This is a genomic window from Amycolatopsis sp. NPDC104775 (assembly GCF_055583325.1).
Map to the genome: position 1 here is coordinate 1 of NZ_JBVJOE010000022.1, position 50,845 is coordinate 50,845.

Annotated in this window: 51 protein-coding genes; 26 read left to right on the forward strand and 25 right to left on the reverse strand. The window is 69.2% G+C overall.

The genetic code is table 11. The features are described 5' to 3' along the window. Positions 1–173: 173 nt before the first annotated feature. Positions 174–839, reverse strand: a complete 666-nt coding sequence (gene pdxH / locus ACZ63D_RS42275; protein WP_465359957.1) for a pyridoxamine 5'-phosphate oxidase — start codon at positions 837–839, stop codon at positions 174–176. 245 nt (positions 840–1,084) lie between these two features. On the opposite strand from pdxH, the gene ACZ63D_RS42280 reads away from it, so the two are divergent. Further along, positions 1,085–2,761 (forward strand): purine-cytosine permease family protein, encoded by a 1,677-nt coding sequence (locus tag ACZ63D_RS42280; RefSeq protein WP_465359958.1) that lies wholly within the window; start codon positions 1,085–1,087, stop codon positions 2,759–2,761. Here the strand turns inward: ACZ63D_RS42280 and ACZ63D_RS42285 are convergent. Genes ACZ63D_RS42285 through ACZ63D_RS42310 form a run of 6 tightly spaced genes read right to left on the reverse strand, consistent with a single transcriptional unit; the run spans position 2,726 to position 7,169 of the window. Next, entirely contained in the window at positions 2,726–3,457 is a 732-nt protein-coding gene (locus ACZ63D_RS42285; RefSeq protein WP_465359959.1) for an urease accessory protein UreD, read from the reverse strand. The two genes, ACZ63D_RS42280 and ACZ63D_RS42285, sit on opposite strands and share 36 nt — an antisense overlap. Next, positions 3,454–4,155, reverse strand: coding sequence for an urease accessory protein UreG (gene ureG, locus ACZ63D_RS42290; RefSeq protein WP_465359960.1), 702 nt, complete (start codon positions 4,153–4,155; stop codon positions 3,454–3,456). The genes ACZ63D_RS42285 and ureG overlap by 4 nt, the downstream gene beginning before the upstream one ends. Next, positions 4,145–4,831, reverse strand: a complete 687-nt coding sequence (locus tag ACZ63D_RS42295) for an urease accessory protein UreF (protein WP_465359961.1) — start codon at positions 4,829–4,831, stop codon at positions 4,145–4,147. The genes ureG and ACZ63D_RS42295 overlap by 11 nt, the downstream gene beginning before the upstream one ends. Next, entirely contained in the window at positions 4,831–6,552 is a 1,722-nt protein-coding gene (locus tag ACZ63D_RS42300; protein ID WP_465359962.1) for an urease subunit alpha, read from the reverse strand. Before ACZ63D_RS42300 ends, ACZ63D_RS42295 begins: the two co-directional genes overlap by 1 nt. Next, positions 6,552–6,857 carry an urease subunit beta gene (locus ACZ63D_RS42305; RefSeq protein ID WP_465359963.1) on the reverse strand — a complete coding sequence of 102 codons (306 nt, stop codon included), beginning with the start codon at positions 6,855–6,857 and terminating at the stop codon, positions 6,552–6,554. Before ACZ63D_RS42305 ends, ACZ63D_RS42300 begins: the two co-directional genes overlap by 1 nt. A 9-nt stretch (positions 6,858–6,866) precedes the next feature. Then, positions 6,867–7,169 carry an urease subunit gamma gene (locus ACZ63D_RS42310; RefSeq protein WP_465359964.1) on the reverse strand — a complete coding sequence of 101 codons (303 nt, stop codon included), beginning with the start codon at positions 7,167–7,169 and terminating at the stop codon, positions 6,867–6,869. A 479-nt stretch (positions 7,170–7,648) separates the two neighbouring features. Here ACZ63D_RS42310 and ACZ63D_RS42315 point away from each other — a divergent pair, with 479 nt between their 5' ends. Next, a complete protein-coding gene (locus ACZ63D_RS42315) occupies positions 7,649–8,788 on the forward strand; it encodes a citrate synthase 2 (protein ID WP_465359965.1) in 1,140 nt (379 codons plus the stop codon). A 39-nt stretch (positions 8,789–8,827) separates the two neighbouring features. On the opposite strand, the gene ACZ63D_RS42320 is transcribed toward ACZ63D_RS42315, so the two are convergent. Next, positions 8,828–9,409: a TetR/AcrR family transcriptional regulator gene (locus ACZ63D_RS42320; protein ID WP_465359966.1), complete on the reverse strand. Its 582-nt coding sequence runs from the start codon at positions 9,407–9,409 to the stop codon at positions 8,828–8,830. 14 nt (positions 9,410–9,423) lie between these two features. Further along, the gene (locus ACZ63D_RS42325) at positions 9,424–11,130 is read right to left on the reverse strand and encodes an SDR family oxidoreductase (protein WP_465360000.1); all 1,707 of its coding nucleotides are present in this window, start codon (positions 11,128–11,130) and stop codon (positions 9,424–9,426) included. 151 nt (positions 11,131–11,281) lie between these two features. Here ACZ63D_RS42325 and ACZ63D_RS42330 point away from each other — a divergent pair, with 151 nt between their 5' ends. Genes ACZ63D_RS42330 through ACZ63D_RS42350 form a run of 5 tightly spaced genes read left to right on the forward strand, consistent with a single transcriptional unit; the run spans position 11,282 to position 16,089 of the window. After that, the gene (locus tag ACZ63D_RS42330; protein WP_465359967.1) at positions 11,282–12,121 is read left to right on the forward strand and encodes an ABC transporter ATP-binding protein; all 840 of its coding nucleotides are present in this window, start codon (positions 11,282–11,284) and stop codon (positions 12,119–12,121) included. Continuing rightward, positions 12,118–12,933 carry an ABC transporter permease gene (locus tag ACZ63D_RS42335; protein WP_465359968.1) on the forward strand — a complete coding sequence of 272 codons (816 nt, stop codon included), beginning with the start codon at positions 12,118–12,120 and terminating at the stop codon, positions 12,931–12,933. Before ACZ63D_RS42330 ends, ACZ63D_RS42335 begins: the two co-directional genes overlap by 4 nt. Then, complete coding sequence (locus ACZ63D_RS42340) at positions 12,912–14,099, forward strand: sensor histidine kinase (protein WP_465359969.1); 1,188 nt, start codon at positions 12,912–12,914, stop codon at positions 14,097–14,099. The genes ACZ63D_RS42335 and ACZ63D_RS42340 overlap by 22 nt, the downstream gene beginning before the upstream one ends. Continuing rightward, on the forward strand, positions 14,096–14,719 hold the full coding sequence (locus ACZ63D_RS42345; RefSeq protein WP_465359970.1) for a response regulator: 624 nt from the start codon (positions 14,096–14,098) through the stop codon (positions 14,717–14,719). Before ACZ63D_RS42340 ends, ACZ63D_RS42345 begins: the two co-directional genes overlap by 4 nt. Before the next feature lie 23 nt (positions 14,720–14,742). Then, positions 14,743–16,089: a serine hydrolase domain-containing protein gene (locus ACZ63D_RS42350; RefSeq protein WP_465359971.1), complete on the forward strand. Its 1,347-nt coding sequence runs from the start codon at positions 14,743–14,745 to the stop codon at positions 16,087–16,089. Position 16,090: 1 nt separating this feature from the next. Here ACZ63D_RS42350 and ACZ63D_RS42355 read toward each other — a convergent pair whose 3' ends face one another. Then, complete coding sequence (locus tag ACZ63D_RS42355) at positions 16,091–17,242, reverse strand: hypothetical protein (RefSeq protein WP_465359972.1); 1,152 nt, start codon at positions 17,240–17,242, stop codon at positions 16,091–16,093. Positions 17,243–17,309: 67 nt separating this feature from the next. Between ACZ63D_RS42355 and serC the strand changes: the two genes are divergently transcribed. Together serC and sepH are read left to right on the forward strand one after the other, a co-directional pair. After that, complete coding sequence (serC, locus tag ACZ63D_RS42360) at positions 17,310–18,434, forward strand: phosphoserine transaminase (protein WP_465359973.1); 1,125 nt, start codon at positions 17,310–17,312, stop codon at positions 18,432–18,434. Positions 18,435–18,681: 247 nt separating this feature from the next. Beyond that, complete coding sequence (gene sepH / locus ACZ63D_RS42365; RefSeq protein ID WP_465359974.1) at positions 18,682–19,518, forward strand: septation protein SepH; 837 nt, start codon at positions 18,682–18,684, stop codon at positions 19,516–19,518. 49 nt (positions 19,519–19,567) lie between these two features. Here the strand turns inward: sepH and ACZ63D_RS42370 are convergent, their stop codons facing one another. From ACZ63D_RS42370 to ACZ63D_RS42380, 3 genes are read right to left on the reverse strand one after another with little or no spacing between them, the layout of a single operon-like run. After that, entirely contained in the window at positions 19,568–19,921 is a 354-nt protein-coding gene (locus ACZ63D_RS42370; protein ID WP_465359975.1) for an MmcQ/YjbR family DNA-binding protein, read from the reverse strand. An 18-nt stretch (positions 19,922–19,939) separates the two neighbouring features. After that, the gene (locus ACZ63D_RS42375) at positions 19,940–20,530 is read right to left on the reverse strand and encodes a DUF2537 domain-containing protein (protein ID WP_465359976.1); all 591 of its coding nucleotides are present in this window, start codon (positions 20,528–20,530) and stop codon (positions 19,940–19,942) included. 37 nt (positions 20,531–20,567) lie between these two features. Beyond that, a complete protein-coding gene (locus tag ACZ63D_RS42380; RefSeq protein WP_465359977.1) occupies positions 20,568–21,383 on the reverse strand; it encodes a TrmH family RNA methyltransferase in 816 nt (271 codons plus the stop codon). Between the two features lie 217 nt (positions 21,384–21,600). Here ACZ63D_RS42380 and ACZ63D_RS42385 point away from each other — a divergent pair, with 217 nt between their 5' ends. The 5 genes from ACZ63D_RS42385 (at position 21,601) to ACZ63D_RS42405 (ending at position 26,141) form a co-directional block, all read left to right on the forward strand. Next, positions 21,601–23,097: a glutamate-cysteine ligase family protein gene (locus ACZ63D_RS42385; RefSeq protein WP_465359978.1), complete on the forward strand. Its 1,497-nt coding sequence runs from the start codon at positions 21,601–21,603 to the stop codon at positions 23,095–23,097. 52 nt (positions 23,098–23,149) lie between these two features. Further along, positions 23,150–23,752, forward strand: coding sequence for a TetR/AcrR family transcriptional regulator (locus ACZ63D_RS42390; protein WP_465359979.1), 603 nt, complete (start codon positions 23,150–23,152; stop codon positions 23,750–23,752). A gap of 77 nt (positions 23,753–23,829) precedes the next feature. After that, a complete protein-coding gene (locus tag ACZ63D_RS42395; protein ID WP_465359980.1) occupies positions 23,830–24,504 on the forward strand; it encodes a biliverdin-producing heme oxygenase in 675 nt (224 codons plus the stop codon). A gap of 112 nt (positions 24,505–24,616) precedes the next feature. Next, positions 24,617–25,240: a superoxide dismutase gene (locus ACZ63D_RS42400; protein WP_009083877.1), complete on the forward strand. Its 624-nt coding sequence runs from the start codon at positions 24,617–24,619 to the stop codon at positions 25,238–25,240. Positions 25,241–25,334: 94 nt separating this feature from the next. Continuing rightward, positions 25,335–26,141, forward strand: a complete 807-nt coding sequence (locus ACZ63D_RS42405) for an arylamine N-acetyltransferase family protein (RefSeq protein WP_465360001.1) — start codon at positions 25,335–25,337, stop codon at positions 26,139–26,141. Positions 26,142–26,398: 257 nt separating this feature from the next. On the opposite strand, the gene ACZ63D_RS42410 is transcribed toward ACZ63D_RS42405, so the two are convergent. From ACZ63D_RS42410 to ACZ63D_RS42420, 3 genes are all read right to left on the reverse strand, one after another. Beyond that, the gene (locus ACZ63D_RS42410) at positions 26,399–27,655 is read right to left on the reverse strand and encodes an MFS transporter (RefSeq protein ID WP_465360002.1); all 1,257 of its coding nucleotides are present in this window, start codon (positions 27,653–27,655) and stop codon (positions 26,399–26,401) included. Between the two features lie 179 nt (positions 27,656–27,834). Continuing rightward, a complete protein-coding gene (locus tag ACZ63D_RS42415) occupies positions 27,835–28,266 on the reverse strand; it encodes a MarR family winged helix-turn-helix transcriptional regulator (RefSeq protein WP_009083883.1) in 432 nt (143 codons plus the stop codon). Between the two features lie 43 nt (positions 28,267–28,309). After that, a complete protein-coding gene (locus tag ACZ63D_RS42420; protein WP_465359981.1) occupies positions 28,310–29,773 on the reverse strand; it encodes an NCS2 family permease in 1,464 nt (487 codons plus the stop codon). A gap of 83 nt (positions 29,774–29,856) precedes the next feature. Between ACZ63D_RS42420 and ACZ63D_RS42425 the strand changes: the two genes are divergently transcribed. Beyond that, positions 29,857–30,084 carry a DUF2530 domain-containing protein gene (locus tag ACZ63D_RS42425; RefSeq protein WP_043827386.1) on the forward strand — a complete coding sequence of 76 codons (228 nt, stop codon included), beginning with the start codon at positions 29,857–29,859 and terminating at the stop codon, positions 30,082–30,084. Between the two features lie 32 nt (positions 30,085–30,116). Here the strand turns inward: ACZ63D_RS42425 and ACZ63D_RS42430 are convergent, their stop codons facing one another. Beyond that, positions 30,117–32,909: a sacsin N-terminal ATP-binding-like domain-containing protein gene (locus tag ACZ63D_RS42430; RefSeq protein WP_465359982.1), complete on the reverse strand. Its 2,793-nt coding sequence runs from the start codon at positions 32,907–32,909 to the stop codon at positions 30,117–30,119. Continuing rightward, the gene (locus ACZ63D_RS42435) at positions 32,906–34,084 is read right to left on the reverse strand and encodes a DUF3027 domain-containing protein (protein WP_465359983.1); all 1,179 of its coding nucleotides are present in this window, start codon (positions 34,082–34,084) and stop codon (positions 32,906–32,908) included. The genes ACZ63D_RS42430 and ACZ63D_RS42435 overlap by 4 nt, the downstream gene beginning before the upstream one ends. Positions 34,085–34,135: 51 nt before the next feature. Between ACZ63D_RS42435 and ACZ63D_RS42440 the strand changes: the two genes are divergently transcribed. From ACZ63D_RS42440 to ACZ63D_RS42450, 3 genes are read left to right on the forward strand one after another with little or no spacing between them, the layout of a single operon-like run. Then, complete coding sequence (locus ACZ63D_RS42440) at positions 34,136–34,909, forward strand: glutaminyl-peptide cyclotransferase (RefSeq protein WP_465359984.1); 774 nt, start codon at positions 34,136–34,138, stop codon at positions 34,907–34,909. Positions 34,910–34,947: 38 nt separating this feature from the next. Beyond that, positions 34,948–36,954, forward strand: a complete 2,007-nt coding sequence (locus tag ACZ63D_RS42445; RefSeq protein WP_465359985.1) for an MFS transporter — start codon at positions 34,948–34,950, stop codon at positions 36,952–36,954. 9 nt (positions 36,955–36,963) lie between these two features. Beyond that, positions 36,964–37,440 (forward strand): DUF2771 family protein, encoded by a 477-nt coding sequence (locus ACZ63D_RS42450; protein ID WP_465359986.1) that lies wholly within the window; start codon positions 36,964–36,966, stop codon positions 37,438–37,440. Between the two features lie 83 nt (positions 37,441–37,523). Here the strand turns inward: ACZ63D_RS42450 and ACZ63D_RS42455 are convergent, their stop codons facing one another. After that, positions 37,524–37,910, reverse strand: a complete 387-nt coding sequence (locus ACZ63D_RS42455) for a cold-shock protein (protein ID WP_101437344.1) — start codon at positions 37,908–37,910, stop codon at positions 37,524–37,526. A 130-nt stretch (positions 37,911–38,040) separates the two neighbouring features. On the opposite strand from ACZ63D_RS42455, the gene ACZ63D_RS42460 reads away from it, so the two are divergent. Beyond that, a complete protein-coding gene (locus tag ACZ63D_RS42460) occupies positions 38,041–38,268 on the forward strand; it encodes a hypothetical protein (RefSeq protein ID WP_465359987.1) in 228 nt (75 codons plus the stop codon). A gap of 7 nt (positions 38,269–38,275) precedes the next feature. On the opposite strand, the gene ACZ63D_RS42465 is transcribed toward ACZ63D_RS42460, so the two are convergent. Continuing rightward, entirely contained in the window at positions 38,276–38,896 is a 621-nt protein-coding gene (locus ACZ63D_RS42465; RefSeq protein WP_465359988.1) for an HAD family hydrolase, read from the reverse strand. 109 nt (positions 38,897–39,005) lie between these two features. Here ACZ63D_RS42465 and ACZ63D_RS42470 point away from each other — a divergent pair, with 109 nt between their 5' ends. Beyond that, complete coding sequence (locus ACZ63D_RS42470) at positions 39,006–39,617, forward strand: TetR family transcriptional regulator (RefSeq protein ID WP_465359989.1); 612 nt, start codon at positions 39,006–39,008, stop codon at positions 39,615–39,617. Then, on the forward strand, positions 39,614–40,585 hold the full coding sequence (locus ACZ63D_RS42475; RefSeq protein ID WP_465359990.1) for a R2-like ligand-binding oxidase: 972 nt from the start codon (positions 39,614–39,616) through the stop codon (positions 40,583–40,585). The genes ACZ63D_RS42470 and ACZ63D_RS42475 overlap by 4 nt, the downstream gene beginning before the upstream one ends. 47 nt (positions 40,586–40,632) lie before the next feature. Here ACZ63D_RS42475 and ACZ63D_RS42480 read toward each other — a convergent pair whose 3' ends face one another. After that, a complete protein-coding gene (locus ACZ63D_RS42480) occupies positions 40,633–42,291 on the reverse strand; it encodes an AMP-binding protein (RefSeq protein ID WP_465359991.1) in 1,659 nt (552 codons plus the stop codon). Positions 42,292–42,371: 80 nt separating this feature from the next. Between ACZ63D_RS42480 and ACZ63D_RS42485 the strand changes: the two genes are divergently transcribed. From ACZ63D_RS42485 to ACZ63D_RS42500, 4 genes are all read left to right on the forward strand, one after another. Continuing rightward, entirely contained in the window at positions 42,372–43,193 is an 822-nt protein-coding gene (locus ACZ63D_RS42485; protein ID WP_465359992.1) for an ESX secretion-associated protein EspG, read from the forward strand. Between the two features lie 57 nt (positions 43,194–43,250). Further along, the gene (locus tag ACZ63D_RS42490; protein ID WP_465359993.1) at positions 43,251–43,997 is read left to right on the forward strand and encodes a PhzF family phenazine biosynthesis protein; all 747 of its coding nucleotides are present in this window, start codon (positions 43,251–43,253) and stop codon (positions 43,995–43,997) included. Beyond that, positions 43,997–44,368 (forward strand): YccF domain-containing protein, encoded by a 372-nt coding sequence (locus ACZ63D_RS42495; protein WP_465359994.1) that lies wholly within the window; start codon positions 43,997–43,999, stop codon positions 44,366–44,368. Before ACZ63D_RS42490 ends, ACZ63D_RS42495 begins: the two co-directional genes overlap by 1 nt. A gap of 334 nt (positions 44,369–44,702) precedes the next feature. Then, entirely contained in the window at positions 44,703–45,260 is a 558-nt protein-coding gene (locus ACZ63D_RS42500) for a dihydrofolate reductase family protein (protein WP_465359995.1), read from the forward strand. Here the strand turns inward: ACZ63D_RS42500 and ACZ63D_RS42505 are convergent. Further along, the gene (locus ACZ63D_RS42505; protein ID WP_465359996.1) at positions 45,257–46,051 is read right to left on the reverse strand and encodes a metallophosphoesterase; all 795 of its coding nucleotides are present in this window, start codon (positions 46,049–46,051) and stop codon (positions 45,257–45,259) included. The genes ACZ63D_RS42500 and ACZ63D_RS42505 overlap by 4 nt on opposite strands. 37 nt (positions 46,052–46,088) lie before the next feature. Next, positions 46,089–46,883 carry an HAD-IIA family hydrolase gene (locus ACZ63D_RS42510; protein ID WP_465359997.1) on the reverse strand — a complete coding sequence of 265 codons (795 nt, stop codon included), beginning with the start codon at positions 46,881–46,883 and terminating at the stop codon, positions 46,089–46,091. Between the two features lie 193 nt (positions 46,884–47,076). Here ACZ63D_RS42510 and ACZ63D_RS42515 point away from each other — a divergent pair, with 193 nt between their 5' ends. Then, entirely contained in the window at positions 47,077–48,855 is a 1,779-nt protein-coding gene (locus ACZ63D_RS42515) for a multicopper oxidase domain-containing protein (RefSeq protein WP_465359998.1), read from the forward strand. 36 nt (positions 48,856–48,891) lie between these two features. Here the strand turns inward: ACZ63D_RS42515 and ACZ63D_RS42520 are convergent, their stop codons facing one another. Both ACZ63D_RS42520 and ACZ63D_RS42525 read right to left on the reverse strand, forming a co-directional pair. Beyond that, positions 48,892–49,971, reverse strand: a complete 1,080-nt coding sequence (locus ACZ63D_RS42520) for a sulfate/molybdate ABC transporter ATP-binding protein (protein WP_465359999.1) — start codon at positions 49,969–49,971, stop codon at positions 48,892–48,894. Further along, the gene (locus ACZ63D_RS42525) at positions 49,968–50,735 is read right to left on the reverse strand and encodes an ABC transporter permease (RefSeq protein WP_465360003.1); all 768 of its coding nucleotides are present in this window, start codon (positions 50,733–50,735) and stop codon (positions 49,968–49,970) included. The genes ACZ63D_RS42520 and ACZ63D_RS42525 overlap by 4 nt, the downstream gene beginning before the upstream one ends. Between the last annotated feature and the right edge of the window lie 110 nt (positions 50,736–50,845).

Here is a 50,845-nt window from a genome sequence, read left to right on the forward strand (position 1 = left end):
GGGGTGCTTGTCAAGGCATCTTTCCCGCCTTGACAAGCACCCCCGCGCCGTCGTCACAATCAGCTTCGGGGTGCCCCCACACGCCACCCGGGCGCAATGTCGCCGCCAGGCGACGAGCCCCCAACCAAAACACCGCCCCCAGGCCAAAGCCCAGAGGCGGCGTCCGAAAAGGATCAGGGAGCCAACCGCTCCACATGCCACCCGTCGTGAGTCCGGTGAAAACGAAGCCGATCGTGCATCCGATCCTCACGCCCCTGCCAGAACTCGACAAAGTCCGGCCGAATCCGCCACCCACCCCAATGCGGCGGAGCCGGGATCTGCTCGACATCACCGAACCGGCGTTCAATATTCCGCAGGGCGTTGTCCAACGCCCGCCGCCCCTCGACCACCCGCGACTGCGGCGACGCCCACGCCCCGAGCTGCGACCCGCGCGGGCGCTGGGCCCAGTAGGCGGCCGTCTCGTCCGCGCTGACCTTCTCGACCTCACCGCGGATCGTGACCTGGCGGTGCAGCGGGTACCAGGGGAAAGTGGCCGACGCGTAGCGCGTGGCCGTGAGGTCGTGGCTCTTCGCCGACGTGTAGTTCGTGTAGAAAACGACCCCGCGGTCGTCGAAGCCCTTGCACAGCACTGTCCGCGAAGACGGCCTGCCGTCGGCGTCAGCGGTCGCGAGCACCATCGCGTTGGGTTCCGCGAGCGCTTCGGACACTGCCTGGCTCAGCCAGTTTTCCAGCTGCTCATGCCAAGTGGCCGCGAGCGCCGACTCGTCAAACGGCGCGCTGTCGTAAGCCACCCGCATGCCGGGCAGCCGCACGACCGCCTCGTCGATCTCCGGTGTCATCCGGCCCAACCTCCGTTACCCCTGGTGAGGGTGTCGAATCACGGCTATCCAGCGACGGTATTGGGTCGCCGGTCCCGGCGAAACCCACCGAACGGTGACTCCTGCCACGCCTGGCCCGCCATCGGGACGTAACCGCAGGACGCCGAGTTGTAACGCGTCGTTCACGAGCTGGTCCCTGATCGATACAGGCCGCACCTACCTTTCGACCTGCTCCGCACCCGTCCCCAGTCACGGAGGCAGGCCAGATGACCGAAACTCTGTCCGAACGCGACGGCACGCGAAAGCCACAACGCACCTACGCCCCGCTCGCCGCGAACGAGAACCGCGAGGACTACTCGCTGCGCTTCGCCGCGCAATCGTTCCGGCGCTGGTCGCCGTTCGTCGTCGCGACGACCGCGCTGGGCGGGATCGCCTACCTCGCCGACTTCGCCATCGGCGCCAGCATCGTGCTGTCCTACGGCTTCACCTCAGGAGTCCTCGCCATCCTGGCCGCCGCGGTGGTGATCTTCGTAACCGGGATACCGATCGCGCGCGCCTGCGCGACCTACGGCGTGGACATGGACCTGCTCACCCGCGGCGCTGGATTCGGCTACTTCGGGTCCACTCTCACCTCGCTCGTCTATGCCAGTTTCACCGTGATCTTCTTCTCCCTCGAAGGCTCGATCATGGGTCAGGCGTTCCAGCTGGCGCTCGGCATTCCGCTGCCGATCGGCTACTTGCTGGCGACGCTGATCGTGCTGCCGTTCGCGCTCTACGGGATGGGCGCGGTCGCGAAGATGCAGACCTGGACGCAGCCGCTCTGGATTGCCGGACTGGTCCTGCCGTTCGTCGTCGTGCTCGTGCGGGAACCCGGACGATTCGCCGATTTCGCCACGTTCGGCGGCATCGAGGGCGCGGGCTCCGGATTCTCCGCGGTCGGCTTCGGTTTCGGGATGGGCATCGCGCTGTCGCTGATCGGGCAGATCGGCGAGCAGGCCGACTACCTGCGTTTCATGCCCGCGAAGACAGCCGAGAACAAGCGCTCGTGGTGGGCCGCGGTGCTCGCCGCCGGACCCGGCTGGGTCGTCCTCGGCGCGGCGAAGCAGATCGGCGGCGCGCTGCTGGCCTTCCTCGCGCTCGGCGCGGTGGGCAAGACCGCCGCACTGGAGCCGATCGCGCCCTATCTCGAGGCAGTGCGGCCCGCGCTCGGACCGGCCGCGCTCACCTTCGCCGCGTTGTTCGTGGTGGTTTCGCAGATCAAGATCAACACGACGAACGCGTACTCCGGCTCGCTGTCCTTCGCGAACTTCTTCTCCCGCGTAGTGCACCGCCACCCGGGCCGAACCTGGTACGTGCTGGTCAACTGCGGGATCGCGCTCGCGCTGATGGAATTCGGCGCGTTCGGGTTCCTGAACAAGATCCTCGGCTTCTATTCGAACGTCGCGATCGCCTGGATCGGCGCGGTGTGCGCGGACCTCGTGATCGCGAAACCGCTCGGGCTTTCCCCGCGCTACATCGAATTCAAACGGGCTTACCTGCACAAGATCAACCCGGTCGGCTTCGGTGCCATGGTGCTCGCTTCCGCGGTGTCCATCGCGGCGTACTTCGGCGCGTTCGGCGAATATCTGGCGGCTTTCAGCCCACTACTGGCGCTGGTGATCGCCGTTGTGCTGGTGCCGGTGCTCGCGGTGGCCACCCGCGGCCGGTACTACCTGGTGCGGCCCAACCTCGTTTCCGGCCCCGAGGTCGACCAGGACCGCACCGCCACGCACAACTGCTCGGTCTGCGGCGACGCCTACGAACTGCCGGACATCGCCGACTGCGCCAACCAGGGCGGCGCGATCTGCTCGCTGTGCTGCACGCTCGACAGCAGCTGCCACGACATGTGCCGTACAGCCGGCCCGGTCTCACTGCCCGAGCCGACCTTCCGCACCGCCGGATAACCCGCGCCTCGACGCTGTCACCACGTCCGGGGCCAGCGCGGTGGTCAGCATCCCACCGGCAGCCAGCGGCGTCCGCGACCACCACGGTCCGGACGCCGCAGGACCGTCCGGGCCGCCAAACTCGATCTCGGTCACCAGTACTCGCTGTCCGGCCAGTACCGCGAGGCTCGCGTCCAGGGCAGCGGCACCGACTGTCTGCGTCTGCCGGAGTGCCGGGACGCCGCCGCGTGTCACGTGCACTGTGGACGACAGCCGGCCTGGCCGTTCGCCTTCCCGGCCGAGCACGAGGACTTCCCGGGTGTGGAACCGGGCGTCGGCGGCCAGGTCGGCGCGCAGCACGGCGACGTGGTCGGCGCGAGCGGTGACGACGGTCGGCTCCGGCAGATACTCGAACGAGCCGCCGTCCTCGACGACGACCTCCACAGTGGACAGGCTGGGCACCTCGCGCAGACCGGGCAGCGCGAGGGTCGCCGCGACGCCGGACAGTTTCAGCTCCGCACCGGCCTCGACCCGGATCTCGAGGCGCAGCTCATCACCGCCGAGCGGGGCGGTGGCCGAGTTGACCAGGTGCACCATCGCGCCGGGACCGCGCAGGCGACGCGGGACGAGCGTGAGCGGTGCCATGGATTTCAGCTCTCGCAGCACCGTCCGTCCGTCGTCGGCGAGGGCCGCGACCAGGCGGGCGTGCGCCTTCACCCCTGCCGGACCGGCACCAGCGAGCGCACCCAGTCCGCCACGGCCGGTGCGTCCGGAGTGTCCACTAGGGACTGGGTGAACACCGGCAGCTCGCCTCGCATGTGGTGGGCGTCCGAGGTCATCACGGTCAGGTCGGCCCCGACCAGCGGAGCGAGGTCGGTTTTGTTGATCACCAGCAGGTCGGCCGTCGTCACGCCGGGGCCGCCCTTGCGCGGCACCTTGTCCCCGCCCGCGACGTCGACCACGAAGATCTGGCTGTCGGCCAGTCCGCGGCTGAACACCGCGGTCAGGTTGTCGCCGCCGCTTTCCACGATGACCAGTTCCAGGCCGGGGAACTTCTCCTCCAGCCGTTCCACCGCGTCGAGATTCGCGGTGATGTCGTCGCGGATCGCGGTGTGCGGACAGGCTCCGGTCTGCACCGCCTCGATCCGTTCCGGGTCGAGGACGCCCGCCCTGCGCAGGAAGTCGGCGTCCTCGGTCGTGTAGATGTCGTTGGTGACCACGGCCAGGTTCAGTTCGTCGCCCAGCGCGCGGCACAACGCCGCGGTGAGCGCGGTTTTGCCGCTGCCGACCGGGCCGCCGATGCCGATCCGGTACGCCCGCCCGGCGGTCGGCGCCGCGTCGTAGTGATCCGGTTCGGCGGCGGTCGGGTCGAAGTTGACGGCGTGGAAGTGCCCGTGACCGTGTTCAGCTGGCAAAGAGACGCACCTCTTCCTGGTGATGCCGAGCGTGTTCCTCGGCGAACAGATCCAGCGCCGGCGACGCTGGGGCGGGTAACTCGGCCGGATCGGCACCGGCGGTTTCGGCGGCCTGGCCGCTCACTTCACGCAGTGGTCCGGCAAGCCGTGCGACCACCGCGTTCACGGCGAACGGGTCCAGCCCGAGCAGCCGTACCGCTGCGCTCGCCGGACCGCTCACGGCGAGATAAGCCACCGCCATGGCCGCGTCGAACGGACTGCCGCCGCTGATGCCGACGAGCGCGCCGCTGATGATCGGATGGTGTGGACGCGGGGTTTCGGCGAGCAGCTGGGACAGCACGGAGGACGGCCACGCCGCACGTCCGGCTCGCGCGGTCCCCCGGCCTTGCGCCCGCGACGCTTCCCGTTGCGCGAGCGACGGCGTGCGAGCGTCAAGTTCTTGATCCAACCGTCGCCAATGGACACTCTCGACAGCTCGGGCCGCGGCGTGTGCTGAGGCGGCGGCGAATACCGCGGCGAGAAGACCTGCGGTATGCAACCGTCCAAAGAGGAATCCCGGCAAGTCTCGTTCAGACCGGACGAGACCGCGTGCAGCCACCTCTTCAAAGCCGCCGGAATGCACGTGTCCGCCGCCCGGGAACCGGGAGTCGGCGAGGATGAGCGCGACCGGATCCATCAGAACAGGAAATACCGTTGTGTCATGGGCAATTCAGCCACCGGATGCGGTTCGATCAGTTCTCCGTCCACGCGCACCGCGAAACTGTCCGGATCCACTCGCACCTGCGGGGTCGCGTCGTTCAGCACCATGTCCGCTTTTGTCCGGCGGCGAGTGTTGGCGACCGGGACCAGCGGCCGGGCGATACGAAACTGCTCGGACAAACCGGAGTCCAGTGCTTCCGGAGCCACGAAATGCAGACTGGACGCGGCCGCCACCGCGGGCGCGGCCCCGAACATCGGCCGCGCGAGCACCGGTTGCGGCGTGGGGATCGAAGCGTTCGCGTCCCCCATCGCCGCCCACGCCGGGAACCCGCCCTTCAACACCACATGCGGGCGCACGCCGAAGAACTTCGGCTCCCACAGCACAAGATCGGCGAGTTTGCCAACCTCCACCGAGCCGATCTCCCCGTCCATCCCGTGCGCGATCGCCGGGTTGATCGTGTACTTCGCGACGTAGCGACGGGCGCGTAAATTGTCCGCCGCACCGTCTCCGGGAAGCGCGCCACGGCGGCCTTTCATCACGTGCGCGGTCTGCCAGGTCCGGATGATGACCTCGCCGATCCGGCCCATCGCCTGCGAATCGGAACTCATCATCGAAATCGCGCCTAGATCGTGCAGCACGTCCTCGGCGGCGATCGTGCTCGGCCGGATCCGGCTTTCCGCGAAGGCGAGATCCTCGGGCACCGACGGGTTGAGGTGGTGGCAGACCATCAGCATGTCGAGGTGCTCGTCGAGAGTGTTGACGGTGTGCGGCCGGGTCGGATTCGTGGACGAGGGAAGGAAATTCGCCATCCCGGACACCTCGATGATGTCCGGCGCGTGCCCGCCGCCCGCGCCCTCGGTGTGGTAGGCGTTGATCGACCGACCGCCGATCGCCTCCACAGTGGACTCCAGGAAACCGGCTTCGTTGAGCGTGTCCGTGTGGATCGCGACCTGCACGCCGGATTCGTCCGCGACGGTGAGGCAAGCGTCGATCGCGGCCGGGGTCGAGCCCCAGTCCTCGTGCAGTTTGAACCCGCCCGCCCCGGCGGCCAACTGCTCCCGCAACGCCTCGTGCCGGACAGTGTTGCCCTTGCCCAGCAGCAGCACGTTCACCGGCTGACCGTCCATTGCGGACAGCATCCGGCCGAGGTTCCAGGCTCCGGGAGTCACCGTGGTCGCCTTGGTGCCCTCGTTCGGACCGGTGCCGCCGCCGACCAAAGTGGTCAGCCCGGCCGCGAGCGCCGTGTCGACGAGCTGGGGGCAGACGAAATGCACGTGACAGTCGATACCGCCCGCGGTGAGGATTTTCCCGTTTCCCGCCAGCACTTCCGTGGACGGCCCGATCACCAGCGCCGGGTCGACACCGTCCATAGTGTCCGGATTGCCCGCCTTGCCGATCCCGACGATACGCCCGTCCCGGACGCCGACGTCGGCTTTCACCACTCCCCAGTGGTCGAGAATCACCGCACCGGTGATCACCAGATCCGGTGCTCCTTCGGCGCGAGTGGCCATGCCCTGGCCCATCGACTCGCGGATCACCTTCCCGCCGCCGAAAAGCACCTCGTCCCCGCTGCCGCCCGGCCCGATCGACCGGTCCTCGGTCACCTCGATCAGCAGATCGGTGTCCGCGAGCCGGATCCGGTCCCCGGCGGTCGGGCCGAACAGTTCCGCGTAACGGGCGCGGTCGATCTCCGGCATCAGAACTCCCCGGCGTATTCGGCACGCAGCCCCGGCACCCGCCGAGCGCCGCTGAACGGAACCAGGTCGACCTCGCGGTCGATCCCCGGCTCGAACCGCACCGAGGTCCCGGCGGGCACGTCGAGCCGGTGCCCGCGGGCCGCTTCGCGGTCGAACTCCAGCCCGGGATTGACCGCGGCGAAGTGATAGTGCGAACCGACCTGCACCGGCCGGTCGCCGAGGTTGCGCACGCGCAGCCGGATCCGGGCGCGCCCCGGATTCAGCGGCACCGGCTCGTCGCCGGGAATGATCTCGCCTGGCCGCACGATTCCTCCTCAAGCAATCGGTTCGTGCACGGTGACGAGCTTCGTGCCGTCCGGAAAAGTCGCTTCCACCTGCACGGAATCCACCATTTCCGGCACCCCGTCGAGCACCTGCGCCCGCGTGAGAACACCGCGCCCGCCCGCGGCGAGCTCGGTGACCGTCCGGCCGTCGCGGGCGCCTTCCAGTACGTAGTCGGTGATCAGCGCGACGGCTTCGGGGTGATTGAGCCGAAGACCTCGTTCAAGCCGTTTGCGCGCAACGTCCGCCGCGACGTGGACCAGCAGTTTGTCGCGTTCCTGCGGGCTCAAGTGCATGGCCAAGGTCTACCACCGGAGACCGCGCTCCGCCTGATTCGGCAACGCAGTGTTTACGTAGCGCGTACAGCACCGGTTCGGCGAACTCGAAAGGAATTCGGACAAGCCGGAAACACCTCGGCGAGAATTCCGCACGCGCCTCTCCGTCGCCCGCCACTCCCGGAGCACGCCCGGCGTCCGCGCCCCTTACTCACCGTGACTCCCGCCCGCTCTCGGCAAACCGGGATTCACCTGGAGTCCACCGGGGTACCAGACTGCGGCCACCTCGCCGGAACGGGAGAAAGTGGCGTAGCGGGTCCACCTGGGCTGAATCGTTCTCGTAATCGTGACCGAAACCACCACATCTTCCGTTGCCTGAGCCGGGCAAAGGGAGCATGGTTTGTCCCACCGTGCGATGAGGCGCGCAAGGAGCCAGCGTGTATCCCGTCCGCGCGTGCACAACACAGCCGGGGAATGCGCATCGAAAGGGTTCGCGAAGAGTGACTACCTCCACGATCAGCAAGACCAACGAAGCCGACGACGGGTTCCGGCCTGGCCTTGAAGGCGTCGTCGCGTTTCGGACCGAAATCGCCGAACCAGACCGGGACGGCGGTGCGCTGCGCTACCGCGGCGTGGACATCGAGGATCTCGCCGGGAAGGTGACCTTCGGCGACGTATGGGGGCTCCTGGTCGACGGCCGGTTCGGGACCGGGCTTCCGCCCGCCGAGCCGTTCCCGCTTCCGGTGCACACCGGCGACGTCCGGGTGGACGTCCAGGCCGCGCTCGCCATGCTCGCCCCGATCTGGGGTTACCGGCCGCTGCTCGACATCACCGATGAGGACGCGCGCGACCAGCTCGCCCGCGCTTCGGTGATGGCGCTGTCCTACGTCGCGCAGTCCGCGCGCGGCATCGGCCAGCCCGCGGTGCCGCAGTCCCGGGTGGACGAGGCCAAGTCGATCACCGAGCGGTTCATGATCCGCTGGCGCGGCGAGCCGGACCCGGCGCACGTCAAGGCGGTCGACGCGTACTGGGTTTCCGCCGCCGAGCACGGCCTCAACGCCTCCACCTTCACCGCGCGCGTCATCGCCTCCACCGGGGCGGACGTCGCGGCGGCGCTGTCCGGCGCGATCGGCGCGATGTCCGGCCCGCTGCACGGCGGCGCTCCGGCGCGCGTGCTGCCGATGATCGAGGAGGTCGAGCGCACGGGTGACGCCCGCGCGCTGGTCAAGGGCATCCTCGACCGCAAGGAGCGGCTGATGGGCTTCGGCCACCGCGTGTACCGCGCGGAGGACCCGCGCGCCCGCGTGCTGCGCCGCACCTGCAAGGAACTCGGCGCGGAACGCTACGAGGTGGCCGCCGCGCTGGAGCAGGCCGCGCTGGCCGAGCTGCGCGAACGCCGTCCGGACCACCCGATCGAAACGAACGTCGAGTTCTGGGCCGCGGTGATCCTGGACTTCGCGAAGGTGCCGCCGCACATGATGCCGGCGATGTTCTCCTCCGCGCGCACCGCCGGCTGGGCGGCGCACATCCTGGAGCAGAAGCAGACCGGCCGCCTGGTCCGTCCGTCGGCGAAGTACGTCGGCCCCGGCCCGCGCACGCCGTCCGAGGTCGAAGGCTGGGACAGCGTCACCCAGATCTGACCCAAGTCCGTGAAGGCCTCCTTGAGTTCAAGGGGGCCTTCACGGCTTTTTGGCCAGATGCGCGTCGGTGGCGGCGAGCATCGCGGTGAGCTGGTCGACCAGCCAGCCGTCCAGCGTTTCCCGCGCGACGGTGCCTTCTTGAAGCCACGACAGCAAAGCGCCCTCGACCACCGCGGTCCAGCAGCGCAAGGTCAGCAGCACCAACGGCGACGGTTCCGGAATCGCCAGCGCTTCCAGGATCAGCTCGACGGCACGGTTGCGGACCTCGTCGATCGCCGCGTCCGTCTCCGAAGTGGCGATCACCGAACCACTGCGCAGCAACGCGACATAGCCCTCGCGGTAATGCGCGGCGACATCGACCAGACCACGCACCGCCGCGCGCAGCCGTTCTTCCGGCGGGCCTTCTTCCAGCGTCGCGAGCCGATCGACCAAACCGTCGGTGACCGTGCGCAACGCCTGCATTTGCAGTTCCCGCAGGCTGGGGAAATACCGGTAGAACAACGGTCGCGACACTTCAGCGCGGGCCACGATGTCGTCCACCGTGACCAATTCCGGGGCGCGGGTGCCGAACAGGTCCAGCGCCGCCGCGATCAGGTCGTCCCGCCGGGCCTGCGCGGTCATCCGGCGAGGACGGCTCACGGCGTGACGTCCAGTTTCGCCGCGGCACGCAGCAAGCCGGGCGTCAGTCGCGAAAGGACCAGCGCCACCTTGGCTTCCGGAGTGGACGGCTGGATCGCGACGTTCTTCTCCACGGCGCGCAGAATGTCGCGTGCCACGCGTTCCGGGCCGAAATTGCGCCGGGCGTAGAGCTTCGACGATTCTTTCTGCCGTCGCTTCTCCTCGACCTCGTCGACGCCGACGAACCTGGTGTTCTTGGTGATGTTGGTGTTCACCAATCCCGGGCACACCGCCGTGACCCCGATTCCCTCGGCTGCCAGCTCCGCGCGCAAGCCATTGCTCAGCGCGAGCACAGCAGCCTTCGTGGTGCCGTAAGCGGTGAGAATCTTCGACGGCAGATACGCCGCGGCGGAAGCGAGATTCACGATCTGCCCGCCCTCGGCGCGTTCCTTCATCATCGGCGCGAACGCGCGGCACCCGTGGATCACGCCCCACAGGTTGACGTCCACGACCTTCTCCCAGTCCTCGATCGTCGTGTCGAGGAACGGACCGGACATGCCGATCCCGGCGTTGTTCACCACGATGTCCGGCACGCCGAACTCGTCCCGCACCTGCTCGGCGAACCGGGCGACCGCCGCGCCGTCCGAAGAGTCCACTGTGTACTCACCAGCGTCGACCCCGCGTTCCCGCACCAGTTTCGCGGTTTCCGCGGCCGAATCGCCGTTGATGTCGCTGACCACCACGTCCGCGCCCTCGGCCGCGAACGCCAGCGCGGTCTCCCGGCCGATCCCGCTGCCCGCACCGGTCACGACCACCAGGTGGTGCGCGAAGCGACCGCCGCCGCCACCGACCCGCGCACGGCGCAATCCCCGCGTTTCCTCGCCAGTTTCCACCGATGCGATCAGCTCAGCCGCAGCGGTCGCGACCACCGCGGGCTTCGTCCGAGTGATCCAGTGCGATCCGATCACGCGCCGGACGTGCAGGTCCGGCACCCAGCGCTCGACCTCGGTCTGCAGCGGCGCGGTGACATACGAATCACCAGTCGGCGCGAGCACTTGCACCGGGATTTCCGCCGGGCGCGGACGCGGCCGGGACAACCGCGGCCCCATGTTCGCCCGGTACAGCTTCAAGCCATGCACCCCGTCCGACGTCTTGGGAGACGATTCGGCGGGCTCCAGCTTCCGGATCATCGCGCGCATGATTCCGCTGCGCCACAACAGTTCCGGAATCAACGGAACCTGGAACGCGACGATGTAATACGAATGCAGGAACTGCCGCAACGCGTGTCCGAGTCGACGCGGCGTCGGCCGGGTCAGCTGCGCCCGGAACCACGCACCGGCGTGGTCAAGGCTAGGCCCGGAAAGCGAGGTGTACGAAGCGATCCGGTCGCGCAGCCGGTCACCGGTCACCGCGTGCCACGCCTGGATCGAGCCCCAGTCGTGCGCCACGAGGTGGACCTTCCCGAACGGCTGCACCTCGTCGACCACCGCGGCGAGGTCGTCGGCGAGCTGATCCAGCCGGTACGCCCGGAGCGCTCGCGGTTTGTCGGATTCGCCCGCGCCGCGCACGTCGTAGACGACCACGCGGTGTTCGCGGCGCAGCTCCTCGGCGACGCCGTCCCACATCGAGCTGTTGTCCGGATATCCGTGCACGAGCACGACCGTGGGCCCGTCCGGGTTGCCGCTCACCCGGACCGAAAGGCGGACTCCGTCGCTGGCAGTCACCTGCTTGTGAGACATCTTGTCATGTTAGACAACTTGTCAACAGCGAACGCCGTGGTTCCACGGGAAACCAGCGTGTCCACCGTTCGATGGACAGCCGGATTCCACTGCCCGGACGTCCCGCGCACCGCTCTCCGCGGCGCACGCTGGACCCATGAGCACAGCAGTGCGAGTGCGCGGACTGCGCAAGGAGTACCCGGGCCACCTCGCCGTGGCCGGGATCGATCTCGATATCACCGACGGCGAGGTGTTCGCCCTGCTCGGGCCCAATGGCGCGGGCAAAACGACCACCGTCGAGATCCTGGAGGGGCACCGGCAGCGGACGGCGGGGGAAGCCGCTGTCCTCGGCGAGGACCCGGGTACCGCGGGACGCGCGTGGCGCGCTCGCCTCGGCATCGTGTTGCAGACGGCCACCGACGCGGCGGAATTGACCGTCGCGGAAACCGTGCGGCACTTCGCGAAGTACTACCCGAACCCGCGGGATCCGGAAGAGGTGATCGATCAGGTCGGCCTCACCGCGAAGGCGGGCTCACGGGTGAAATCGCTGTCCGGCGGGCAACGCCGCCGGGTGGACGTCGCGCTCGGCATCATCGGCCGTCCGGAACTGCTCTTCCTGGACGAGCCCACCACCGGATTCGACCCGGAGGCGCGGCGGCAGTTCTGGACGCTCATCGACGGGCTCGCCCACGAGGGCACCACGATCCTGCTGACCACGCATTACCTCGACGAGGTCGAGGCGCTGGCCGACCGGCTGGCGGTGATCGCGCGCGGATCGGTCGTCGCGGAGGGGACGCCGGCGACCCTCGCCGGGCGCGAACGCGCCGAAGCGGTCGTGCGCTGGCAGGACGAACGCGGCAGCCACGAGGAACGCACCCAGTTTCCGACGAAACTCGTCTCGCAACTCGCTGGCGCACAAGGAGAGCTCGCTGGCCTCACCGTCACGCGCCCCAGCCTGGAAGACGTCTATCTCGACCTGATCGGGGAGAAACCGTGACCACCACCATGGCCGTGCCGGGCACGTACCGCCTCGGCCTCGCCCGCGGCGCACTCGAACTGCGGCAGTTCTTCCGCAACCGCGAGCAGGTGGTGTTCACCTTCTCGCTGCCCGCGGTGCTGATGATCCTGCTCGGCTCCATCCTCGACGGCCCGACCGGCCAGAGCGGGGTTTCGTCCGGTCAGCTGCTCGCCGCCGGGATGATCGGCGCGGGCATCGTGTCGACGTCCTTCAACAGCGTTGGCATCGGCATCGCCGCGGACCGGGAAATCGGGGCGCTTAAACGATTGCGCGGCACACCGATGCCCGCGGCGGCCTATTTCGTCGGCAAAATGGTGATGGTCGCGGTGACCAGCGTGGCGCAGACCGTCCTGATGGCCGCGGTGGCGATGCTGATGTTCCACCTCGAACTGCCGTCCGACCCGGCGAAATGGCTGACGCTGGTGTGGGTACTGCTGCTCGGGATCGTGTCCTCGACGCTGCTGGGCATCGCGATCAGCTCGGTCGCCCGTTCCGCGGCCGGGACCGTGGCGCTGGTGCAGCTGGTGTACTTGGTGCTGCAGTTCATCTCCGGGGTGTTCGTCACGCCGATCACGCATCTGCCGAGGATCATGGTCGAGGTCGCGTCGTTCTTCCCGCTGAAATGGATCTGCCAGGGCTTCCGCTCGGTGTTTCTTCCGCCGGAGGCCGCGACCCAGGAAATGGCGGGGACATGGGAGCTTCCGAAGGTGGCGCTGGTGCTGGCGGTGTGGTGCGTGGTGGGCCTGGTGCTCGCGAGGGTGACGTTCCGGTGGACGAACGAAGCGAAGTGAACCAGGCCGACGTCTGGGAGCGGTCGTACTGGTCCTGGGAGGTGCTGTTCGCGGTCGCCTACGCGGCGACCGCGGTCCTGGTGATGCTCAACGACGGTTCGACAACCGCGAAGGTCGTGGCCGAAGCCGCGCTGGGTGCGATCGCGATCGGGTACCTGGCCGTAGGACGGCGCGTCGTGCACGGCGAGGACAACGAGACCGTCCGCGTCGTCGCGGCGACGGCGCTGATCGCGTTGAGCGCCACCGCCATCCTCGCGACGACCGCGGCGAGCTTCGTGCTGTTTCTCGCCTGCCCGCTGGTGTTCATGCTGCTGGAGCTGCGCCCCGGGATCGTCGCGACGACGCTGTTGATCCTGCTCGAACCCGTCTCCGCGGTAGTGAACGGCGGCTGGGACAACCAGTTGCTGTCGGTGCTGCTGCCGATGACCGCGATCCTCATCGTCTTCAGCGTGCTGGCCGGGAAGTTCACCAGCGACGTCCTGCGGCAGAGCCGCGCCCGCGCCGAGCTGATCCGCGAGCTGGAATCCAGCCAGGCCGAGGTCGCCCGGCTGTCCCGGGAAGCGGGCACCGCGGCCGAGCGCGAACGGCTGGCCAGGGAAATCCACGACACGCTCGCCCAGGGGTTCACCAGCATCATCACGCTGACCCAGGCGATCGAGTCCGAACTGGACACTGACCTGTCCACAGTGCGCAGGCATCTCGCGCTCGCCGGTCGCACCGCACGCGAGAATCTCGCCGAGGCCCGCGCGATGGTCGCCGCGCTCGCTCCGTCCGATTTGGCCACTGGCTCGTTGCCGGAAGCCGTGCGGCGGCAAGCAGATCGGCTCGCGGAGGAGACTGGCGTACCGGTTGAGTGCGAAGTGGACGATGCACTGCCGCCACTGTCCACCGCGGTCGAAGTGGTGCTGCTGCGCGCGGCGCAGGAAGCGCTGTCGAACGTGCGCAAGCATGCCGGCGCGACTCTCGTCCGCGTGCGGCTGTCCGCTGTGGACGGAGCGATACGGTTGCGCGTAACGGACAACGGGTGCGGCTTCACCCCGGACGCCGACGGAACCGGCTTCGGGTTGCGCGGCATGCGTTCGCGGGCCGAGCAGGTAGGCGGAAGCCTGGAAGTGCGCACCGGCACGAACGGCGGCACCGAACTGGAACTGGAGGTGCCCGCGTGATCACGATCATGCTGGTCGACGACCATCCCGTGGTGCGCGAAGGACTGCGCGGCATGCTCGAAGCCGAGGACGACCTCACGGTGGTCGGCGAAGCCGGTTCCGGCGACGAAGCCGTGGCGCTCGACCGCGTGAAACAGCCCGACGTCGTCCTGATGGACCTGCGCATGCCGGGCCTCGACGGCGTCGGCGCGATCCACGCGATCCTCAAGGAGACCCCGTCCCGCCGGATCGTCGTGCTCACCACCTACGAAACCGACGCGGACATCCTGCGCGCGGTCGAGGCGGGCGCGTCGGGCTATCTGCTGAAAGACGCCTCGCGCACCGAATTGGCCGGGGCGATCCGCGCCGCGCACCGCGGCGAGACTGTGCTGGCACCGTCGGTCGCGGGCAAGCTCGTGCACCGGATGCGGAACCCGGAACCGGTGTCGCCGCTGTCGGCGCGCGAGGTAGAGGTGCTGCGGCTGGTCGCGAAGGGCCGCACCAACGCCGAAATCGGCCGCGAGCTGCACATCGGCGAGGCGACGGTAAAGACGCACCTGCTGCGAGTGTTTTCGAAACTCGGCGTTTCCGACCGCACCGCGGCGGTGACGACGGCGCTGGACCGGCAACTGCTCGGCTGAACCGCCCGGGCAGAATGACGCCCATGCTCGACTCCACCGAACTCGCCCTGTACCGACGGCTCGCGCGGGAGCAGTCCGTCAGCCGCGCCCCGTCCCTCGTCGCCGCTGTCGTCCGCGGCGGCGAGCTCGTCTGGTCCGGAGCCCGCGGCCGCGTCGGCGACCAGCGCCCGGACGACGACACGCAGTACCGGCTGGGGTCGATCACCAAAACGATGATCGCCACCGCGGTCATGCGGCTGCGCGACGAGGGCAAACTCGCCCTGACCGACCCGCTGGAGCGGCACCTGCCGGGCACCGCGTTCGGTTCGGTCACCGTCGCGCAACTGCTGTCGCACACCTCGGGTCTCACGTCGGAATCGCCCGGCCAGTGGTGGGAACGCGCGCCCGGCGCGGACTGGGCGGCGCTCGTCTCCAGCCTGGAAAAGGACGCGACGAAGCTGCGTCCCGGCTCCAAATTCCACTACTCGAACGTCGGCTACGGCGTGCTCGGCGAACTGGTCGCCCGGCATCGCGAGCGGCCGTGGTTCGACGTCGTGCGCGACGAAATCCTGACCCCGCTGGGCATGAACCGCACCACCCCGCATCCGGAAGGCGCGCACGCCGAGGGATTCGCCGTGCACCCGTTCGCCGACGTGCTCATGCCGGAGAAGTGGCCGGACGCCGGCGCGATGGCCCCGGCCGGGCAGCTCTGGTCCACGATCACCGACCTCGGCCGCTGGACGTCGTTCCTCGGCGGCCACACCGGCGACGTGTTGTCCGCGGACACGGTCGACGAGATGCGCACGATGAACATCGTCGACGACACCGAGGTGTGGTCGACCGGGTTCGGCCTCGGCCTGATGGTCATGCGCTACCAGGGCAGGCACCTGGCCGGGCACACCGGCTCGATGCCCGGCTTCCTCGCCGCGACCCTCGTCGACCCGCGCAGCGGCACCGGTGCGCTGTGCCTCGCGAACTCCACCGCGGGCGTCAACATCACGCAGCTGTGCCTCGACCTGATCACCACCGCCGACGACCTCGAACCCGCACTGCCCGACGAATGGCTCCCGTCCACTGTGGACCCGGAGCTGCTCGCGCTGACCGGGCTGTGGCACTGGGGCCCCTCTCCGTACTTCCTGCGAGTGCAGGGCGACGGCCTGATCTCGCTGAACCCGGCCGTCGGCGGCGGGCGGGCCTCGCGGTTCCGCTCCGAAGGCCCGGACACCTGGATCGGCCTGGACGGCTACTACGCGGGCGAAACGCTCACCGTCGGCCGTGACGCGGACGGAACGGCGAACCACCTGAACCTCGCCACGTTCATCTTCAGCCGCACGCCGTACGACCCGGCCGCGCCGATCCCGGGCGGACTGGACGAGGCCGGGTGGCGCTGAGTCAGCCCGCTTCGACCTTGACGCCGGACTCTTCGGCGTCAAGGTCGGGCGCTGCCCGCCCGGCCGGGGACAGCCACGCCTTCGCGTAGACGTCCTGGCCGGGCAGGCCCACCAGGATGTCGCCCATCCGCGGCGGGCCGAACACCCACAGCCGCCGGTGCTCGATCAGCTCGGCGGCGAGTTCCGGCGGGCAGCGTTCGATGCCGAACCGCCCTGGCCAGCCGGGTTCAACCACGAGCCAACCAGTCACCGACGTGCCGGGCCAGACGTTCCGGTCCGGCAGCGCCACCCAAGCCGGAGTCAGCGAGCCCGGCCCCGACTGCCACGTTTCCCGGACCTGCCTGGCCCAGGCCACCGCGAGCCCGCCCCAGAACAGCGCGGGAATCAACACCGGCCACGCGGAACCGCCGAGGAACCAGAACGCCGTGACCACGCTGCCCACCGCGACCGCCACCGCCAGCACCGCGACGGGCACAGCGGCGGCGGCCTGCCAGCGCAACCTTCGCTGCGACAGTTTCCGGAGGGGCAGCCCCGTCGGGTCAGTCGTGAAGAACCCCGGCGTCAGCACGCCGCCGATCTCCACCGCGACCCGGCCTCGCGCGTCCGGCTCGTCCATCCGCAGCCGTCCGGTCCTCCGGAGTTCGCGGGCCTGTTCCGCCGGGCAGTCGACCAGCGTCAGATAGCCGCGCGGGCGGACCGTGACCCGCAGAAGGCTGGGCGGCTCCTGGCCGTAGTCCCATTGAGTGGTATCCCCGTCGAGCTTCGCGCGGACCTCGCGCATTGGTCCCTTCGGCCGCACCCGGGCCGGGCGGTTCCACGGCCGCCACCACAGCAGTGCGCCGATGACGAACCCCACCGCGAGCACGACCGCGAAAACCGCCGAGCCGACCTCGTCCGGATCCGGCGCTTCCGCGACCAAGGCAGCCACGATCAGACCAGCGGCTGCGACCGAAAGCCCGAACACCGCGGGCGCGGCCAGCCGCCGCGGGAACGACCACCGGGGCCATCGCGGCACGAAAACCAGCGCCAGCGTCGCGGCGAAGCCGATCGGAAGACCGATCAGCGCAGTCGAGTCCCACGGGTGCACCAACGCCGTCAAGGCGAAGAGCGCAAACCACCCCCAGCGCGGCCGGTAACCGTGCGTTTCCGTCACGATTCCACATGTCGGACACCCGCCAACCGCCGTTACCTGCGTTGTCCCGACCTGAGAGACTAAGCACATGACCGACGCTGAGTTGACGATCCCAGCAGACCTCAAGCCGGCCGACGGCCGCTTCGGCTGCGGACCCTCGAAGGTCCGCGAAGAGCAGCTCGCCGCCCTCGCCCGGTCCGGTTCCACCTACCTCGGCACCTCGCACCGGCAGAAGCCGGTCAAGTCGCTCGTCGGCCGGGTGCGCGCCGGGCTGTCCGAGCTGTTCTCCCTCCCGGACGGGTACGAGGTCATCCTCGGCAACGGCGGCACGACCGCGTTCTGGGACGCCGCCGCGTTCGGCCTCGTGCGCGAGCGCGCGCAGCACTTCACCTACGGCGAGTTCTCCTCGAAGTTCGCCACCGTCACGAACAAGGCCCCGTTCCTCGGCGAGTCGATCGTGGTGAAGGCCGACCCGGGCAGCGCGCCGGAGATCGCTTACCAGCAGGGTGCGGACCTCGTCGGCTGGGCGCACAACGAGACCTCGACCGGCGTCGCGGTGCCGGTTCAGCGTCCCGAAGGCAGCGACGGCGCGCTGGTCGCGATCGACGCGACGTCCGGCGCCGGCGGTCTTCCGGTCAAGGCCGAGGACTTTGACGTCTACTACTTCGCGCCGCAGAAGTCGTTCGCGTCCGACGGCGGGCTGTGGATCGCGCTCGCCTCGCCCGCCGCGATCGAGCGGATCGGCGAGATCGGCGGCGGCGACCGCTGGATCCCCGAATTCCTCTCGCTCACCACCGCGCTCGACAACTCGCGCAAGGACCAGACCTACAACACCCCCGCCGTCTCCACGCTTTTCCTGCTCGCCGAGCAGATCGAGTGGATGAACGGACAGGGCGGCCTCGACTGGACCACCTCGCGCACCAAGGAATCCTCGACCCGGCTGTACGAATGGGCCGAGAAAACCTCCTACACCACGCCGTTCGTGGCGAACCCGGAGCTGCGCTCGCAGGTCGTCGGCACGGTCGACTTCGCCGACGAGGTCGACGCCGCCGCGGTCGCGAAGGCGTTGCGCGCCAACGGGATCGTCGACACCGAGCCGTACCGGAAGCTGGGCCGCAACCAGCTGCGCGTCGGCCTGTTCCCGGCGATCGACCCGGACGACGTCACGAAGCTCACCCAGAGCATCGAATACGTCGTGGAACGCCTCGGCTGACCCGAAAACGCCCATACCGCCCCGCCAGCCCTCCGGCTCGCGGGGCGGTGTGCGTTGACGACCACTCGTTCGTGACACACCGTGGTCGGCGTGTCACGGCGCAGGCGCAGTGCGTGCTCGCGAAAATGGTCCGAAAGGGCCGTCGGATTGAGTTCGGATGGGTGAGGCGTCGGCGCGCCTCGCACGTCAAGCCGACGCGCCGTTCTAACGTGGGCACCCACAAAGGTGAACACCGGGGAGGCGAGAAATGCGGGCGTTGCGGGTGGTCGGGCTGCACGAGGACGGGAAGTCCCTCGTGCTGGAGGACCCGGCGAGCCGTACCCGCTTCCTGCTCCCGGCCGACGAGAGACTGCGCGCGGCGGCGAGGGGGGACATAGCCCGGCTGGGCCAGATCGAGATCGAGTTGGAGAGCCAGATGCGGCCACGCGAGATCCAGGCGCGAATCCGCGCGGGCGAGTCCGTCGAGCAGGTCGCGAGCAGCGCGGGCGTCTCGACGCAGCGGGTGGAGCGCTTCGCCTACCCGGTGCTGCTCGAACGATCCCGCACCGCGGAACTCGCGCAGTCGGCGCATCCGGTCCGCGAGGACGGGCCGGACGTCCAGACGCTCGGCGAGGTCGTCGCCTACGCCTTCGGCGTCCGCGGTCACGACTACAACCAGGCCGCCTGGGACGCCTGGCGCGGCGACGACGGCAAGTGGGTCGTCGTGCTGCGCTGGAAGGCCGGCCGCTCCGACAACCGCGCGCACTGGTCGTTCTCGCCCGGCGCGCACGGCGGGACGGTGCACGCTCTCGACGAGAACGCCGAGGTCCTGCTGAACCCGAACTCGTACGTCGCCCCGCGCACCGTGCGCGCGCTGGCTCCCGCTCGCGACGCGGTGGTGCAGCCGACGCTCGACGCCGTCGAGGAACCGCGCGCCATCGAGGGTCCGGACGAGGGCGACGACGAGACCCGGGAGATCCCGCGGGTCCCCGGCGAATCCGACGGGGACGACGCCGAGCAGCCGCGCACGAAGGCGAAGAAGAACCATCCGATCGTGCCGTCCTGGGAGGACGTGCTGCTCGGGGTTCGCACCCAGCGCGGCTGACCTGACACCTGAGCGAAGCCGGAACCGCCCAGCACGGTTCCGGCTTTTTTCAGGCGTCCAGCAGCGCGGCCAGTTTTTTCGGCGCGACGTGCCGATACGCCTCGCGCACGATCTGGTCCACTTCGGCCCAGTCGACGTCCACGTCGAGCCGCACGCCGAGCCATCCGTGCACCCCGACGTAGGGCGGCCGGAAGAACCGCTCCGGTTCGGTGCGCACCAGTTCCTCCTGAACGCCAGGCGGAACGGGGCACCAGAACGCCACCTTGTCGTCGTGGTGCCGGTCGGCGAACATCACGAACGTCTTGCGCCCGCGGACGAACCAGGTCGGTTCGCCGTGGCTGAGCCGTTCGGTCGCTTCGGGCAGGGCGAGGCAAAGCGCGCGCAGGTTGTCGAGCGGGGCCATCGGGCCAGTATCCGCGAGTCAGAACACCGTGGCCAGCACGCCGATCCAGGCGAGCACCAGACCGCCGCCCGCGCCGTACACCGCCCAGCGCAGGATCGGCACCTTGCGGCCCAGCCACAGCGACGGCGCGACGCCGCCGGTCACCACGAGCGACGCGATCAGCGCGAGCCAGGTGTTCGTCTCGCGCGCGAGCGTGCCAGCCAGCGCGAGCATCGCCACGATCACCACAGCCGCCGCGAACGCCGACACAGTGAGCCCGGTGAACCAGGGCGTCGGCTCGTCCGGAGTTCGGGGCCGCGCGGGCTGATCCGGCCGCGGCGGCGGTTCGACCACTGTCTCCACGCCCGTCACCGGGTCGACGAAGCGCACCTCGGTGCCCATCACCGCGGCCAGTCGCGCGGCGAGCTGGCGGCCACGCTGCGAAACAACCGAACCGGCGACGTCGACGTCCGAGTCGGAGCGCGCGACCGCCGAAGCCACGCGGGCCCATTCGTGCAGCGCCTGGGCCAGGTCGGCACCGATCGCGAGCCGGCGCGGGTCGACCTCCCGCGCGTGCTCGCCGCCCGGCCCGGCGAGCACCGCCTCCTCGCCGCGGATCCGCAGCTCCATGGTGCCCCTCCCCGCAAAGAACGTGCCGGAGGTCACCTTAGTGGGCGATGCCCGCCGAGACTTCATGGAACGCGATCGCCGCGGCCGTGGCGACATTCAGCGAGTCGACGCCGGGCACCATCTCCACGCGGACCGCGACGTCCGCCGCCTCGATCGCCGCGTCCGTCAGCCCCGGCCCCTCCGCGCCGAGCAGCAGCGCGATCGGGCCCGGCACCTTTTCCCGCAATCCGCGCAGCGGCACGGAATCCGCCCGCGGCGTCAGCGCGGCCACCGTGAAACCCCTGGCCCGCAGCACATCCAGGCCACCGGGCCAGCTGTCGAAAGACGCGAACGGGACGCGCAGCACGTGTCCCATCGAAACTCGCACACTGCGCCGGTAAAGCGGATCCGAACAACCTGGACCCAGCACGACCCCGCCGACGCCGAGCGCGGCGGCGTTGCGGAAGATCGCGCCGAGATTTTCGTGATCGCCGACGCCTTCGAGCACCGCGAGAACCTGGGCGCTGTCCACGATTTGGGAAACCGTCGGGGGTTCCGGGCGATCCGCGACCGCGAGCACGCCGCGGTTGAGATGGAAACCGACGACCTCGGCCATCGTCTCCGCCGACGTCACATAAGCGGGCACGTCGACGCCGGCGAGTTCGTCTTCCAATTCCCGCAGCCGTCTCTCCACGCCGAGCAGCGCTCGCACCGGATAACGCGACGCGAGCAGCCGTCCGACCACGACGGTTCCTTCGGCGATCACCAGCCCGCGACCGCCGGGGCGGTCCGGGCGACGGTCCGCTGTGGACAGGTCGCGGAAGTCGTCGAGGCCTGGATGCGCCCGGTCCTCGGTGAAGATCAGTTGAGCCACATCGGACAGTCTCGCACCCACTCGAACCCGCGTTTACTGGTCCGAACGCTGGGTACCCGCTAGAGCAAATGGCCTAGTCACGCACCGGGTCAACCGCCGGTGACGGAGAGCACCAGTTTGGCCGCTAGCCGGGGGCAGTTCGCTGTGCGACGGTGGTCTCCCTGGCGACCTAGCCGCCCAGACCACTGCGGACAGCAGCCAAGGAGCGCGTCGAACCATGGGTACGGATCTCTCGGCACATCCCGGCCGGCTCGATCGCGGACGGTACCGCCGGAAGGTCCAGCGCTGCCTCGACACCTTGGCGCGGATGCTCACCGACGGGAGTTTTTCCTTTCCCCGCAAGAACATTGGCCTCGAAGTCGAGCTGAACCTGGTGGACGGGCAGCTGCGGCCGTCGATGACCAACTCGGTCGTGCTGGAGGCGCTCGGCGACTCCGCGTTCACCACCGAACTCGGCCAGCACAACCTCGAACTCAACGTGCCGCCGCGGCCGCTGGCCGGGGATTCCGCGCTGCACCTGGAAGAAGACCTGCACTCCTACCTCACGAAGGCGCAGGCGAGCGCGGCGCACACCGGCTCGTCGGTGGCCATGATCGGCATTCTGCCGACGCTGGGCCCGGAGCATTTCGACCAGAAGTGGCTTTCCCACAAAACCCGCTATTCGTCGCTGAACGACGAGATCTTCGCCGCCCGCGGCGAGCGGATCGCGCTCGCGATGGACGGTCCGGCGCTGCCCGGCGGCCAGCCGGAACGACTGCGGCACTACGCGGAGTCCATTCTCCCGGAGGCCGCCTGTACTTCGGTCCAATTGCATCTGCAGGTCGCCCCGGAGGAATTCGCGGCGCACTGGAACGCCGCGCAATGCCTGGCCGGCGCGCAGATCGCGCTCGCCGCGAACTCGCCTTTCCTGCTGGGCAAGACGTTGTGGCACGAAACCCGGATCCCGTTGTTCCAGCAGGCCACCGACACGCGGCCGGAGGAGCTGAAAAACCAGGGCGTCCGGCCGCGGGTGTGGTTCGGCGAGCGGTGGATCACGTCGATCTTCGACCTGTTCGAGGAAAACGTCCGCTATTTCCCGGGCCTGCTGCCCGAAACCGATCTCGAAGACCCGATCGAAGCGCTGGAATCCGGGCAGGCGCCGAAGCTTTCCGAGCTGCGGCTGCACAACGGAACGATTTGGCGCTGGAACCGGCCGGTGTACGACGTCGTCGACGGCCTGCCGCACCTGCGCGTGGAAAACCGCGTGCTGCCCGCCGGTCCGACGATCGCCGACATGGTGGCCAACGCGGCGTTTTTCTACGGCGCGCAACGCGCGCTGGCGGAGCAGGAACGGCCGGTCTGGTCGCAAATGTCGTTCCAGGCAGCGGAAGAAAACCTGTACGAGGGCGCGCGCAAGGGCTTCGACGCGCAGCTGTACTGGCCCGGCATCGGCTGGATCCCGCCGGACGAACTGGCGTTGCGGGTGCTGTTGCCGCTGGCGCACGAAGGCCTGCGCCGGTCGGATGTCTCCGACGAAGCCCGGGTCCGCTATCTCGGCATCATCGAACGCCGATGCCTCGCCCGCCGCAACGGCGCGGCCTGGCAGCGGGACTACGTGCTGCGCGCGCACGAACGCGGAGCCGATCGCGAGACCGCGCTCAACTGGATGCTGCGGCGGTACCTGGAACTGTCCGCCGAAGGCGAACCGGTGCACACCTGGTCGCTCGACGACTGAGCCGGTTCGCGAAGTCCCCTACAGTGTTTCGCACGGGAAGGGGGTGGCACGCGTGCCGAAGGTGCTCGGCGGTTCGCTCGAAGCGCATCGCCGCGAAGTGCGGTCACGGGTGTTCGACGTCGTCCGCGCGCAGCTGTACGAACGCGGGTTCGACGCGATCACGCTCGCCGGAGTCGCCGCGGAGGCCGGGCTTGGCCGGACCGCGATGTACAACCACTTCCCGGACAAGGAAAGCCTGCTCGTCGCGTTCGTGGAGGACGAGGCCGCGCGCTATGTCGAGCGGCTGCGCGAGGCGGTGGAGGCCGAAAGCGACCCGGTCGCCCAGCTGGCCACGTTCGTCCGGCTGCAGCTGCGCGTGCTGGCCGAACACCACCTTCCGCCGGGCACCGCGCTGGAGTCCGCGCTCGCGCCCGCGGCGTATCAGCGGATCAGCGCGCACGCCGACCCGATCATCGAACAGCTTCGCACCGTGCTGCTCGCCGGAGTCGACGCGGGCAGCTGGCCCGCGCAAGACCTCGACGTGGTGGTTCCGATGATTACCGCCGCGCTCGGCAGCCGTCAGGTCATCGATGTGCCCGCTGACCAGCTGGAAGACGCCATCGAAGCCGCGGTGCGATTCGTCCGGCGAGCGGTCGGCTCGCCAGAAAAACGCTGATTTTAGGGTAGCCTAAGTCGCAATTCTGGCTTACAGTCTTTCTGACAGCTTGTCATAAAGACGTCGGGAGGCCTTTGATGACGGTGACCGCGGACCTCGAAGCCAGCCCGTTCTCCGGACAGCTGCGCGAGTCCACGAGGACGGTGCACGACAAGGCCAACCACTCCACGTACATGAACGCCCTGCTCGGCGGTGAATTGACGCTGGCGGGCTACGCGGCCCTGGCCACCCAGTACTACTTCATCTACCAGGCGATCGAGCGCGCCGGTGACGCGATGGCCGACGATCCGGTCGGCAGCCAGTTCGTGTTCGAGGAGCTGCGGCGGCTGCCCGCGCTGGAACGCGACCTCGCCCACCTCGTCGGCCCCGGCTGGCGCACCGAGATCGCCCCGCTCGCCGCCACCGAGGCCTACACCGCGCGGATCGCCGAGGCGTCGCACTGGTCCGGCGGCTTCGTGGCGCACCACTACACGCGCTACCTCGGCGACATCGCCGGTGGCCAGATCATCCGGCGGCTGCTGGAGAAGAAGTTCGACCTCGCCGAGGCAGGCACGCTCTTCTACCGCTTCGACCAGATCGGCAGCGCACCCGCGTTCCGCGACCGCTACCGCGCGAAGCTGGACGAAGCGCCGTGGAGCGAGGAAGACCGCGCCCGGGTGATCGACGAATCCGTGGTCGCCTTCGAGCACAACGTGGCGGTGTTCGACGAACTCGCTCTCGACCTCGCGCGGTACCGCGATCCGGCGGCATGACCCGGGTCACAGCGGGTTGACCTCCACCTTGCTTGAAGTACGAGGCTCGGTTTTAGAAGGTGCCCGAGAGGGAAGCCGCAGGAAAACCGCGCGTCGATCAGAAGGAGGGCCCATGGCCCGGTACGAGCTGCCCGAACTCGATTACGACTACGGTGCTCTCGCGCCGTACATTTCGGGCGAGATCAACGAGCTGCACCACAGCAAGCACCACGCGACCTACGTCAAGGGCGCGAACGACACGCTGGACAAGCTCGCCGCCGCGCGGGAGGCGGGCGATTTCGGCTCGATCGTGGGCCTGGAGACGACGCTGGCGTTCAACCTGGCCGGGCACGCCAACCACGTGGTGTGGTGGAAGATCCTCTCGCCGGAGGGCGGGGACAAGCCGACCGGCGAGCTGGCCGCGGCGATCGACGAGGCGTTCGGCTCGTTCGACAAGTTCAAGGCCCAGTTCACCGCGGTGTCGACCACCATCCAGGGCAACGGCTGGGGCGCGCTGTCGTGGGACCCGATCGGCAAGACGCTGATCACCCAGCAGCTGCGCGACCACCACAACAACCTGATCCTGCCGACCGTGCCGATCCTGCTGGTCGACGTCTGGGAGCACGCGTTCTACCTGGACTACAAGAACGTCAAGCCGGACTACGTCAACGCCCTGTGGAACATCTTCAACTGGGCCGAGATCAGCAAGCGCTTCGACAACGCCGTCGCCGGCGGCAACGGCCTCCTGCTCAGCTGAGGCCCGCGGCAGCCGCGGGGCCTGGCCCTCGAAAGGGCCGGGCCCCGTTTTTTCGCTTGACCTGGAGTGCACTGGAGGTGTGAGAGTGGAACCCATGGACGTCGACGCCTACCTCGCTCGCCTGGACCTGCCGGTGCCCGCATCGGCCGACCTGGCCGCGCTGCGCCTGCTGCAGGAGCGGCACCTGATGCACGTCCCGTTCGAGAACCTGAGCGTGCACCTCGGGGAACCCATCGAACTCACCGAAGAAGCACTCTTCGACAAGCTCGTGCGCCGTCGCCGCGGCGGATTCTGCTACGAGCTGAACGGTCTTTTCGCCGCCCTGCTGCGAGAGCTGGGCTTCGCCGCGACGCTGCACGCGGCCCGGGTCTTCAACGACGCCGGAGTGCCCGGCCCGCCGCTGGACCACGCCGCCGTCCTCGTCCAGCTCGACGACGAGCAGTACTTGGTGGACGTCGGCTTCGGCAGATTCAGCCGGCAACCGCTGGCGCTGTCCGCGGTCGAGCCGCAGAGCGATCTGGAGGGCGATTACCTGCTTCTGGACGCGCCTTACGGCGACGTGGACGTCCTGCGCGACGGCAAGCCCGAGTACCGCTTGGAGCGCCGCCCACGGCAGCTGTCGGACTTCGCGCCGATGGCGTGGTGGCAGGCGACGTCGCCGCAGTCGCATTTCACGCGAAACCTGACCTGCTCCCGCCCGACCGCCCAAGGTCGCGTGACGCTGTCCGGCGACCGGCTGATCGAGACGGTCGACGGCGTGCGGAACGAGGTGCTGCTGCCGAACGACGAGGCCGTGCGGATGGCCTACCACGTGTACTTCGGCCTGCGGTTGCGCCGGCTTCCGATGCGCCCGGGCGAACATCCGCTGGAGACCTCGAAGCCGACCCCGCACCCGTCCTGACGCCCACGTCGTGAACGGCCTTGCCCTCACGGCGAAGAGCCCGGACCATGAACAGAGCCCCGCCTCCCGGGGTTCCCAGGTTGCGGGGCTCTGTCCGTTCCCGAACTGACTGCCGCTCCCACCACGAAGCGGACGTGTATGAGGTTAGCCTAACCTCACCAACAGAGGCAAGACCGTCCCCGCGGAGACCTCAGTCTCACCCGCCCGAGTGACAACTTTCGGCGGCCTCGGCCTCGCCTGACTGCCATTACCGCAGGTCAGACCCGTTCCCGAGGCAAAATCCGCAGGCCGTTCCCGAGCCGCCGAGGCAGCCGGACGCCGCCGCGCCGGATCAGCACCACCGCGCACACCACCGCCGCGACCACCGAGATCGCGCCGCCGATGTAGAACGGCGACCGGCCGCCGAACGCGTCGGCCATCCAGCCGGTCATCGGCCCGCCGATCGGGTTCCCGCCGATCAGCACCAGCACGTAGATGCCCATCACGCGGCCGCGCATCTCCGGCGACACCGACGTCTGCACCAGCGCGTTCGCCGTGTTCAGGAAGGTGATCGTGGCGAAGCCGAGCGGGATCAGCCCGATCCCGAACGCCAGGTACGTCGGCATGAACGCGGTGATGAACTCGAACGCCCCGAGCAACGCCGCCGACACCAGCATCAGCCGCACCCGGGGGCGGCTCTTCACTCCCCGGCGAGCCGACGCCAGCGCGCCGGTGAAAGTGCCCACCGCGACGAGCGTCGACAGCAGACCGTAGCCGTCAGCCTGGGTGTGGAAGACGTTCGCGGCGACGATCGGCAGCGAGGTGAAGTAAGTGATGCCGAACGTGCTGACGAAGAACATCAGCACCATGACCGTCACCAGATCCGGCCGCCCGCGCACGTAGCGCAGGCCCTCCATCAGCTGGCCCTTAGCGCGCGGAATCGCCGGACCGCGGAACAGCTTCGCCGGGTTCATCAGCGCGACCCCGGCGATCACCGCGAGCGTGCTCGCCGCGTTCGCGATGAACAGCCAGCCAGTGCCGACCCAGGTGATCGCGAACCCGGCGATGGCCGGTCCGACGATGCGCGCCATGTTGAAGATCGACGAGTTCAGCGCGACCGCGTTCGCCACCTGGTCACGGCCGACCATCTCGGCGACGAACGACTGCCGCGTCGGAACCTCGATCGCCGAGGTCGTCCCGAGCATCACGCACAACAGGTAGACGTGCCACAGCTGGGCGACGCCGGTCAGGTCGAGCACGCCGAGCAGCACGGCCTGCAGGCAGTTCGCCGACTGGATCAGCATCAGGAGCTTGCGCTTGTCGACGCGGTCGGCGAGCACGCCCGCCCACAGCGACAGCAGCAGCGTCGGGATGAACTGCAGCGCGACCGCGATGCCGAGCGCCACCGGATCGTTGCCGGACAGCGTGAACACCAGCCAGTCCTGGGCGATGCGCTGCATCCAGGTGCCGATGTTCGAGATGACCTGGCCGCTGAAGAACAGCCGGTAGTTCCGCACGCGCAGCGACGAAAACATCGTGCGGCGGGTCTTGGTTTCCGGGGATTCCGCGGCGGAATCCGGCACGGAAGACGATTTCCCGGCCGGAACGGAACGAGGACCAGGCGGAGCGGCACTGGACGGCGGCGGTGCCGTGTCCCGGGTAGCAGTGGATTGGGCCGGACATCCTGTTTCGCTACCCGTGGTGGTCACCTGTGCTAGTTCCCCGCCATCCTGTCGATGATCTCCGCGGCTCGGGAGAGCACTTCAAGCTCTTCCTCGCCGAGTTCGGCCAGTTGCCGGTCCAGCCACGCTTCCCGCACCGAGATGGCCTTGCGCACGAACGCGAGCCCGTCGTCGGACAGCTCGACGATGGCCTGGCGGCCGTCGGTCGGGTGCGGCCTGCGCTCGACGAACCCCATCTCCTCGAGCGCGGCGATGACCCTCGTCATCGAGGGCGGCTGGACGCCTTCCTTCGCGGCGAGCTGACCGGGGGTCAGCGGACCGCATTTGTGCAGGGTGGACAACGCCGCGATCTGCGTGAGCGACACGTCGTCAGCCACCCGCTGTGCCCGGAGACGGCGGTTGAGCCGCACCACCGCGAGACGCAGGCGGCTCGCCAGTGATCGCTCGTGCGGGTCGCCGGACATATAGTTAGCATACCTCACGACCTGCACTCGGTGTTTACGCCGGTCAGGCGAGTGCGGCTTCGATCGGCCCGACGGCGAAGTAGGCGACGAACGCCACCGCGATCACCCACATCAGCGGGTGAATCTTCCGAGCCTTGCCGGTGACAGCCTGGATCACGACGTAGCTCACGAATCCGGCGCCGATGCCGTTGGCGATCGAGTAGGTGAACGGCATGACGACGATGGTCAGGAACGCGGGGAGCGCGATCTTGAAATCGGTGAAGTCGATGTCGCGGACCTGCGCCATCATCAGCGCGCCGACCACGACCAGCGCTGGAGCGGCCGCCTCGACCGGCACGACCTGATACAGCGGGGTCAGGAACATCGCGGCGATGAAGAGCAGACCGGTAACCACGTTCGCCAGCCCGGTCCGCGCGCCCTCCGCGATGCCGGACGCGGATTCCACGAACACCGTGTTCGAGCTGGCCGAGCCAAACCCGCCAGCCGCGCCCGCGAGACCCTCGACGAACAGCGCCTTGCCGACGTTCGGCAGCTGCCCGTCCTTGCCGACCAGCCCGGCTTCCTTGCCGAGGCCGGTCATCGTGCCCATGGCGTCGAAGAAGTCCGCGAGCACGAGGGTGAAGACCAGCAGCACCACGGTGATGATCGGCAGCCGGGTCCAGGCGCCGAACGACACGTCGCCGACCAGCGACAGGTCGGGGAGGCCGACGACCTTCTCCGGCAGCGCCGGGTAGCCGAGGTTCCAGCCCTTGGGGTCGGTGCCGTTGGACGGCCCGGCCTTCACGATCGCCTCGACCACGATCGCGAGCACGGTCGAACCGAGCACGCCGATCAGGATCGCGCCCTTGACGCGCTTGGCCACGAGCACCGCGGTCAGCAGCAGCCCGACGACGAACACCGCGGTCGGCCACGACGCGATCGAACCGCCGATGCCGAGCCCGACCGGCACGGTGGTGTGCGCGTCGTCCGGCAGCCGCCGCACGAACCCGGCGTCGACCAGGCCGATCAGGCAGATGAACAACCCGATGCCGACCGCGATCGCGGATTTGAGGGCGGGCGGCACGGCGCGGAACACCGCGGTGCGGAAGCCGGTGAGCACGAGCAGGACGATGATCACGCCCTCGATGACCACCAGGCCCATCGCCTCCGGCCAGCTCATCTGCGGCGCGATGGTGACCGCGAGCAGGCTGTTGATGCCGAGCCCGGTGGCGATGCCGAACGGATAGTTGGCGACGAGGCCCATCAGGATCGTCAGCACCCCGGCGCCCAGCGCGGTCACCGCCGCGACCTGCGGCACCGGGAGGATGTGGCCGAGCACGTCCTTGTGCGCGGACGGGGTGTCGGCCGCGAAACTGCCGATGATCAGCGGGTTGAGGACCACGATGTAGGCCATCGTCACGAAGGTGACCACGCCGCCGCGGATCTCCCGCCCGGTGCTCGACCCGCGTTCGCTGATCCGGAAGAAGCGGTCCAGTGTGGACCCGGCCCGTTCGCGCTGCTCCGCCATTTCCCCGCCTGTCTCGCTGTTTCCGTCCGGGTAAGCTCTGGTCCGTGGACGAACCGACCAGTGCCCCGGACGCTCCGGCCGCCTTGCGGCACACGCCGGACCTGCCGAAGCGGCTCACCGACCTGACGCCGGTGGTGATCGTAGGTACTGCGCTCTGGCTTGTCGCGCTCGTGGTGCTCTTCTTCACGAGCGGGGGCGTGTGGGTGCAGACGTGCCTGGCCGGGATCGCGCTCGGGTTCATCGGATTCGGGATCATTTTCTGGCAGCGAGCGGCGGCCCGGCGCGGGTCGAAATCGGCCCAGCGGCTCTGACGTTCCCGCCGGTTCTCCCCGGCTTCACGAGGTCAGTTCAGCATGGTGCGCGGCGCGGGGTCTTCCAGCAGCGCCGTAATGCGGTAACGCTCGCCCCAGCGGTCGCTCGCCCACGCGAAGGCCCGGGCCAACCCCTCGGACGTGTCCGCCGCGTGCAACCGGTCATCGGACCACCACGGCACCTCGGCCGTCTCGCCATCGACCGTCACCGTGAGCGGGTCGTGCAGCAGCACGCCGCCCTCCGGCAACGCGATGCCCAGCTGGTCCGCGGCGAGCGCGAGGGCGGGCAGGTCGGCCCACGCGACGTACTCGCCGGTGCTGTCCACCTCGGCCTTGAGGCTGCTCGTCACCGGGACGTCCAGGAGTTCCGCCAGCCGCTCCGGCTCCGCGGGTGCGACGAGGATCTTCGCCGGGTCGAGCGCCGCCGCGATCCAGGGCACGTCCAGCACCACGGCGTCCTCGACGACGCTTCCGTCCGCCGCGCGGACTCGGGCGGGCGCGTCGACGTCAGTGATGTCGACGGGCGCGGCCACCAGCGCCGCGTGCGCGCGGGCCACCAGGCCCGGCGTCGGCGTCCGCTGGGGATCGCCGAGTCGTTCCAGCAGATCTGTGACGTCTTCGGCGGTTTCCAGGTCCAGTCCGGTCCGGACGCCAGCGGCGCGGAGCAGGTCGTCGCTCAGCCCGAGGTCCGGCACCGGGTCGTACAGCCCCGCCAGCGCGGTCGCCGACGCGAGCCGCCACGCGCCCGGCGCTTCCCCGGCCAGCAAGGCGTAGCGGGCGAGCCACCAGCCCGCGTGGCCGTCCGGGCTGTGCAAGGCCTGCCAGGTTTCCGGGCGCGCCGCGATCAGCCGGAGCGCGTCCGGCCAGGCGTCGTCCGCGACGAGGTCGAGGTCCCGGATGGACACCACCGTCGTCGGCGGCTGGTCGAACGAATCCCACCACTGTTCTTCGTCCGGCAGATTGTGGTCGGGTTCGTGCGGTTGTTCGTCCAGCACGACCGCGAACGAATCGAGCACCTTCGCCGCGACGAGGGTTTCCGTCGGCCAGTCCTCGGCGAATTCCTCGTCCAGCACGGATAGCGCGCCGCCGGGCTCGAACACCTCGGGGTCGATCACGTCCAGCAACGGCGACGTCGGCAGCACCAGTTCGTCCGCGCGCCGCCAGCCGTCCTCCGAGGGCAGCGCCAGCGCTCCGATCCACTCTGGGGCCAGCCCGCCGCAATCCGTGACCAGCCGGAGCACCGCACCGGCGAGGTTCATTCCATCCAAACCGGACTGAACGTCGGCGACGCTGTGCTCTACCGCGTACTGGAGCTGTTCCGCTTCGAGCAGCTGCCGCGCGTCAGCGTGCTTGGCCCCCAACAGTTCCAGCAATGAGTGCGCTGCTCCCGGATGCACCAGCCGGAGACCGGGAACGTCCACATCGGACAGAAGTTCTCGCAGTTCGCTGCTGCCGTCGACCAGCAGCGCGCCCTTGACGCCCGGCAGCGTCCGCCCGTCGGACAACGGAACCGGAAGCCCGTCCAGCTGATTCGCGCTGAGCGCATGGCTTTCGACCGCGACCGCCAGCTCCGCGTACAGCTTCCGCCACCAGTCGGGCTCGCGATCGATGCCGGTCAACACTTCGAGAACGTCACCGATGCCGAGGATGTGCGCGGACACCGGCTTGAGCAGCCTCGGATTCGCCTGCACCAGGCCCGGAATGACGTCCGCGAGCAGCGGAGCCAGGCCGTCGATGTCGAGCACCCGGGCTTGCTGCCCGGAGACTTCGTGACCGTCCACCGTGGCCAGCCAGGGCTCCTGCGCGAGCGAGGCGTACACCAGGTCTTTCAGCTGTGCGTCCACAGTGGACAGCGGGAATCCCGCCGCCGGGACCAGGATCGGCCGATACTCTGCTTTGACCGCCCGGACCAGCGCGACGTATTCGCTCGCCGCCTTCTCCAGCGCGTGAGTGAGTTCCGCCCCGGGCAGCACCCTCCGCCGAGACGGCTCCAGCGGCACTTCCGCGATCAACCGCGCCGGAAGCGAAAGACCTTCGTCGGTCGGCGTCGGCGCGTGCAGCACGTCGTCTTCGAGCGGCTGCGGCACGCCTTCGGCGTCGACCGGAACCGCCCAGACCCCGTGCTTCAACCAACGCCGTTGTCCCGCCGGGGAGGTGATCTCGACGATCTCTTCCCCGCTTCGAGTCCACTTGCGACCGTCCACTTCGGCCTCAGCGAGCCACGGCAGCGCAAGCAGCAGATCCTCGATCTCGTTGGCCAGGCTGTCGAGCAGCCCCTCGCCGGATTCCCGGAGCGGCAATCGCACTTCGGTGGCGAACCCAGCGCTTGGCTGTTCGGCGATCGGGAAGGGCAGCCGCAGCACCGGAACGTCGCCGCCCCGGCCGGACTCCTCCCGCGTGCGCTGCGCGGAAAACGCGACGCCGCCCGAGGTCGAAACGACGCGAGGCTCGTCGGTCACCGTCAGGACGGCCGCGAAGCCGACGCCGAACCTGCCGACAGTTCCCCGCTTAGCCGACGCTCGCAACGACGCAAGCGATTCGACGCCCAGGGTGTCCAACGGCGCGCCGGTGTTGGCGAACCGCAGCTCACCGTCCACAACGGACACCCGGATCCGCCCTGGCTCGCCCGCGATCTGGGCGGCGTCGGCCGCGTTCTGCGCCAGCTCGACGAACAGCCGATCGCGGTAAGCGCCGACGCGCAGGTCACGTTCGGAGTTGGTGTCTTCGGTGAAACGGGTAGGCGAATCGCGCCAAGCGCTCAGGACCGCTTCCCGCAGCCGGACTGTCCCGAAAGGATCAGCCGCTCCCCCAGCGACTTCGTTCACCGGACGACATCGCTCCCGTCGGAGTCGTCCTGCTGCCGCGCCTCGTGACCGGGTTCCGCGGCTTCGTTCGGTGCGACGGTCTCGACGACGACGTCAGCCGCAGTGCCCGCCGCCGAAGCCTCGACGGGCTCGGCAACCGCGGGTTCCTCGGCAGCTTCGTCCGCGGGTTCCTCGACCGCCTGCTCGCCAGCCGCGTTCTCCACCGGCTCCGCGACCTCAACCGCAGGCTCCCCGGCAACCGGCTCAACCTCAGCAGATTCCTCGACCGCCACCTCAGCGGCAGCTTCCTCGACCGCCACTTCCGCGGCCGCTTCCGGCTCCACCGCCGACACCTCAGCGGTCTCCTCCGCCGCCGCGGCCGCCGCCTCTTCGACCACCGCCGGGTCCGCGACGGCGCTCGGCTCAACTGCCGCCTCCGGAAGCGGCGTGAAGTCGATCAGCGAATCGTCGTAGACCAGCTCCGCCACCGGGACCGAGGACGTCACCTCGACCCGCACCTCCGAATGCGCCCCGCACCCGTAAGCGACGTCCACGACGTGCCCGTCCGCGGGCGCGATGTCGTTCGTGCAAGCTCCGAACGAACCGCGCAGCGAACCCGCCAGCGGCACGAAGAATCCGCAGGTCCCGCAGGTCGCGGGGGCGCTGCGGGCCATGTCCGAACGCGGGCCGAACTCGCCGGTGTGCCAGCGGGCCGCCGCGTCCAGCCTGCCGTAGCGGGAAAGAACGTGGACCCGGCCGAGGCCGACCTCGAGCGCCGCTTCCTCGACCGCCGGGTCGTCCGACTGGAGGTACGCGGGTGCGAGGCGCGGGTCGTCCTTGTCCGCCGGGAAGAGGTCGCCGACGCCGAGGTCGCCCGCGCGCACGCGCTGCTCCCACGGCACCCAGGCGGGCGCGACCAGGGCCTCCGGGCCGGGCTGCAGCACCAGCTCGCTCACCGTGACCGGCTCGTCCGGTCCGGCCACCGCGACGGTGACCGACCAGCGCCAGCCGCGGTAGCCGGGCACCGAGGCTTCGAAAAGGTGGCTCGCCGAAACGGCGTCCTCGCGTTCCACTCCGACGTGCTCGCCGACCTGGTCAGCGGGGGCTTCCGCCAGCACGGCCTCCCGCGCGACCGCCACGGCGTCCGCGAGCTTCCGGTGGAGAGAGCCGTCGTCCAGGGTCAACAGCAGCGTCATACCCCCAATTGTGCCGCACGCATCCGCGCCGCCCGTGCCAGGCTGTTCCTCGTGCGAACCCGGATCGTCTGGCCCCTGGTGGCCGCTGCCCTGCTCGGCGGATGCGCGGGCACCCAAGCGACGCCCGCCCAGCCCGAACAGCTCGCCGTCGAGGTGCTCGGAACGCTGCCGCACGACTCGACGGCCTTCACCGAAGGGCTCGAGTACGCCGGCACGACGCTGTACGAGAGCCGCGGGCTCGAAGGCAAGTCCGCGCTCACCGCCGGCCCGGCCGGCGGCGCACCGGCCAAACAGGTGACGGTGCCGTCGCCGCTGTTCGCCGAAGGCATCACGGTGCTCGGGCCGAAGCTGTGGCAGCTGACCTGGCGCGACGGAATCGCGATCGAGCGGGACTCCCAGACGCTCGCCGAGCTGCGGCGCGTCCATTACGACGGTGAGGGCTGGGGGCTCTGTCACCAGCCCAGCGGGCGACTAGTCATGAGCAACGGCTCGTCGACGCTCACCTTCCGCGACCCGCAAACGTTTGCGGTCACCGGTTCCGTCGAGGTCGGGCAGGATCAGCTGAACGAACTGGAGTGCGTCGGCGACACCGTCTACGCGAACGTCTGGCAGACCGACACCATTCTGCGCATCGACGCCAACACCGGACGCGTCACCGCGAAGATCGACGCCAGCAAGCTCCGCAAGCCCGCCCGGCCGGGCGAGGACGTGCTGAACGGCATCGCCGCGATTCCCGGCACGGACGAATTCCTTCTCACCGGGAAGCTGTGGGCGACGTCGTTCCGCGTGAAGTTCGTCCCGGAAAATCAGCGAACCGGCACGTGAGCGGGCGGCGCGGGACCCCGATGAGGCAGGATTGAACCGTGGCCCTCTTCAGCTCGCGCTCCAGTTCCGACAGCCCCCTCGGCGGGCAGTCGGGCAAAGGCCGTGGGCGGAAGAAGCGCCGCTGGACGCCCGAGCCCGGCGCGGCGCAGGCCCGCTCGTGGCGCGACGCCCCGCCGACCCGGGTCGATCAGGCTGTTGACCAGCGCACTCGCCAGGCTCCGCCGGAGTACGCGCCGGAGCCGCCGAGGGCTCGTCCGGAGCGCATCCCGCCCGAACCGCCCCGCGGCCGCCCGGGCGAACCGCCGCCGCGGACCGAACACGTCGATCAGCGCCGCTACCCCGGACGTCCGGAGCCGCGCAGCGCGTTCTACGACGACGCGCCGCCGTTCCCGCCGAACGCCGAGGAAGCGCCCACCGGTGCCGTCCCCATGGGACACCGGCCGCCGCCACCGCCGCGCGGTGCCCGGCCGTACCCGCCGCGCGACCATCGGACCGAGCCCGTCCACCCGCGGCCGTACGACGACCGCCCCGGCAGCGTCGGCTACGAGCACTACGACACCGGGGGTTACGCGGGCGAGCCACGCATCGAAGCCGAGCAGGACGACGCGCTGCACACCACCGCCGCCGTCCCGGGCGCGGGCTCGATCCCGAAACTGCCGAAGAAGCTCACCGTCACGCGGGTCGCCGCGCTGCGCAGCCGTCAGCTGAGCGGGCAGGCGATCGGCGCGTTCCAGCGCGCCACCAAGGCGGACGGCGCGGACAAGTCCGGTCTCACCTCGCTGATGTACGCGGTGATGCTGAACTACGCCAGCGACGCCGCGATGGCGATCGCGCTGGCCAACACCTTGTTCTTCGCCGCGACCAGCGGGGAGAGCAAGGGCAAGGTCGCGCTGTACCTGCTGATCACGATCGCGCCGTTCGCGCTCGTCGCGCCGGTGATCGGCCCGGCGCTGGACCGGATCCAGCGCGGCCGCCGGCTCGCGATGTGCGTCTCGTCGATCGGGCAGGGCCTGATGGCCGTGGTGATGGCGCTGCACTTCGACGACTGGCTGTTGTACCCGGCGGCGCTCGGCATGATGGTGCTGTCGAAGTCGTTCACCGTGCTGAAGGCGGCGGTCACGCCCCGCGTGGTGCCGCCGGAGATCACGCTGTCGAAGACCAACGCGCGGATCACCGTGTTCGGCCTGATCGCGGGCGGTGTCTTCGGTGCGCTGGCCAGCGGCGTGAGCAGTCTCACCAACTCCTCCGGCGCGCTCTGGTTCACCGCCGCGATCTGCGTAGCCGCGGCCGTGCAGTCGATGCGTATCCCGTCGTGGGTCGAGGTGACCGAGGGCGAGGTCCCCACGTCGCTGTCCGCGCGGCCGGAGCCGAAGCAGAAGCGGCAGCGCCAGCCGATGGGCCGGCACATCGTCGTGGCCTTGTGGGGCAACGGTTCCGTGCGCGTGCTGACCGGTTTCCTGATGATGTTCGCCGCGTTCGCGGTGAAGGCACAGACCGAGCACGCCGGGCACAGTCCGTTCGTGCAACTGCTGTTGCTGGGCATCATCGGCGCGGCGGCCGGGGTCGGTGGGTTCATCGGCAACGCACTGGGTTCGCGGCTGCACTTCGGTTCGGCGGACCAGGTGATCGTGGGCTGTGTGGCGGCGTGCGTCGTGACGACGCTGGTCGCGACCCTGCTGCCCGGCCTCGCCACGGCGGCGATCGTCGGCCTCATCGGCGCGACGGCCAGCGCGCTGGCGAAGATCAGCCTCGACGCGGTGATCCAGGAGGACCTGCCGGAGCAGTCGCGCGCCTCGGCGTTCGGCCGCTCGGAGACGGTGCTGCAGCTGTCGTGGTGCCTGGGCGGCGCGGTCGGGCTGCTGCTGCCGCCGACGTACTGGATCGGCTTCCTGGTCGTGACGCTCCTGCTGGCGGTCGGCCTGACGCAGACGTTCCTGGTGCAGCGCGGCGGTTCGCTCCTGCCCGGCCTCGGCGGCAATCGCCCATTGCGCCCAGAGCCGACCGGCGGCTTCCCCGCTCCGGGGCCCGCGCGAGGCCGCCGGTAATCTCGGGCCATGCGACGTTCCCGGGTGGTGGCCGTGCTCGCGGCCGGTGGTTTCGCGGTGGCCGGCTGTTCCGCGCCGGGTCCGGCCGAGGTGACTTTCTACGCCGACGGGCACACGATCAACGTCGCCCCGATCGGCAACTGCGACATCAAATCGGGCGTCTGCGCGGCCAACCCCGGCGCGACGGGCAAGCTCAAGGTGCGGCCGGGCCGGTCGGTACAGATCTCGGTGCCGAAGGAAATCGCCGAGACGCCGTGGAAGGTCACCGTGCAGTACGTGAACGGCAAGGGCGAGCCCCAGCCGCTCAAGGAGGACATCATCACCTCCCGCGACCGCTACGCCTACACCGCGACCACGCCCGCGAAGGACGACCAGATCCTGGTGATCGAGATCGCCCAGGCGTCGGTGGTCAGCCGCACCGGCGACCCGAACGACGCGGAAGCGGTCACGACGGCGCTGTGGTCGCTGCAGGTACAGCGCCCCTGAGTCCTCGAAAAGCCGTGAAGGGCTCCGCGCGGGAGATTTCCCGTACGGAGCCCTTCACTGTTTTCAAGCGGTAGCGCGGCTGATCACGGGTCGAGGTCGCGCGCGACGGCGCGCATGATCTCCGCGATCTGCTTGGTGTTCTTGCGGTCCGGGTACCGGTTGCGCCGCAGATCCGGCTGAACCTTCAGCTCCAGCAGCTTGATCATGTCCTCGATGAGGCCGTGCAGCTCCTCCGCGGGACGGCGGCGCGCCTCGGCGACCGACGGCGGCGGGTCCAGCAGCCGGACGGAAAGCGCCTGCGGCCCGCGCCTGCCGTCGGCCACGCCGAACTCGAGCCGCTGCCCGGCTTTCAGCCCCTCCACGCCGTGGGGCAGCGCGGCCTTGCGGATGTAGACGTCCGCACCGCCGTCTTGCGTGACGAAGCCGAACCCCTTCTCCGCGTCGTACCACTTGACCTTGCCGGTCGGCACTTCCCTCACCAGTCCTTCTGCTGTGCAGGTCACGACGAACGCGCCCCGAGCGATCTCGAGGCGCGCGTCCGACAAGCGTATCTCGCCACACGCTCTGGGGAGAAGCGGATAGTCCGGTTACTCTCACCCCATGGAGAGCCCAACGAAACAGACCGGCAAACCGATCCTCATGCGGCTCGGCATCGGCCTGTTCGCCATCGGCATGCTCGCGGTGGCGACGGTGTTCGTGATGTTCGCCGCTGGCCTCGAGAACCTGCCGGTGTGGCTCAGCGCGGCCGCCGGCGTGATCACCCCGCTCGGCCTCCTGCTCGGGCTGATCGCCCTGATCCAGGAAGCCCGCGCCGGAAAGCACGGCTGACCAGCGCTTACACCGCGGTCTCGACGAACGTCCTGGCAAACCACTCGGGGAATTCGACCAGCGAGTCGAACACCACGTCCGCGCCTTCGGCGGCCAGTTCCTCGCGGGTGCACGGCCCGGTCGCCACGGCCACTGACGTCGCGTTGGCCGCTCGCGCGCCCCGCACGTCGCCAAGGTGGTCGCCGACGTACGCCCGCGCCTCGTGTTCCAGCAGAGCCGCGGCCTTCTGCGTGGACCACAGCTCGCCCACCAGGGCATCGACCTTCATGCCCAGCGCGTCGAGATGCATCTGGGCGTTGGGCCCGTACTTCCCGGTGACCACCACCGTCCGCCCGCCCGCCGCCCGGACCGCCTCCAGCGCCTCGGCCGCGCCCGGCAGCGCGACCGTGCTCGGCACGACCGTCTCCGGGTACAGCTCGCGGAACTGCCAGATCAGCTCGGGAATCCGGTCCTCCGGCGCGCCGAAATCGCGCAGCGCCTGATCGAGCGGCGGCCCGAGGTTCGAAGCGAACGCCTCTCCGTCGAACGGCAGCCCGGACTTCTTCCCGAGCGCGTTCATCGCCGCGACCATGCCCGGCCGCGGGTCGATCAATGTCATGTCGAGGTCGAACCCCACAGTGATGCCCACGTCCGACACGGTAGCCGTCCGCTCCGACAATACTTTCCGCTCCGCTGTACACGTGGACCATCCAGGTAAAGCTTCTTGACACAGATTGATCCTGTGTCAAGCTGACGGTGTGACCAGCTTCACCGAGCGGACCAAGGCGACGCTTCGCGAGGCACTGCTGGACGCGGCCGCGGACCTGCTCCCCGACCGCGGCCACCAAGGCCTCCGGATGGCCGATGTTGCCGCGAAAGCCGGGGTCAGCAGGCAGACGGTCTACAACGAGTTCGGCAGCAAGGCGGCGCTCACGCAGGCCGTCGCACTGCGCGTCGCGGCGGAATTCCTCGACGGCATCCGGTGCCGGTTCGAGGACGCGGAGAGTTTGCTCACGGGCATCCGCGGCGCGGTCGTCTACACGATCGAGCACGCCAGGGAGAACCGGCTGATCGCGGCGGCGCTCGGCACCGAGGCGGGCGAGGATCTGCTGCCCCTGCTGACCTCGCGCGGCGAGCCGATCCTCACCGCGGCGGCCGATCTCGCGGCGCAGCAGTACCTCGCGCTCGAACCCCGGCTCACGCCGGAAGCCGCCGCGCTGCTCGCCGAAACGGTGGTCCGGCTGTCGCTCAGCCATCTGGTGCTGCCGACGCATTCCGCGGCCGAGGCCGCGGAGTCGATCCTCGCGGTGCTCGCCCCCGCCATCGACCAATTCGTCCACAATGGAGTGAAACGAGAGGGCCAGTCATGACCGAGACGCTTCCCGAACTGCGCAGCGGCTTCTCGTCCCTGCGTCAGGGCGGGCTGAACTGGGACTCGTTCCCGTTGCGGCTGTTCGTCAAGGGCAACAAGAAGTTCTGGAACCCGGCGGACCTCGATTTCAGCCGCGAACGCGAGGGCTGGGAAAGCCTGACGCCCGAGCAGCAGCGCTCCACCACCTACCTGGTCGCGCAGTTCATCGCGGGCGAGGAGGCGGTGACCGAGGACATCCAGCCGTTCATGCGCGCGATGTCGGCGACCGGCCGGTTCGGCGACGAGATGTACCTGACGCAGTTCTGCTTCGAGGAAGCCAAGCACGTCGAGGTCTTCCGGCGCTGGATGGACGCCGTCGGGCTGGACCACGACCTGCACTCCTACGTCGCGGAAAATCCGCACTACCGCAAGCTTTTCTACGAGGAACTGCCGCAGTCATTGCGCGCACTGGAGGACGATCCTAGTCCGCTCAACCAGATCCGCGCGAGCGTGACGTACAACCACGTGATCGAAGGCAGCCTCGCGCTCACCGGGTATTACTCGTGGCAGCTGATCTGCACGCAGAACCAGATCCTGCCGGGAATGCAGGAATTGGTGCGGCACATCGGCGACGACGAACGCCGCCACATGGCGTGGGGCACGTTCACCTGCCGCCGGCACGTCGCCGCGGACGACACGATGTGGGACGCCGTGCAGGAACGCATGGGCGAACTCCTGCCGCACGCCCTCGGCATGATCCAGTGGGTGCAGGACCAGTTCGAGGAAGTCCCGTTCGACAACGACCCCGAGGAATTGCTCCAGTACGCCGCCGACCGCGCACAGCGCCGCCTCGGGGCGATCGAATCCGCGCGGGGCACGCCGGTCGAGCAGATCGACCTCGACTACTCGCCCGAGCAACTCGAGGAAACCTTCGGCGAGGAAGACGAAAAGGCGCTCGCCGAAGCCGCCGCGGCCGCTTCCGCCTGACGACGAAAGACCGGCGGCTGTCCACATCGGACGGCCGCCGGTCCGTGTCACGCGTGCTTCTGCGAAGCCGCCTGTTCCAGCCCAAGCAACGTCACCGACTGCTGGCGCATTTCGACCTTGCGCACCTTCCCGGTCACCGTCATCGGGAATTCCTCGACCACGTGGATGTAGCGCGGGATTTTGTAATGCGCCAGTTTGCCCTGGCAGAATTCGCGCACCGCTTCGGTGGTCAGCGGCTCCGCGCCCTCGCGCATCCGGATCCAGGCCATCAGTTCCTCGCCGTATTTGACGTCCGGCACGCCGATCACCTGCGCGTCCAGTACGTCCGGGTGGGTGTAGAGGAATTCCTCGATCTCGCGCGGGTAGATGTTCTCGCCGCCGCGGATCACCATGTCCTTGATCCGGCCGGTGATGTTGAGATACCCCTCGTCGTCCATGATCGCGAGGTCGCCGGTGTGCATCCAGCGCGCGGCGTCGATCGCCTCAGCGGTCTTTTCCGGTTCCTCCCAATAGCCGAGCATCACCGAATAGCCGCGGGTGCACAATTCTCCCGGAGTGCCGCGCGGCACGGTCAGCCCGGTTTCCGGATCGACCACTTTGGACTCCAGATGCGGGCCGACCCGGCCGACCGTGGACACCCGGCGTTCCACCGAGTCGTCGGCGCGGGTCTGCGTGGACACCGGCGACGTCTCGGTCATGCCGTAGCAAATGGACACTTCGGTCATCCCCATCCGGTCGATGACCTGCTTCATCACCTCGACCGGGCACGGCGAGCCCGCCATGATGCCGGTGCGCAGTGAGCCGAGGTCGAACGTCTCGAACTCGGGGTGGTTCAGCTCGGCGATGAACATCGTCGGAACGCCGTAGAGCGAGGTGCAGCGTTCGGCGGCGACCGCGGCGAGCGTGGCCTTCGGGTCGAACGCGGGGGCCGGAATCACCATGCACGCGCCGTGGCTGGTGCACGCGAGGTTGCCCATCACCATGCCGAAGCAATGGTAGAAGGGCACCGGGATGCACACCCGGTCCTGCTCGGTGTAATTGCACAGCTCGCCGACGAAATAGCCGTTGTTGAGGATGTTGTGGTGGCTGAGCGTCGCGCCCTTGGGGAAACCGGTGGTGCCGCTCGTGTACTGGATGTTGATCGGGTCGTCCGCGGACAGCGCCGCCTGCAGCCGGGCGAGCCGCTCCGGGTCGCCGCCGCGGCCGGACTCCATCAGATCGGTCCACGACGAGGTGCCGAGCAGGACGACGGCTTCCAGCGCGGGGCAGTCCGGCCGGACCTCGGAGATCATCGCGGCGTAGTCGGACGTCTTGAACTTGTCCGCGGCCACCAGCAGCCGGATGCCTGCCTGGTTGAGCACGTACTTCAGCTCGTGCGACCGGTAGGCCGGATTGATGTTGACCAGGATCGCGCCGATCTTCGCCGTCGCGTACTGCAGGAACGTCCATTCCGCCCGGTTCGGCGACCAGATGCCGACGCGGTCGCCCTTGCCGACGCCGGAGGCCACCAGCCCGTGCGCGAGGGTGTCGACCTCGGCGGCGAGTTCGCGGTAGGTCCAGCGGGCGCCTGCTTCGCGGTCGACGAGCGCGTCCCGGTCGCCGAACGCGGCCACCGTACGGTCGAAATTGTCCCCGATCGTGTCACCGAGCAGGGGGACGCTGGAGGTCCCGGAGGCGTAACTCGGCAGTGCAGGCGCGTCAGGCATCGGTGCCTCCCGTGGCGGTCTTCTTCGACGAGCCCGAGTCTAAGCTCGATTTCGGACCTTTCCACCACCCTCGTTATGGGGTGCGCTCGCACGAGCGGCTGACCGTCGTGCGCGTTCCGCTACCCTCGGTGCGGGGCTGTTTCGTGCACGAGGGGACGGGGACGTTGCCGGAGGAATTCTCCCTGGGCTGGACCGAGACCGACGTGGCCGTACGGCGCACCGGACTGCCCGCGTCGTGGCATCCGTTCGAGATCCGCAGCGCGGGCGCGACGATGACCGAGCACCACCGGCTGGCCGAGGAAGCGTGGAACGCGCTGCGCGCCAGGGGCCTCGCGGACGCGGAGAAACTCGACCGGGACGTCGAAGCGACCCTGCGCGCCTGGACGAGGCCGGACGTGCTGATCATCGTGCGCGCGGCGGAACTGCCGTCCGGGACCGTGCTGTACCGCGCGTGCATCGGCGAGGGCCTCGGCGTGTTCTCCGAACAGGTCGACAACGGGCTTCGCTTCCGCCAGGTCCGGCCGGAGCGGCTGGTGGATCTGGTGCTGAGCATGTTTCCGCCCTATCCCGCGCTCCCGGTGTCCCCGGTGGCGATCACCCAAGCCCCGCCGCCGAAACGCAACGCCGAGGCTCCCGCCCCTTCCCGCCAGGATCGCGACGCGCTCGCCGGGTACTCGCAGTGGCCGCTGCACCGGCACGGAACCGTGGAACTTTCGCTGCGGCCACGGCAAGGCACGCTCCGCCCGATCTCGACGGCGACGTTCGTCGACACCGACGGCGGGCGCTACCTGACCTTCTCGGAACCGTTGCCCGACGGCGGATTCCGGCTGCACTTCACGCCCTCGACGGGTGCGCACCTGCGCAAGTGGCTGCTGGAGACCATCGAAGAGGGCGTGCGCTGAGAATTCAGGGCTAATCCCCGATGCCCTGGCCTCGCGCGGCAGGGCAGGATCGGTTCCATGCGGTTCCACCTAGTCGACGCCTTTACCGACCAGGCCTTCGCCGGCAACCCGGCGGGCGTCGTCGTGCTCGAACAACCTGCCGACGCAACATGGATGCAGCAGGTCGCGGCGGAGATGAAGCACTCCGAGACCGCCTTCGTCGTCAACACCGGCGAAGGCGCGAAATCGCTCCGCTGGTTCACCCCGACCGACGAGGTCTCGCTCTGCGGGCACGCCACCATCGCCGTCACGCACATCCTTGGCGGGCACCAGGTTTACGACACCCTCAGCGGCCAGCTGACCTGCACCAAGGCCGACGGCTGGATCGAGATGGACTTCCCCGCCGACCCGCCCGTCGAGACCGGCGAAGACCTCTCCCACATTCTTGACCTGCCCGCCACGTTCACCGGGCGAGCCCGCGAGAACCTCTTCGCGGTGCTCGAAAGCGTCGACGCGGTCCGTCAGGCACGGCCGGACCTCGACGCCCTCCGCGCGACCTGGACCGGACGGCTCATCATCACCGCACAAGGCGACGACTTCGTCAGCCGATTCTTCGGACCCGGCGTAGGCGTCGACGAGGATCCCGTCACCGGTTCCGCGCACTGCTCGCTGGCCCCGTACTGGGCGCGGCAGCTGGGCAAGAACAGTCTCGTCGGACAGCAACTTTCCGCCCGGGGCGGAACCGTACGCACCGAAGTCCGCGATGACCGCGTGCTGCTGCGCGGCCAGGCCGTCACCGTAATGAGCGGGGAGTTGTCCGTCTGATGCGATTGATCCTCAACGTAATCTGGCTCGTCTTCGCCGGTTTCTGGATGGCACTGGGCTACCTGCTGGCCGGGGTCATCTGCTGCGTCCTGATCGTCACGATCCCGTTCGGCATCGCGTCGTTCCGGATCGCGAACTACGCGCTGTGGCCGTTCGGCCGGACGGTCGTCGACCGGCGCGACGCCGGCGCCGGCTCCTTCGTCGGCAACGTGATCTGGTTCCTGGTCGCCGGACTGTGGCTGAGCATCGGGCACCTGGTCACCGGGGCGGTGCAGTGCCTGACGATCATCGGGATTCCGTTGGGACTGGCCAACTTCAAGATGATCCCGATCTCGTTGATGCCGCTGGGCAAGGAAATCGTGGACTCCTGAGGGCCGTCCCCGACTGACGCGCGGCGATCACGGGCTGGCCGGGCGGGTTCGGCTCTCGGGCGGGGTCGACGTCTGGTCGTGAATTCAGCGGCGTGCGGATCGCCGCCTTCGCGTTCAGCACTCCTCGTCGCGCGTGGTCGACGGGAAAACGTTTCATCCATCCGCGCCGCAGCGCGGATGGATGATCATCGCCGAACAGCCAGAGACTCGACAGCGCCTGGTTCCCGACGTTGCCTCCGGACGGTCGCTCCGGCCCCCGACTGCCGAGCATGATGCCCGACCGAAAAATATTTTTGTCTTGACAACTCAAACCATCGGCAGCAAGCTGTGCCGCATGACCACCACACGCAAGCTGATCCTCGGCTTCTACGTCTCCCTCGACGGCAAGAGCGCCGACGCCGACAACGGCATCCGGGACGTGATGATGTCGATCAACGACCCCGAGCAGGAGAAATACTTCGTCGACGAGCTGTGGAACGCCGGGGCCTTCCTCATGGGCCGCACCACCTACGAGGCCATGGCGGGCTTCTGGCCCACCTCAGACCATCCCTCGGCCAAGGCGATGAACGAAATTCCCAAGGTCGTGTTCTCGAAAACCCTCACCACCGCCGACTGGACCGAAACCCGGATCGCCAGCGGCGACCTCGCGGAGGAGATCGCCAAGCTCAAGGCCGAGCCGGGCAAGGACCTCGTCGCCGCGGGCGGCATCGAATTCCTGCACTCACTGATCAAGCTCGGCGTGGTCGACGAGTACCGGCTCTGGGTGCTCCCCGCCGTCACCGGCAAGGGCGCGGCGCTGTTTCCGGAGCTGGCCGAGGCCCGGCGGCTGCGACTGGTCAAAAGCACCGCTTTCCCCTCCGGGATCCTCGAACTCCGTTACGCGGCCAGCTAGTCCTCCGGCTCGAAGGGCAGTTTCACCACGAGGCACGGCCCGCCGACGAACAGCCCGCCGTCGATGCCCAGCGCTTTGCCGCCGGCGTAGAGATACGGGCCTTCGATCTGCGTCGGATGGATGCCCAGCTGGTCGGCGATCACGCTGTGCCCGTGGACGATGCGCGAACCGCCGAGCGCGGACAGCATCCGGTCGGCGTTTTCCTCGCCGTCCGGGCCGCGGAAGGCGTAGCGGGTGGTCATCCGCCGCCATACGTCCCACCAGGCCTCGATGTTGCTGCCGGACAGGATTTCGTGCGCGGTGGCGTTGATCGCGTCGAGGTCCTCGCCCCAGTCGAGGTACTCGAGGGTGTCCGAATGCAGCAGCAGGTGGTCCTCGTCGACCGCGACCAGCGGGCGGTCGGTGAGCCACTCGATGTGCTCGGGGGTGAGCCGGTCCTGGTCCGACAGCAGGCCGCCGTTGATCTCCCAGCTGCGCGCGAAACTGCGCGGCCCGAAATCGGACGGCACCGGGCGGTCGCCGAAGTGGTACATCCCCAGCAGCAGGATCTCGTGGTTGCCGAGCAGCATTTGCACCGAGCCGCCCGCCTCGGCCGCCTGGTCCTGCAGCTGGCGCACCAGGTCGATCACCCCGACGCCGTCCGGGCCGCGGTCGGTGAAGTCGCCGAGGAACCACAACCGGTCGCCGACGCCGGCCCAGTTGCCGTCGCTGTCGACCAGGCCCTCGGCGCGCAGTGCGTCAACCAGGGCGTCCCGGTGCCCGTGGACGTCGCCCACCACATAGACGCTCATTGTTCGACGATATGCCCTGATCCCGGGCGGTGGGCGGTCAGCCTTCGCCGAACGGGTCGAGCGTTCGCCCGATCAGGTCGGCGACCGAGCCGATCACCTTCGTCGGCCGGTACGGGTAGTTCTCCACCGATTCCTCGTTCGAGATGCCGGTGAGCACCAGGATGGTCTGCAGCCCGGCCTCGATCCCGGAGTGCACGTCGGTGTCCATCCGGTCGCCGATCATGAGCGTCGACTCCGAATGCGCGCCCAGCCGGCGCAGCGCGGACCGCATCATCAGCGGGTTCGGCTTGCCGACGTAGTACGGCGAGCGGCCGGTGGCCCGTTCGATCAGCGCCGCGACGGACCCGGTGGCCGGCATCGAGCCCTCGACGCTCGGGCCGGTCGCGTCCGGGTTGGTCGCGATGAACTTCGCGCCGCCCTCGATCAGCCGGATCGCGCGGGTGATCGCGCTGAAGCTGTACGTGCGGGTCTCGCCGAGCACGACGTAGTCCGGGTCGCGTTCGGTCAGCACGTAGCCGACCTCGTGCAGCGCCGTGGTAAGCCCGGCCTCGCCGATCACGAACGCCGAGCCGTTGGGCCGCTGCGACGAGAGGAACTTCGCGGTGGCCAGCGCCGAGGTCCAGATCGACTCCTCGGGAATGTCCAATCCGGTGCGCAGCAACCGGGCGCGCAGGTCGCGCGGCGTGTAGATCGAGTTATTGGTCAGCACCAGAAAATCGATCTCGTTGCTGCGCAGTTCGGCGAGGAACTCGTCCGCCCCCGGAACGAGGTGTTCCTCCCTGACCAGCACACCGTCCATGTCGGAGAGATACGTCCACCGGCCTTCGCTCATGCGCGAAACCTATCACGCGCGCGAGACACCTGCGGGCCGCGACGAAAAAGGCTACAGTGGGAATTGCCGGTAACGCGCGGGGAGTCGCGGCACCGGTCACCGAGGGGGTTCGGGGGAATCTTTTCCGTAAGCACCGGCGTATTCGCCGTGGTGCAATTCTTCCTGCCCCTTGCCTTGAAGGGGGAACAATCTCATGACAGAAATCGTCGACCGTCCGGCCATCGCGGGCCCGATCGCCGGGCCGAACTGGGGACTGACGAAGTTCCTTGACCCGCTGCCGGTTCCGCCGGTGCTGCGGCCGCCGTGGTGGGGACAGGACATGATCACCATTCCGATGGTGACGAAGCAGCAGCGGCTGCACTCGCAATTGCCGCCGAGTACATTGTGGACTTATGCCGGGCATTTCCCGGGGCCGACAATCGAAGTGCGCAGCGGCAAACAACTGCGGATTTCGTGGTCGAACGAAATAGAAGGAAAGTTCCCGCTGGTCGCGGTTCAGGGACCAGTGGGCGACGGCCCGACCAGCCGCCCCGGCCGCGAACTCGACCGGCCCGGCTACTCGATCGTCGACGGCGTCGCGGACCTGCCCGCCTGGACCGTCGTCCACCTGCACGGAGCCCGCACCAACGCGGGCAACGACGGCTGGGCGCACAACGCCGGTCTCCAGGGCACTTCGCAGCTCGCCGAGTACCAGAACCGGCAGCAGGCGATGCCGCTCTGGTACCACGACCACGCCATGGCGATCACCCGCTTCAACGTCCACACGGGTCTGGCCGGGATGTACCTGATCCGCGACGACGAGGAGGACGAGCTCGACCTGCCCAGCGGCGACCGCGAACTCCCGCTGATCCTGGCCGACCGCAACCTCGACACCGATCCGGCGACCGGTCAGCTCACCGGGCAACTGCTGTACAAGTTCCCGTATGTGCCGAACGGGCCGATGATCCCGTTCTCCGGCCCGTTCACCCTGGTCAACGGCGTGATCTGGCCGCACCTCGACGTCACCGCGCGGTGGTATCGCTTCCGGCTGCTCAACGCGGCCAACTCGCGGTTCTTCACGCTGAACCTGGTCGACGAGAACAACGTGCCGCAGAACGACGCCGTCCGCCTGATCGGCACCGACGGCGGCTTGCTGCCCGCCTCCGCGCCGCTGCCGTCCGGCGGCCTGACTGTCGCGCCCGCCGAGCGGTTCGACGTGCTGATCGATTTCAGCCGGTTCAAGGGGCGGAAACTCAAGCTGCGCAACGCTGATCCGCGCCTCGGCGGCGTCGAACCGGACGTCATGGAGTTCCGGGTGGACAGCCGCGAACGCAACGATTCGTTCCAGCTGCCCGAAAAGCTCTCGACGTCCTACGTCCGGATCAAGCACGGTTCGACGCTGCCGGAGGACCACGACCACGTCTGGGTCGCGCTGCTGCTCAACGCCAGCGGGCACCCGGAAATGTGGGACCTCGAACAGGTCGACGCCGATCCGGGCGGCAAGGGGATCATCCAGATCAACGACCCGGCCGGCGGGCTCAAGACGTTCCGGATGATCGGGCGGATCTTCGACGACACCACCGGCATCTTCCTCAAGCACGACAAATGGGCGGTGTGGAACATCGTGCACGTCGCGAACGGCGGGCCCGCACACCCGTTCCACATTCACCTGACCGAATTTCAAGCCCTCTTCCGGCGCCGCTTCACCACGACGTTCGACCCGGCCGCCGAGCGCACGGCCAAGCCGATCGACGGGTTCGCCGACGTCCCGCTGGAAAAGTACGAGGAGGGCTGGAAAGACACGATCATCGTGGACCCCGGCCAGTGGGTGAGCGTCGCCGGCCAGTTCGGCGGCGGCACCGGCGAGTTCATGTACCACTGCCACATCCTCGACCACGAGGACGAGGGCATGATGCGGCCGTTCGTCGTGCACCCGCCCGAGGTGGCGAAGTTCCACGTCCACCCGGGCGGCGGCCACCACCACGTCGGCTGACCGGGAGAAGCCGAGCGCACGTGGGGGGCGCTCGGCTCAGGAGGCCGCGGCCGGGTGCACCGCCACGGTCGCGGCCTTCACCGACAGCGCCACCGCCGAGCCGGGCTCCAGTGCGAGTTCGGCGACGGCGGCCGGGGTGAGGTCGGCGGTCAGGCCGTGTGCCCAGCCCTCGCCCTCGGTTCGGACGCGGATCACCGGTCCGTGCGGTTCCAGTGCCGCGACGACGGCGTCGGCTGTGTTGCGCGGGCTGCCGTGGTGCTCGCCGTCGTGCGGGTAAACCGCGACGGCGTTCGGCGCGAAAACCGCCACCGCCGCCTCACCCACCACGGTGTCCGGGGTCAGCAAGCCCGCCACCACTTCGCCGGAGGGCGTGCGCAGTCCGTCCTCCACCGCGACGCCGGACACCAGGTTCAGCCCGGCGATCCGTGCGGTGAAAGCCGTGCGCGGCGCGGCCAGTACGTCCCGCGTCGGGCCGCGTTCGACGATCCGGCCGTTGTTCATCACCGCGACATGATCGGCCAACGCCAGCGCGTCCAACGGATCGTGCGTGACCAGCACGGTGGTCGGGCCGTCGCGCAACACCCGGCGCAGCAGGCCGCGGATCGCTGGTGCGGAGTCCACGTCGAGCGCGGCGAACGGTTCGTCCAGCAACAGCAGATCCGGCGCGGACGCCAGGGCTCGCGCGATCGCCACTCGCTGCTGCTGCCCGCCGGAGAGCTGACTCGGCCGTCGGTTCGAGAACTGCGTCGCGTCCACTTCGGTCAGCCATCGCCAGGCCACCGCCCGCGCCTCCGTCCGGCTGGCACCGGTGGAGCGCGGCGAGAACGCGACATTGTCCATTGCGGACAGATGCGGGAACAGCAGCGCGTCTTGCGACAGCAGGCCGATTCGCCGTTCGTGCGGCGGCAGGTCGACCCCGTTCCCGGCCAGCCGCCGGTCGGCGAGCGTGACGTCGGCCGAGGTCACCGGCAGCAGACCGGCGAGGCTGCCGAGCACGGTGGACTTCCCGGAGCCGTTGGGACCGAGCAGCGCGAGCACGGTGCCGCCGGGCACGGTGAACTCGACGTCGAGCGAGAACTCGCCGCGGGTCAAAGCCAGCTTCGCCGACAACGTCACCGCAGCCCGCCTTCCCACGACCGCGGCCGCGCGACCGCGATGACCAGGACCGCGACCACGATGAGCAGCAACGCGAGCGCGACCGCGCTGTCGATGTCCACTTCGGCCTGTGTGTAGACCTCGAGCGGCAGCGTCCGGGTCACGCCTTCCAGACTGCCCGCGAAGGTGATGGTCGCGCCGAACTCCCCCAGCGCGCGGGCGAAGCTCAGCACCACCCCGGAGCCCAGCGCGGGCAGCAACAACGGCAGCGTCACCCGGCGGAACACCGTCCACGGACGCGCGCCGAGCGTCGAAGCGACCTGCTCGTAACGGTCGCCGGAACCGCGCAGCGCGCCTTCGAGGCTGACGACGAGGAACGGCATCGCCACGAACGTCTGCGCGATGACCACCGCGGCCGTCGTGAACGGCACCTGCTCGCCGGTCAGCCAAGTGATCAGGATGCCCAGGAAACCCTTGCGGCCCAGCAAATACAGCAGGGCCAGGCCGCCGACCACCGGCGGCAGCACGAGCGGCAACAGCACGATCGACCGCAGCATCCGCACGCCCGGCACCCGGGAACGGGCCAGCACGATCGCCAGCGGAACGCCGAGCAGCACACAGGCCACTGTGGACAGTGCGGCGGTCACCAGCGACAGCCGGAGCGCGTTCAGCGACGACGACGTCACCAGGAGCGACGGCACTCGGGTCAGATCGGAACGAACGAGAAGGCCGACGACCGGCAGCACCACGAGCGCGAGCGCGGCGATCGCCGGGAACCAGAGGATCAGCGGCACCCGGGCGTGGGGGGGGGGGGGGGGGGGGGGGGGGGGGGGGGGGGGGGGGGGGGGGGGGGGGGGGGGGGGGGGGGGGGGGGGGGGGGGGGGGGGGGGGGGGG

Coding starts and splice junctions, on each gene's coding strand:
- pdxH (WP_465359957.1), bottom strand. CDS start 839: ATGACACCGGAGATCGACGAGGCGGTCGTGCGGCTGCCCGGCATGCGG.
- ACZ63D_RS42280 (WP_465359958.1), top strand. CDS start 1,085: ATGACCGAAACTCTGTCCGAACGCGACGGCACGCGAAAGCCACAACGC.
- ACZ63D_RS42295 (WP_465359961.1), bottom strand. CDS start 4,831: ATGGATCCGGTCGCGCTCATCCTCGCCGACTCCCGGTTCCCGGGCGGC.
- ACZ63D_RS42300 (WP_465359962.1), bottom strand. CDS start 6,552: ATGCCGGAGATCGACCGCGCCCGTTACGCGGAACTGTTCGGCCCGACC.
- ACZ63D_RS42310 (WP_465359964.1), bottom strand. CDS start 7,169: ATGCACTTGAGCCCGCAGGAACGCGACAAACTGCTGGTCCACGTCGCG.
- ACZ63D_RS42320 (WP_465359966.1), bottom strand. CDS start 9,409: ATGACCGCGCAGGCCCGGCGGGACGACCTGATCGCGGCGGCGCTGGAC.
- ACZ63D_RS42330 (WP_465359967.1), top strand. CDS start 11,282: ATGAGCACAGCAGTGCGAGTGCGCGGACTGCGCAAGGAGTACCCGGGC.
- ACZ63D_RS42350 (WP_465359971.1), top strand. CDS start 14,743: ATGCTCGACTCCACCGAACTCGCCCTGTACCGACGGCTCGCGCGGGAG.
- serC (WP_465359973.1), top strand. CDS start 17,310: ATGACCGACGCTGAGTTGACGATCCCAGCAGACCTCAAGCCGGCCGAC.
- sepH (WP_465359974.1), top strand. CDS start 18,682: ATGCGGGCGTTGCGGGTGGTCGGGCTGCACGAGGACGGGAAGTCCCTC.
- ACZ63D_RS42370 (WP_465359975.1), bottom strand. CDS start 19,921: ATGGCCCCGCTCGACAACCTGCGCGCGCTTTGCCTCGCCCTGCCCGAA.
- ACZ63D_RS42375 (WP_465359976.1), bottom strand. CDS start 20,530: ATGGAGCTGCGGATCCGCGGCGAGGAGGCGGTGCTCGCCGGGCCGGGC.
- ACZ63D_RS42385 (WP_465359978.1), top strand. CDS start 21,601: ATGGGTACGGATCTCTCGGCACATCCCGGCCGGCTCGATCGCGGACGG.
- ACZ63D_RS42395 (WP_465359980.1), top strand. CDS start 23,830: ATGACGGTGACCGCGGACCTCGAAGCCAGCCCGTTCTCCGGACAGCTG.
- ACZ63D_RS42400 (WP_009083877.1), top strand. CDS start 24,617: ATGGCCCGGTACGAGCTGCCCGAACTCGATTACGACTACGGTGCTCTC.
- ACZ63D_RS42405 (WP_465360001.1), top strand. CDS start 25,335: ATGGACGTCGACGCCTACCTCGCTCGCCTGGACCTGCCGGTGCCCGCA.
- ACZ63D_RS42410 (WP_465360002.1), bottom strand. CDS start 27,655: ATGTTTTCGTCGCTGCGCGTGCGGAACTACCGGCTGTTCTTCAGCGGC.
- ACZ63D_RS42415 (WP_009083883.1), bottom strand. CDS start 28,266: ATGTCCGGCGACCCGCACGAGCGATCACTGGCGAGCCGCCTGCGTCTC.
- ACZ63D_RS42420 (WP_465359981.1), bottom strand. CDS start 29,773: ATGGCGGAGCAGCGCGAACGGGCCGGGTCCACACTGGACCGCTTCTTC.
- ACZ63D_RS42435 (WP_465359983.1), bottom strand. CDS start 34,084: ATGACGCTGCTGTTGACCCTGGACGACGGCTCTCTCCACCGGAAGCTC.
- ACZ63D_RS42450 (WP_465359986.1), top strand. CDS start 36,964: ATGCGACGTTCCCGGGTGGTGGCCGTGCTCGCGGCCGGTGGTTTCGCG.
- ACZ63D_RS42460 (WP_465359987.1), top strand. CDS start 38,041: ATGGAGAGCCCAACGAAACAGACCGGCAAACCGATCCTCATGCGGCTC.
- ACZ63D_RS42475 (WP_465359990.1), top strand. CDS start 39,614: ATGACCGAGACGCTTCCCGAACTGCGCAGCGGCTTCTCGTCCCTGCGT.
- ACZ63D_RS42480 (WP_465359991.1), bottom strand. CDS start 42,291: ATGCCTGACGCGCCTGCACTGCCGAGTTACGCCTCCGGGACCTCCAGC.
- ACZ63D_RS42490 (WP_465359993.1), top strand. CDS start 43,251: ATGCGGTTCCACCTAGTCGACGCCTTTACCGACCAGGCCTTCGCCGGC.
- ACZ63D_RS42495 (WP_465359994.1), top strand. CDS start 43,997: ATGCGATTGATCCTCAACGTAATCTGGCTCGTCTTCGCCGGTTTCTGG.
- ACZ63D_RS42500 (WP_465359995.1), top strand. CDS start 44,703: ATGACCACCACACGCAAGCTGATCCTCGGCTTCTACGTCTCCCTCGAC.
- ACZ63D_RS42505 (WP_465359996.1), bottom strand. CDS start 46,051: ATGAGCGTCTATGTGGTGGGCGACGTCCACGGGCACCGGGACGCCCTG.
- ACZ63D_RS42510 (WP_465359997.1), bottom strand. CDS start 46,883: ATGAGCGAAGGCCGGTGGACGTATCTCTCCGACATGGACGGTGTGCTG.
- ACZ63D_RS42515 (WP_465359998.1), top strand. CDS start 47,077: ATGACAGAAATCGTCGACCGTCCGGCCATCGCGGGCCCGATCGCCGGG.